A 57,671-nucleotide genomic window follows, 5' to 3' on the forward strand; every position below is an offset into this window, starting at 1 on the left:
TACGAGTTGAACCACCAGCTTTTTTAGTTGCCATCTACTTGATCTCCTCTGAAATTATGCTTGAATCCCAGTGATTTTCACTTCTGTGAACCACTGACGATGACCTTGTTGCTTACGGCTGTGTTTACGACGACGGAACTTAACGATTTTAACTTTTTCGCCACGACCGTGTGCTACAACTTCAGCCACTACTTTCGCACCAGTAACAACCGGAGCGCCGATTTTAACATCTTCACCATTAACGACCATCAACACTGAATCAAATTCAACTGATTCACCCGTTGCCACTTCAAGTTTTTCTAAACGAATAACTTGACCTTCGCTTACTCTGTGTTGCTTGCCGCCACTTTGGAAAACCGCGTACATAGAAGAAAACTCCGCTAAATAAAATAGTACCATCAAATCAAACTCGAAAGTTATCTAACTTGGCACTTGTAAAATTCACATAATAGGTGGCGGATTTTACGGAAAAAAAAACAAAATAGCAAGCACGGATTTTAAACAAAATAAAAAATCTGCTTAATTTCACAGTTTAATTTTAGAAATTAAATTTTTAAGGTAGAATTGGGAACTCATTAATAGTATTAACAATTCTTGCACAACAATTATGAAGGGAAGTATGGATTTAAACGAAATTCAAGCGCTGTCTGCTAAGGATATGCAAGCTGTCAACGCAATGATTTCACAACAATTACAATCTGATGTGGCTTTAATTAATCAACTTAGCTTCTATATTATTAACGGCGGCGGCAAACGTATTCGACCATTAATTGCTGTGTTAGTAGCTAATGCATTGAATTATCAAGGTAATCGGCATATTACCTGTGCAACATTTATTGAGTTTATCCATACGGCTACTTTATTACATGATGATGTTGTTGATGAGTCAACTTTGCGCCGTGGTAAAGATACTGCAAATGCTATTTTCGGCAATGCTGCCAGTGTTTTAGTCGGTGACTTTATCTATACTCGTGCATTTCAATTAATGGCTCGTTTAGGTTCATTGCCTGTTATGCAAGTAATGTCGGATGCAGTGAATGTTATTGCTGCTGGTGAAGTGTTGCAATTAATGAACTGTAACGATCCTGATACTACTGAACAGAGCTATATGCAGGTTATTTACAGTAAAACCGCACGTCTCTTTGAAGTTGCAGCTGAATGTTCGGCACTATTATCCGAAGCAACTGAAGAACAAGTACGAGCAATGAAATTATATGGTCGTTATTTAGGAACAGCATTCCAACTGATTGATGACGTATTGGATTATTGTGCTGATGTGGATAAATTAGGTAAAAACCTTGGCGATGATTTGGAAGAAGGCAAGCCAACATTGCCGCTACTTCACGCTATGCAACACGCCAGCGAAAATGAACGACAATTAATTCGCTCCATTATTGAACACGGTCACGGGCGTAAATATCTTACTAAAATTCAGTCAATGATGGATAAATATAAATCTCTTACCTATACGATAGAAAAAGCAAAACAGGAAGCCCAAAAAGCAATTGATGCACTCTCTGTTATTGATGATAGCCTATATAAAGAAGCATTAATTTCTCTTGCAAAAATTTCTGTAGAACGTAATTATTAAGAAAACAATATGTCAGATATTCAACAAATACCTCCTATTTCTAGAGGGAGAAAAAAGAAAATTACTAAAGATCCGAATGCCCCCTTTGTTCGTCCAAAATTAACTTTGCCTGACGGACATAACAAACTATTGCTCCACTCCTGCTGTGCACCTTGTTCAGGTGAGGTAATGGAGGCTTTACTTGCTTCGGAAATCGATTTCACTATCTATTTTTATAATCCTAATATTCATCCTCAAAAAGAGTATTTAATTCGCAAAGAAGAAAATATTCGGTTTGCTGAAAAATATAACATCCCATTTATTGATGCTGATTATGATCGTGCTGAATGGTTTGAACGGGCAAAAGGGATGGAAGATGAGCCAGAACGTGGCATTCGTTGCACAATGTGCTTTGATATGCGCTTTGAAAAAGCGGCTCAATATGCACACGAACACGGTTTTCCTGTGTTTACCAGCAGCCTCGGCATTTCTCGTTGGAAAGATATGAATCAAATTAACGGCTGCGGTCATCGTGCTGCTGAAAAATATGATGATGTCATTTATTGGGATTATAACTGGCGTAAAGGTGGAGGTTCTCAACGAATGATTGAAATTAGTAAACGTGAGAAATTTTATCAACAAGAGTATTGCGGTTGTGTTTACTCTTTGCGTGATACTAATAAGTGGCGTGAATCTCAAGGCAGAGCTAAAATTGAGATCGGCAAACTTTATTATTCTGCAGATTAATTTTTATTTAATAAGGACATATTTATGAAACAGTTAAAAAATTTTCTATTAATTGCTCTATTTTCTCTCTTTTTAGCCGCTTGTGGCGATAAAACTGCTGATATGAAAGCAGATGTTGATTTGCTTCAACAAACATTGAATACTGTGTTAAAACAGGAAAGCGGTTCTGCATTAATCCAGCAATTGGAATCAGCTCAAACTGCTGAGGATAAAACCAAAGCATATGCAGCAATTATTGATAATTACAAAATGGTAGTGAAATCTATCAGTGAACTCAAAATCAAAACCGAAGAAGCAAAAAAAGTACAAGCACAATATGATGCCGGTTTAAAATCTTTTATTGATTTAATGCAACAATCTTCCGATTATGTTACTCAACAACCTACACCGGAACAAATTAAGGCTTATACCGAACTTCAAGCCAAGACCACACAATCACTTACCGATGCTGAAAAAGCACTTGCCGATTTAAAAGCTCAAATTGAAACCACACAAAAGAAATAAATTTAAAAAAAATCACATTAAAAAAGCGATCTTCGGATCGCTTTTTTATCGCATAACTACGCCTCAACAATCACATTTAAGCGTTCTATTTCAACATCAGCTGTTAATGGTTCCATTTGTGGCAGCTGTTTACTGGCTTTATTGGAAAGTGTCTGAAAACGCTCTACTTTGCCATATAAACCACGTTGTCCAGAAAGCGAAGTAACTGAATCATTATATTGTTTAACCACGCTATTTAAGCCATTACCTAATTTTTGTAGTCGCTCCGCCACTACACAAACTTGGTTATAAATATCTCCCGCTTTTTCACTGATTTCTCGAGCCTCACGATTTCCTTTTTCAATGCGCCATAAGCTAGCAACAGTGCGTAAAATCGGCATTAATGTAGTATATGACACTAAAATAACATTTTTTTCATAAGCATTATTAAACAATGTCGGATCTTGTTTTAATGCTTCGATATATGCCGGTTCAATCGGAATAAACATCAACACAAAATCGGGACTTTGAATACCCTCTAAATGACTATAATCCTTTTCCGATAACGATTTGATATGCTGTCTAATAGCTTGAATATGTTCTTTTAAATGTAATTGAATTTTAGCTTCATCAGTAGCAGAAACCGCTTGTTCATAAGCCACTAGTGACACTTTACAATCAATCACGATATGCTTGTTATCAGGCAATTTAATTAAAAAGTCAGGATAGCGATGATTACCCTCATTATCTTTAAAATGAGCTTGGGCAACATACTGCTCATCCGCTACTAAGCCAGCAGATTGCAAAGCATTTTCCAACTGCACTTCACCCCAGTTTCCCAATGTTTTTTTCTGCCCTTTCAATGCTGTTGTCAAATTATTTGCCTCTTTCGACATATTTAATCCAATTTCCAACACCTTTTTAAGTTCTGCTTCCAAACTGGCATTCCCTTTTACCGTTTCAGAATGCACTTCATTAACACGTTTTTGAAAGCCCTCAATCTGCTCTTTAAATGGTTTTAATAAATTATCCAACGCTACTTGATTGGATTGTGAAAAACTACGACTTTTCTCTTCCAAGATCTGATTGGCAAGCTGTTGAAACTCTAACGTTAATTGTTTTTTATTATTTTCTAACAACTGCTGTTGTTCAGCAAAATGCGTCTCTTTTTCCGCTAAACTGGTGCGTAATGCTGTTAATTGTTGCGATAATTGCATAATTTGTTGTTGCGCCGATACATTTAGCTGTTCCAGTTCTTGGTGTTGTCGATTTTTCTCCTGTAGCAACGACTCAATTCCCTGTTTTTCCGTTTGGCTACGGATTTTTTCTTGTAACGCCAATTGATATTGCTCTGTTAATGACTCTGATTTCTGCAACAGCGCATTATACTGTTCCACCGTTTGTGCTTGTTGCTGTTGTAACGTCTGCAATGATTTTTGTTTCTGCAAATTCAATAAGATAAACACAACACAAGTCAAAGCTAATAACAACATAACAATATAAAGTACAAAATCCATAACTTCTCCTCAAAAAACAAATTGACTGATTCAGTATAACAAATGCTGATCTGAAATCCCGTAATCATTACAATATTAGCCAAACTGAATATAGGAATCTATTATGAAAAAAATTTATCTAGGATCTAACAGTCCACGCCGTTTTCAACTATTACAACAACTGGGTTTATCTGTCGAGGTATTAAAAGGTGAAATTGACGAAACGGTTGGTGAAAATGAAACAGCAAGTGATTATGTTTTACGAATGGCAATCAGTAAAAATCAGCAAATTCGCTATCTTTTCCCTAACAAAAGAAAATATCCACTTCTCACTGCCGATACCTGTATTGCATTTAATAATCAAATTTTAGGCAAACCCCATACAGAAGAAGAGGCTTTTGCAATGCTTTCAATGTTGTCTGGCAATACTCATCAGGTATTAACGGCTATTTGCGTATCAACACCAATCAAGCAACATCATTGTCTGCAATCTAGCGAAGTCAGTTTTAAATCGCTTTCGACAGAAGAAATTCACTCTTATATTGCCAGTGGAGAGCCTTTTGATAAGGCAGGAGCATATGCAATACAAGGATTGGCAGCAAGTTTTATTAGGCATTTAAGCGGTAGCTATTCGGGAGTGATGGGCTTACCGTTGTTTGAAACGAGCGAATTATTAAAGAAATTTTCAATATCTATCCTTTAACACTAGCAAATTGTTTTTCAACTTAAACTTAGTTTCCAGACACAATGAGGATTAAACAATGAACACTTTTTATAAAAATCTTATCCTAATAAACGCAAAAAGATAATGGTTTTACACGCTTTACAGCACACAATAACACAAATAGATTACAGGAATATCTCTAAACAGAAAGTCGTTAATTTCTATTTTTCACATCAGAAATTTTCCTTTAACCTTTTATGCATTTGCCTTTGCTAGACGGATATTAAAATCATTGAATTCAGGCAAAACAAAGAAATGATATTAACTAAGCCAGCTTACATTTCAGTATTGCTAATCCTGTAATCATTAACCAATGGTTAAAAATTTTCCCATAATTGAAAGATTACAATCACCCCTAAAAGGATATCTGCAATGGAAAAGTCACGCTATGCTCAAATACTACCACTACCTAAAACTGAAAAAGAATGCTTACCTAAAAAGTGTCAACAATTGTATACAGAATTCAGTCCTTAAAATAATAATCTAACTTTTCGATGTCAGATCAAAATAACCGCACTTTTTTATTTTTCATCTCGCCAACGTTTAAAAATAAGCGATGTATTCACTCCACCAAAGGCGAAGTTATTATTCATAACATAATCTGTGTGAATTTCTCTTGCGGCGTGGCGAATATAATCTAACTCGCCACAACGTGGATCGATATTGTCTAGGTTGAGCGTTGGGGCAAACCAGTTATCTCGCATCATTTCAATGGAGAACCAAGATTCTAATGCACCACACGCACCGAGTGTGTGTCCAAGATAGCTTTTTTGAGAACTAAGAGGTACGCTGCCAAATAAAGCAGCGGTGGCAAGGGTTTCTGCAATATCGCCTTGCTCTGTGGCGGTGCCGTGTCCATTCACATAGCCAATTTGCTCAGGGCGTAAGCTCGCATCTTGCAAGGCTAATTCCATACAACGTTGCATTGTTTCTTTTTGTGGGCGGGTGATATGGCTGCCATCGCTGTTTGCCCCATAGCCCACCACTTCCGCTAAAATGGTGGCATTGCGGGCTTTGGCGTGTTCGAGTTCTTCTAACACTAGAATGCAAGCCCCTTCTCCAATTACTAACCCATCGCGATCTTGATCGTAAGGGCGTGGTGTGTGTTGCGGTTGATCGTTACGGCAGCTTGCAGCATAAAGGGAGTCAAACACATAAACTTGCGAAGGGCAAAATTCTTCGCCGCCACCAGCTAACATCATTGGGATCATTCCATATTTAATCGCTTCATAGGCATAGCCAATGCCTTGGCTACCTGATGAGCAAGCGCTGGAGGTGGGAATAATACGTCCGCTTAAACCAAAGAAAATACCGATATTTGCCGCGGTGGTATGGGGCATCATTCGCACATAAGTATTGGCACTGCTGGTATTCGGGTAGCCTGCCATCATTAAGCCGAGATCTTGAATATCTTTGGTGCTGCCTGATGATGAACCGCTGGCAACGCCCATATTGCCATTGAGTACACAAGGATCCAGTTCGCCATTTTGTAATAAACCGGCATTTGTTAGCGCCATTTCAGCAGCATCAACACAAAGCTGAGCCACCTTCCCCATACTGCGTAACTGCTTACGATTCCAATGGCTTGGCGGTGTATAATTATTGATCGGTGCGCCAAGACGAGATTCAATTTCTCCGTCTAACTTGCCCCAATCCATTGCTTTCACTGCATTTTTTTGTTTTGCGAAGGCTTGCTTAATACTTGCCCAATCACGCCCAAATGCGGTAATTCCGCCGATACCTGTTACCACAACTCGTTTCATTATTTGTTCCTTAGCATAATCCGCCATTTACGGCGATCACTTGGCGAGTAATATAGCCTGCTTTTTCATTCATTAAGAAATCAACGGCGTGTGCCACTTCTTCAGGTTCACCCATTCTTGCTGCTGGAATGGCTTTGAGAATGTCTTCTACGGGAACATTTTCGTCTAAAATGTCCGTATTAATTAACCCCGGAGCAACACAGTTCACGGTGATTTTGCGTTTTGCTAGCTCGATAGCGAGGGCTTTGGCTGCCCCAATAATACCTGCTTTTGAGGCGCTGTAATTCACTTGTCCACGATTTCCAATTAAGCCAGACACGGATGTGATACACACAATTCGCCCTGCTTTTCGGCGGCGGATCATCGGCATCATAATGGGGTGAAGAACATTGTAAAAGCCATCTAAATTGGTGCGTAATACAATATCCCAATCATTATCCGTTAAAGCGGGAAACGCATTATCGCGGGTAAGCCCAGCGTTTAACACTACGCCATAATAAGCCCCGAACTGTTCCACATCAGCTAAGAGTTTTTGAGCGGTGTCATTACGATTACTTACGTCAAATTGCAAAAGACGCACTTGTCGTCCCATTGTGCGAATTTGTTCAGCAACCGCTTCGGCTTCTGCTACACGGCTACGGCAATGTAGCACAATGTCAAAGCCTGACTGTGCCAACTGTAAGGCAATGGCTTTGCCGATACCACGGCTTGAGCCTGTAATTAATACGCTATTTGTCATTCTTTTTTCTCTTTTGGTGGACGCAATACATTGAGCGTCCCTTCGATAATCAGTTGATCGGTGTTTTTATCTCGCAGTTGGCAATCAAATACGCCAAAGCCAGTGTCATCTTCCAAAGATCGCTGAACACGAATTTCTAACACACTGCCAGCGGGAATATCTTGTTGATAAATATGTAGTTTTCTTGTACCAAGCCAATAACCAATCCCAATAGGCTGCCCTGCTTTCACACATTTATAGCCAGCCCAAGCGGCGATCCCCTGTGCCATAATTTCCGCACCAACAAAACTCGCTAGCTTGCCCTTTTTGAGCAAAATATGATCAGCATCAACATAGGCTTGAGCGACTAAAAAATCTTCGCCTACTTCATCAATTTGTTGCAACAGCACCATCTCGCCACTGTGAGGCACAAGCGGGGCTATTTTCGTAATCGGGCAATTCAACTCAACCATTGCATTCTCCTAAAATCAGTACACAGTTATTTCCGCCAAACGCAAAAGAACTGCTTGCCCCGATTCGTTTTGCTGGTTGCCAATGGCTATGCTGATGCGTAATCTCCACTTTTGGCAAAGCGAGATCTGGCACGCTGTCCCATAGTTGAGGGGGCAATTTCCCCTCAGGGTTAAAATCAGAGTGAATCATTCCCCATAAAATCGCCGCTTCCACCGCCCCAGCCGCCGCAAGGGTATGCCCTGTATAAGGCTTGGTTGTGGTGCAAGGGGTTTGTTCACCAAATACATTATGCACCGCTAAAATTTCCATTTGATCGTTATGAATCGTTCCCGTGCCGTGCAAATTAATCCAGCCAATTTCACTGCTTGCGAGGTTGCTATTTGCCAATGCAGCACGGAAAGCGGCGATTGCCCCTTCGCCCTCTGGGTGTGGAGAAGACATATGATACGCATCGCTACTCGCTCCATAGCCCAACAATTCCACAGCTTTCCCTAGTGGCTGTTTCGATAACACAAACACCGCTGCCGCCTCACCAATATTGATCCCACTACGGTTTGCCGAAAGGGGATTGGTTTGGCTATCGGATAATACGGATAAGGATTGAAAGCCTTTAATGGTTAAAGGCGAGAGCGTATCTACACCGCCACAAATCACCGCATCACATAGATTATTTCTCAATAATCGTGCCGCACTCATTAAGGCTTTTGCCCCAGACGTGCAAGCGGTGGAAATGCCATAACATAGCCCGTTTAAACCGTATTGCCACGCAACAAAATCCGCCGGGGCGGAGAAATATTGTTGCTGTTGTTTAAACGGCACTTTCGACCAATCTTGATCGGAGGCGGCTTGCTTAAACACTTCAATATTTTCATCGCCTCCAGAGGTGGAAGTGCCGATCACAACGGCAATACGGTGTTTGCCGTATGTTTGAATGGCTTGTTCGATTTGCGGTTCAAGTTGAGCTAAACAGTGCCATAATAACTGATTATTGCGGCTTCGGTGGCACTCGGGGAGGTTATCATCAAACGGGCGAAGCGGTAGATTTACCGCACCATACATTCGGGCCTTGTCACTCAAGCCATTCTGCCGAAATGGCGTATCGCATTGGGTTAATGTTGATGGCACGCCTGCCAATAAAGCGTCAATATGAGTGGCAAGCCCCTCACCTAAACTGCTCACTACGGCAGGCTGTGATAAATATAATTTGCTCACGCTTTCCCCTAATTTAATTCTGTAACTTGCCAGCGGCTGTTATCCCTTAAGGCAATCTGCCAGCTTGGCGATTGCCCCGAGATTGTCCACACAGGCTTATCATTGATGAAATAAATTTGCTGTTTTTCTTGTTTTCCCATCACATTTTTCACCGCACTAAAATGAAAAAGTGGCGAATTCGGATATAACGCCGTTGCAATAGCCGAAAACAGCCATGTTGCTTGCGAGTTCGGCATTATAAAACCGTCATTTTGCCAGCCTTGTGGCGTTAAAATCACCCGTGCGAGTGGCGAGCCTAATGGATCAGTTTGCACCCAACGCCATTGGCTTGGCTGATATTGTAAAGCAAGCAAGCTCTGCTGTTGCAAGCGGGCTGTGCTATCTTGTTGCTCAATTTTGAATAATTGGCTGGCTTTGTTTGTGTTTGGCAACGCAGTGGGTTGCGGTAAACTTTGGCAAGCCATTATGCCGAATATTAAAAGCGTAATAAAATAACGCTGCCAGCGGTTTTTCGTTTTCATTGTCAAATCAAAGTGCGGTCAGTTTTTTTAACGTTTTTTGAATGTTAGCACATTTTTGTCAGTAGTCCAGCAACGCAATGTGGTATGAGGACGAAAGACGCTTAGGCGTAGTTATGGCTAAACGTCTTTCACTTTCCTATGATTTTACTTCGCCTCGCTGTGCGACTTGTATAGTTTTCGGCTTAAAGCCTTGTATGACAGTGAAATCCATTTAGCAATAAAATGCAAAAACACCCTCAAAAAACGCTCTCCAAAACACACCGCACTTTTCTCTCGCTCGCTTTAATCCTGCGTTGCCGCACCGCAAACTTCTGCCAACACCGCAAGGCGAGATTGGGATTTTGCCACATAAGGATTGTCTTGATCCCACGCATAACCAGCTAAAATAGAAGAAATCATACGGCGGATTTCTGGTTGTGGATCGCGAGCATAAACCACATCTTGGAACGAACCATCATACCAGCCATTCACATAGGTACGGAACGTATTCACACCAACCATTAATGGCTCAGCAAATTCCGCTTGCCAATCCACCGCTTCCCCTTGTAATTGACGTGCGATTAACGGTGCGGCAAGATGGGCGGAATGCAAGGCGATGGTTACGCCCGATGAGAAAACGGGATCTAAAAACTCCGCCGCATTACCTAGCAGAGCAAAATGCTTCCCGTGCAAGCTTTTCACGTTTGCCGAGTAGCCCTGAATATGGCGATAAGGGAAATCGTTATCCCATACTGCATTTTTTAATATCCGTTTTAACATAGGGCATTCCAAAGCGAATTGTTTCAGCACGCTTTCATCATCGCCCGCGAGGGTTTCTGGCAAGCCAACTACGCCAATTGAGCAACGATTATCTGCAAACGGAATTAACCATAACCACACATTACGATGCACTGGGTGAGTGGTAATAAGAATTTTGTTTCGATCAAACTCAGGATCATCAATATTGTCATCAATATGGGTGAAGCGAGCCACACGAGCAGGCAAGTGCGAAGGTAATTCTAAATCTAATAAACGTGGTAAAACCCGCCCGTAACCGCTGGCATCTAATAAAAATCTGGCATTGAGCTGGTAATTTTCTCCTTGTTCGGTACGCACTTGTAATTGTGCCAGCTCACCTTGGTTATCCACTGTCAGCACTTCGTGTCCAAACCGCACATCAACACCACGATCAATGACGTTATCGATCAAAATTTTGTCAAAGATGCCACGACGGACTTGAAAGGTTGTGCCAGCACCTGCGGTGAATTTGTCGGTAAAATCAAAATAAGTATAGCGATTGCCCCAAGTGAACGCCGCGCCATTTTTAAATTGGAAACTCGGTTCACGGTTTACCGCTTCCACTAAATTTGCCTCACGCAAAATTTCCATACAATAAGGTAGCAGGCTTTCGCCGATCACAAAACGCGGAAAATGTTGTTTTTCTAAAACGCAAACCGATAAGCCTCGCTGTTCTAACAAGGCAGCTGCCACTGAACCTGAGGGGCCTGCACCAATAATCGCAACATCAACAGTATTCATTTTTTTCTCCCTAAAAAAGTGATGATTTTATTTTTTGACGATGATACAACATAAATGCACTCACAATCGCCCACCCCACGCCAACACTCACGCTCAGCCCAAATAACGCCACGGCAGGCGTGTTGCTCAATGTGAGCAAACCAAAGGAAATCAAGGTGGTGCTGGCGGCAAGTAAAATGGCGAATTGTTTATGTGCATTTAATGCCGAAACACTTTGCAAATAGGCAACATAATCCACCGCAATGGCGGAAACTAATAGCAAGCCAAACATTGCAAATAAGCTGATTGGCAAGCCGAGCCAACCCAAACTGCCAATGGTGGCGAACACAGCAAAAAGCGGTACGAGCAACATTTTCGCACTGTTTTTTGTGCCAAAATAACGCCATAGCAACAAGGCAGCAAACAGAAAAGACAGCAATTTCAAGCCGATCGCCTGATTACGCGTTTGTTGGAACATTTGATTAAGGTGGCTACGCTTATCTTGCCAAAAAATATCTTGCTGATTGGCAAGCTGTGATAAGGCTTGATGATTGCCACCGTTGATCGGTACAATCGCTGCCACCTTGTCCGAAATTTGCCCGAAATACAGCGGTTGCCACGCTTGCCCTAATAGCGTATTTAATGCCGTCGCTAAAGCCAGCGGAGGCGTTGTGCTGAGCGTTTGGTATTGCTGTTCGATCACCACGGGGGGGATGCCCATTGCGGTGAGTGGGGCATAATCCTGCGGTGAGAGTGTTTGCAATTTGCGGGCAAGATCTTGTTGCTGTTGTTCGCTCATTATCCACTGGGTTAAAGATTGATAACTTTGCAACTGCTGTTGTTGCTGAGCCTGTTGTAAGGCGGGTTCAAGTGCGGTCAGTTTAGCGAAGAGTTTTTCATCGTTCTCCGCAACCACTAAAAAATATTGTCCGCTTAATTGTTGCCCCGTCAGCTCGCCAATGTGCTGTGCTTGGCTGAGTAATTGTGGCGACAATGCCACCCACTGGCGAATATCATCTTGCCATTTAGCTTGCCAAACGCCAGCAGATAGCCACAGCAAGAGCAAGCTCGCCATTGTTTTTTTGTAGCGAAAAAACTTGCGTAGAAATGACCGCACTTTATAAAAGCCATATAGCAAGGTGGTTGGGCGATGGCTGTGATAACGGCGAAAGAATGCAGGCAAAAAGAGCTGAGTGAAGCAAACCGCTGATAGCAATGCCACTGCCGAGAACAATGCCGTTTGTTGTAATACGGGCAACGGAGTGAAACCCAGTAAACCATAGCCAAGCAAGGTGATTAGCAGGCTGAGGCTAAAAGCAAGACGCAATTTTTTCATTGCCCCTTGTGCTTGCCAGTGGCGAGAAAGCAATGAGCCAGCAAGCCAATGTAGTGGAAAATCAATGAGTACGCCGATTAAGCTCGTGCCGATCACGAGGGTGAGGATATGGATCTGCCCGAAACCTAACAGCGTTGCCGCAAGCCCCGTTAGCACGCCAACACCAATGGGTAAAAACAGCCATAGCACAAGCCACGAGCGAAAAACGAGCAATAACAGCAACAAGGTTAGCCCTATCCCTAACACCGTCATTAATTGGCTTTCCTGTTCCGCCCCTTGTTTAGCATAAAGGGCGAATAAGGTTGAGCCCGTGATGTTAAATGTTCCGCCTTGTTCTGCGACCCATTGTTGATTTTGTTCCACCAGTTTTTGCAAGGCAAGGGGCGGCGTGAGCCAATTTTGCGGCTGCAATTCCCCTTGCAACAGCACCCAAGTTTTCCCCTGTGCATTGACGGCTAAAGTGCCGTTTTCGGGTTGCCACTGTACAAGGCTTTTCGGCTGCGCTTGAGCAAGGGTAAATCGCCCAAAGCCGAGCCAATCTTGATCGAGCGGTAAGAGATTTTGTCCGCTAAAGGGGTTGCTGAGCTGTTCTGCATATTTCTGAAAATAGGCGTGTGGTTGTTCGCTGAGCTGTTTCCGAATCCGTTCTGGCAAGGTGGCAAAGGCAAGGGTTTTGATCGTTTGACGCAAGGCTTCAAGATCGGGCTGAAACTCGCTTTCGACTTGGCGAAATAGCCTACTTTCCCGCCAAGTGTTGGCGACTTGTTGCGAAAGTGCCATCGCCTCACTGGCTTGCTCAGCCCCAACAAGGGCGATGATTTTACCATTGAGCCGTTGTTCCTGCTGTTGATCGACTTGTTGTTGAATTGCCTGCCATTGCTGATCCTGCGGCAGCAAGGCTTGTAAATCCGTTTGTAGCCACGATCCACGATAGCCAAAAAACGCCACCACGCCGACACAAAGCAACAAGCTCATTGCATAAAGAAAGCGAAGTGCGGTCAGAATTTGAGGTGTTTTTTGTTGTGGTTGCATTGGGCGACTCGCTATCTTGTCATTGTGCTAATGCCTGTTTAACGGCAGGCGGTAACGCTTGGTTAATTTGCAAATGCTGAAACTGAATTTGCGTGCGATCCCCTTGGATTTCGTTCAGTTGCATTGCAGTAACCACCTTGCCACCCTCGATCATTATGGAGGTGAAAATCTGCTTCATTAATAGGGAATTGGGCGTGAGTTGCAATGTCCATTGCTTCGCATTGCCACTTAATGCTAAATCAAAATGGCTTTTTAGCCCCGAAAGCTCCCCTGACAGCAAGCCCAAAAATAGGCGAATTTGTTGAGTTTGTGCCATATTGCCATTGGCAACCCATTGTGTTCCATTCCATTGTTCAATGCCCTTTGGTGTGATGCGTAATTGGGTTTCAAATGGGCGTTGCATTTGCCAGAGTAAACCTTGTTGTGCTACTAAAGCAAATTTTCCTTGTGTTTCAATGGGTTGAGGTAGGGCTTTTAAAAAACGTTGTTGGATAAAATCCCCTTGTACATTATGGCTTTGTTGAAGTTGCTTGATCAGATCTTGCTCGGAAAACGCCCATAGTGGCAAGCTGATGATCGACAGCAATAAAGCTAAATATTTTTTCATTTTCTGTTTCACTTTTGTTCGTTTAAAGGTTGGAAGCCCTTGTAAGATTCAAAGGCGTTACGCCAATTTTCTGTTGCTTCAAGCTGCATTTCCCCTGTTTTAGCACTCACCACCACTTGGGTTGTGCTGCCTACGGTGAGCTTCTGCCCTGTGGCAACATCGGTGATCACATAATCAATGCGTAAACACGTGTCATATTCCAGCACGGAAAGGGTAACACGAATTTTTTGACGGAAAAGGGCGGGGCGAACGTACTTGATATTCAGTTGCACAATGGGCCAGCCATAGCCATCAGCCCGAATGTGATCGTAGGTATAGCCGATATCTTCCAATAAGGCACAGCGTGCCATTTCAAAATATTTGACGTAATGCCCGTGCCACATAATATGCGCGGAATCCACGTCAAAAAACGGGATTTCATATTCTGATTGGTGTTGGCAATAGTAATGTTTTTTCATTTTCATTGGCTGTTATCATTCCAAAAATCGTAAAAATTAAACCATTGTAGTGGGTGGTCGTGACACTCTTGGGCGAGCAAATCCGCATAGCGTTGCATTGCTTCATCAATTTGTTGCTGACGAACTGCCCCTCGCCCAAAAATGGCAGGACAAAAACGACGAAGTTTCAAGCGGTAGCCCAGAGGGGTTTTAATGCAAAAAACGCTGTTTAGCGGTGCTTTTAACAAGGCGGCAAGCAACCACGCCCCTTGCGGAAAATCGGCGGGTGTACCGAGAAAATCTGCCTTTTGCGTTTTATCGCCACGCACTGGCACTCGGTCTGCGGCAATAGCAATCCATTCGCCACGCTCTAGGCGTTGTTGCAACTCGAGCATTTTTTGTGCGTCTAAATCCGTTACTTGAATCAGGGGCAGCGATTTTGCTCCCGCTTTTTCTAATGCCTCATTAAAGGCTTGGGCGTGGTGGCTATGCACTAACACGTTCATCACAAAATGAGGGTGATGTCCGTTATCTGCCAACGCACGGCAAATTTCAATGTTGCCAAAATGAGAGCAAAGTAAAATTTGCCCTCGCCCTTGATGATCGATGTCGTGATACAGATTATCCGCATCATCAACTTGTAAATCTTGGTAAGTAATCTTATTTTGCCACACCGCAAAGCGATCAGTAATGGCTTCACCAAAGGTTAAAAATTGGCGAAAAACCGCCCAGCGTGGCAACCTGATTTCAGGAAAAGTTTGACATAATCGGGTTTGATATGCCGCAATGTGCTGACGGGCTTTTTTTGATGTGGCAAAGAAATAGCTAACTACCACAAAGGTGGCAATGCGAATCGCCCATAACGGCAAATATGCCACGATCAATCTGGTGAGATTAAGAAAAAAAACCGTGCCACGCTCTTGTTGTGCTGCCCAATGTTTTTTCGGCTGGTTCATAGTGGCTTACCTCGCACCATTCGCCAGACCATTTGCCAAAAAAGTTTGGTGTGCATTTTGCTGATTTTCCAATTATCCGCAAAGGCTCGAAAATGCGATGTGCCGTTTTTATCATAACGCACTGGCGTATCCACCCATATCATCGGGATCTGATACCAATGTGCTTTGACGATAATTTCAATATCAAAATCCATACGATCGCCCACCTTTTCTTGCTTGAGTAATGCCAAAATGGGTTCAAGGGGATACAACCGAAAGCCGCACATTCCATCTAAAATATCCCGTGAATGGGTGTGAATGGCGTTCCAAAAATCGGTGATCTTTCTGCCATATAAACGAGATTTCGGGGCATCATCGCCATAGATTGGGCGACCACAAATAAGTGCGGTGGGATTTTCCGCACTTTTTTGTAAAAAGATCGCCACATCAGAAAGTTGATGTTGCCCGTCTGCATCAACTTGTACCGCATAGGCAAAACCCTGTTCCCACGCCAGCTTAAATCCCACTTTCATTGCCGCCCCTTTCCCGCCATTGTGCGGGCAAAAATGGACAGAAATGCCCTCTTGTTGAGCAAGTTGAGCCAACACCGCTTTATGCTCGGACGTTGAGCCGTCATCGATGATCAACACGGGCAAATTGAGCTGGCGTAGGGTTGCTGCCACTGTGCCTACGGTGGCGGAATGGTTATAGTGAGGGATTAATGCGACCACTTGTTTATTCATTGGTGAATGCCTCCCCTTGCGTGAGAAAAACTTGCTCAAAATCCGCTTTTGAGATTTTTGATTGGCTGTTGCGTGGAAGTTTGTCGCTGAACCGCCAGAAACGCGGTAAGCCAGCCGCTTCTTGGCTTTGGCTGAGGTGTTGGCGAAGTTGCTGAATCACGGCATTTCGCCCTTGTGTGCGATAAATAGTTAGCCCCTCTGCGTTTAATGCTACCCAAGCTGCAGGGCGTGCTTGGGTTGGATGCTGTGCCACAAAACAATCTGCTACCCACAAATGGGATTGCAAAGCGTGTTCAATATTAACGAGAGAAATGCGTTTATCTCCCAGTTTCACAATGCGATCCACTCGCCCGAGTAGTAAAAAACGCTCGCCGTGCATTTCTGCCGCATCAGCCATCACTTCAGGCAAATCCAACCAAGGGGATTTCACCCACAGCAAGCCAGCTTCGGTTAAGCCGACTTGGGTGGCAAGGGTAGGTTGCCATAGGGTTTCGTTTTCACGAAAGGCGATTGCCCCTGTTTCCGTGCTGCCGTAGCATTCGATCATTCGGCAATGTAATGCGGTGCGGATTTGCTGGGCGATAGCAGGGGATAAGGGCGAACCCGCAGAGATAATAGCTTGAATGCCACAATGTGGCAATTTTTTGTCTTTTAAATTCAAATGGCTCAACAAGGCGGGGCTACTCACCCAAAGGACATTTTCCGCTTGTCGGCTTTCGCTGATTAAATATTCGGGGTAATGGTATTGCAACCTTGCGATACGCCAGCCCAAATAGAGCGGTAAGAAAATGCGATAAGATAAACCGTAATGGTGTTGGGCGGAAACGCTGGACACCACATACCACGTATCATCAGCAGAAAAATGTAAGCTGTTTGCGATGGCTTCGGCTTCCTGCCACATTTTTTCAGCGGTTTTGACTAAAATTTTTGGCTCACCACTGCTACCAGAGGTTTTCAACCAAATTTCCGTTTGGCAATGGGGATCGATTAAGGGCTGAGTGAGGCGGTGTGCGTCAATGTGTTGCGTTAAGCCAAAATCAGCAAAGGCTTGATTATCCATTAACATTGCCTTTTCTTGCTCAAGCCATTGCTGATTTTCCGCTAATAAATTGGGTGGCAATAACACCCGCACTTTTGCCTGAAAGCACGCCAACAGCACACACGCCATTTGTGCCGCATCATCAAGCCATATGCCTAGGCTATGCACCTTTTGCTGTTGTAATTGCTGGCTGATTTGCCACGCTCGCAAGGTGAAATCTTGCTTTGACCAAGAAGGATTTAAGGTGATGTCCTTCATTGCTGAAAAATTAATCTTCATTGTGCCGTTTTTTTACTTGTTGTCGAATAATCCACTCAATACCCATCACCAAGCCGATGAACAGGTAGGAAATCAGCCCAGAATATAATGCCCAATAATCATAATATTGCCCTAGTATTAGTACACTCGTAATTACAATATTGATAATAAAAACACCACACCAGATTTGAGTAACTGCTCGGGTGTAACGCACACCGCTTTCGTTTAAATTCGGCTCTTGCAAACGGGCTAGACGCTCGACAAAGGTTTGCGATTGCCATAGGCTGCTTGCAAATAAGGTTAGCATTAATCCATTGATAATCACGGGATACCAAAACATTCCGACTAACGCCCTTGTTGCGGCGATCACCACTAAAATAATCGCCAAGCAAAAAGAAAAATAACGCTGTGGCGAGGGCTTTTGTAGTAGTCCTTTCACCGCCCATAATACCGCCATTATCCACGGTAGATAAAACAAAATGGGGCTATTCGCTCCTTGCATCCAAAAAACAATGGGAAAAGCCACCGCACTTATTGCAAGGAATAATGTGATAAGAACGGAAGTTGGGGCTTTCATTATCTTATTCCGTTAAAAGCGCCACACCGCTACAGCAGGTTTCTTCCGCCATTTTTAGCTGGAACGCTATTCGTTGTTTGTCGGGCTGCCAACTGAGGGTTAGCACAAATTCATCATTGGGGCGTAAAAAATGCTGGAACTTCAGGCGGTCAATGCTGTTTAACACAAGCGGTTTGCCTAACAAATCTTGCATTTTTTCGCTGATCCATTGTAACTCGATCACACCAGGGACAAGCGGAAATTCAGCGAAATGATCTTTAAGAAAACGCAATTCTAATGGCACTTTGCCCGTGATGGAATAGTGATTACCCTCACATTGTGCCTCGCCCCAAATAGGATCAAGCACGGTTTCCGTACACACTTGCTTAAATGCCAATTTATTGATTTTCGATTGACTATTGCGTGGCAATTTATCGGTAAACCGCCAAAAACGTGGAATGGCAGATTTGTCTTGATTTACTGCAACAGCTTGTTTCAGTTCGGCAATTAATGCACGGCGACCTTGTTCACGGAAAGCGGTAATGCCCGCTCCACTTAACCCTACCCAAGCAGCTAAGCGATTTTGCGTTGGGTGGCGGGCGATATAACAATCTTCTACAAATGGGTGCTGCAATAACTGGCGTTCAATACTCACTAGCGAGGTGCGTTTATCACCAATTTTCACAATGCGATCGCAACGTCCGAGCAAGCGAAAGCCTGAACCTTCAAACTCTACCACATCAGCGGTTTGCTCACGTCCTGAAATCCAATCCGCTTCAATCCATAACGCCTCTTGCTCGTTTTGTCCAAGCTGGCTGTTAGGCAGGCGTTGCCACAGGTGAATATCATCACGAATCGCAATCGGCCCCGTTTCGGTGCTACCGTAAATTTCCACAACGGGGGCTTGAATAGCGGTGCGAATTTGGTTTGATACGTCATCTGCCAATGCCCCGCCTGAAGACACCACACCACGCAGGCTTTTTGGCATTGTGATGGTTTGCCAATTAATGCTAGATAACATCGCAGGGCTGCTGACTAACAGGGCATTTTCGACTTGCTGTAATTCCGCTTTGATACATTCGGGATAGAACAGTTGCTTACGTCCAATCTGCCAACCACATACTAATGCCATCATAATATGCACGGTTAAACCATAGACGTGCTGAATGCTCACCGTGCTAATAGCTCGCCAGTTGTTATCCGCAGGAAAAGGTAGGCTCTCCGCCAACACGCTAGCACTTCGCCACATTTGTTGAGCGGTTTTGATGATGGTTTTTGCTTCGCCAGTACTGCCTGAGGTTTTGAGCCAAATTTCTGTTTGTGCATTGCGATCAAAGTGCGGTGCAAAATTTTCTTGTTTTTGTACTTGTTGATCGCTACCAAAATCTTTAAACGCAATACAAGGTGAAAGCTCAGCATCATTATCACACAGCCAAAACTGGGCGTGCTGTGCCGCCCAATCACGGCTTTCTGGGGTTAAATTAGGCGGAAACAGCACACGCACATTTGCTTGCCACGCGGCAAGGAGGGTACAGGCTAAGTTTGCACCGTCCTCTAACCAAACGGCGATAGAGGTTATTTTTTGTCGCTCAAATGCCTGAGCCATTTGTAAGGCTTTATCAGCAAAGTCGCAATAATGCCAATCGGGCTGCGTGGCGACAAGGCTGTGTGAGGTGTAGTTAGGCATTCGGCGTATTTTCCGCTGATTGTTCGGCTTCTTGACTCATTTTTAATACCGCTTGCACCACATCATTCACGGTACGCACATTGCGGAAATCTTCAGGTTTTACCTTGTAGCCCGTGTTGCGTTTGATGTAATCAATTAAATCAATGGCATCAATGCTGTCAATTTCTAAATCTTCATAGAGATTAGTTTCAGGGGTGATTTTTTGCGGATCAATCTCAAATAAAGACACTAACGCATCAGTGAGTAATGTTTGGATTTGTTGTTTTGTCATCATCGATTATCCTTGTTGTGAACGGATAAAATTCGCCAACGTGGTAACGCTGGTAAAATGATCGCGTAAGCTGTGCTGTTCGCTATCTAATTGTAAATTAAAGGCTTTTTGTACCGCTAAGCCAAGTTCAAGGGCATCCACAGAATCTAGCCCTAAGCCCTCATCACTGAATAGTAAGGTATCATTTTCAATTTCGTCTGGAGTAATATCTTCAAAGGCTAAACTTTCAATAATGATATTTTTAAGTTGTTGTTCTAGTTCTAGTTCCATTTATTTGTCCTTTTGTTGAGTTTGAGAATTAAAATAATCGTTTAAATATTGTGTTAGGCGGCGTGCTGCCAAAGGCAATGGCTTTTCAGCAAGCCAAGTTTGTGGATCGATATCTTCACCCACAGAGAGTTCATAAGTAATGCGGCTTTTAGGTAATTGATACCAAGGTTGCCCTTTTTTGAAATTGAGCGGGTGCATTTTTATCACCACAGGCGTGATGACTTTGGCACTGCGTAACCCAATGGATACCGCACCACGATTAAGATTGACTTTACCGTCCCAGCCCGTGCGTGTTCCCTCTGGAAATAAGAGCATTGCTTGCTCTTGCAAAACGCTATCGCATTGCTCTAATAGTTCGAGAGATTCGGTGTTAGGCAAAAAGCCACAAGCCAAAATTTGATTTCGCATTGTGGGATTATGCAATAACTCTTGTTTGACAATGCAATTTAGCTCTGGCTTGTTGGCTAAAATTAGCACCACATCAAGCAATGAGGGGTGATTGGCGATCACTAATTGCCCTGTGCGTCCGAGTTTTTCAAAGCCTTGATATTTCACTTCGAGTACGCCACTCCAAACGCAAAAACGCACAAAATAATACCAAATTTTTCCAACAAAACGGCGAACGCTTAATTGTGTTGCTAACTTGTGCGGACGGCGGGCATAAGGGTATAACACTAGTTGCAATAATGTGCCAGCTACGCCCCAAAAAGTGAACCCTATAGCGGTAGCAAGAAAACGGCGTAGCCAATCTAATTTTTCTGCCATCGCCAAATTCCTCCACGAGAACTTGCAGTTTGCCACTGAGATTGATTTAACGCCTGCTGTTGCACCCAAAATAACGCATTATCCTTGTTATTTTCCGCAATATCCTGTCCGTTTTCCGTACAATGTAGGCTAAGTTGATATTGATGGCCTTGTTCTATCACCAATGCTAACGCATAGCCAAAAGGCTGGCGAACTACTGGCTCAGCGTTATATTGTGTGGCTAAAGGCAATTCTGCTACCACAACTAGCACACGCTCTTGACCCTCTTGCAGTAATAAATACGCCTCCAGTAATGCCACTTCCAAATTATCTTGCTGTGCCATAATGGCCGTGGTTTCTGCTTTAACTTGACGCATTTCCGACCACTGCCCGACTAAGGCATTATGCACCGATAGATTAAAAGAAGTGGGGGACACATCGCCCTCTGTTAAATAGCTCTGCCAAAGGGCAAAATTGCGATTAATTTCACTGTTAGCAGAGGCGTAAACCACAGGGATATTGGCTTGCTCGCCCACCAAATCCCAAGCTGCTTCAAAAAAGAGGCGTGCTAGCTCACTCAAACGGCGGCGTTTTAATGGTGGCAAAAAAGCTAATTTCGGAGCAAAAGGTTGCCATAAATGGCTATTTTTCTCCCAATGGGTTTGCCCTAATTGCCAATCTTCAGGGGAAAGTTCAAGGTTCGTTACCACTTTCCAGCCACACAGGGAAAAATTAAACTGACAGATCGGTGCGTCCATTGGTAATTATTTGAATAGTTCGTTAATCATTAAATCCGTTTGACCTTGCAAACCTACCTGTTTTACACGCTCAACTTCGTCACCACGTCTTTTATATGCTACAGAACCTATCACTTGTTTATCTTGCACAACGGTTAATTTTGCACGTGCGACGATGGCTCTGTTGCCACGCACATTGACTTTCAAAATTGAGGCACAGTCAGCTAATTCACTGGATTTTGCAAAACGTGCTTGAACACCACGTTTTTTTAGGCTAGTCAGTAGGGTTTCAGAAAAATCTTCAGGGGCTTTTTGTAAATTGCCTGTTACGCATAAAGGCTGTTTAAGGTGGGAGAGTTGTACGGGTTCTGGTTCATCAATTCCTGAAGCACAACCTGTTAAACTCGCAATTAATAAAATAAAGAAAAATAATTTTTTCATTTGGTACTCATTTAGCCATTAAAATAATATTGGAAGTTTACCCCAAATTAAGCTAGATTATCAATTGGAAAACGATTAACAAAGGCATTTTCACGTTATTCCCCCCCCCACTATTATTTAATATAAGGAAAATCTATGAAACATTCAGGAAAACTTGCTATTGCTTTAACTGCTCTTTTACTCGCGGCTTGCGCCCCTAGAGATACCACCCATTATTACTCCATTCAGGAAGCTTTAAATTCCCCTGAAGCAAAAGAAGTATTAGATCCAAAAATTAAACTTTATTTTGGCAAGCCTGCATCGGGTAAAGTCATCAAAGCAGGGTTGGTGAGTAATCGTAAAACCAATGCCGCAAATAAGAGCGATGAAAAATCTTGTCAATGGGCATTCCTAACTGTAGTGAAGCAATTCCAAGATACAGCTAAAAAACAAGGTGCAACCAAAGTGGGCAATATCATCAGTTTCTATAAGAAAAAACCTTACCGCAGTGCGACACAATATGAATGCCACGCAGGCAATTTAATGAGTGGTGTTGCGTTGAAAGGGGATATTGTTCGTTAATATTACCGTCGTGGAAATACAAAAAAGTCAGGCGAAGGCATAGCTACGCCATAGGCTTTTGCAATCGCTCGATGGGATTTAAAGTGCGGTCAGATTTTTACCCTATTTTTTGACCGCACTTTTCATTTTGCTCAACTTGACAAGGCAATAATCAAATTTATAATTTTTTGTTTAATTTTCATTTACTTTGGATTAATACAATTCTCAATTATGGACACGCATTCGCCAAAACATATTCTGGTGGTTTCTTATTCACAAACAGGGCAGCTGGCTCGTTTAGTGGAAAATTTTTTGCAACCGCTACGATCTCAACAGGAAATTATTATTGAAGAATATGTGGTGAAGCCACAACAACCCTATGAATTTCCTTGGAAATTTACCCCTTTTTTTAATGCATTCCCTGAAAGTGTCCATTTACAGCCTGCCCCCATTAAGCCGCCACAATTACAACGTCAGCATTATGATTTAGTCATCATTGCTTACACGGTTTGGTTTCTCTCGCCCTCTCAGCCCATCACTGCATTTTTGCAGAGCGAGCAAGGCAAACAGGTGCTACACAACACGCCTGTGATCACCCTCATCGGCTGTCGTAATATGTGGTTAATGGCACAAGAAAAGGTGAAAACCCTATTAACGCAGGCTGGGGCGAAACTTATCGGCAATATTGTCAAAACCGATCAATCGAATGCGTGGGCGAGTTTTATTACTACCCCACTTTGGTTGTTTACGGGGAAAAAACGCCCTTATCAATGGTTGCCCAGTGCTGGGATTAGCGAAGAAAATATCCTTGATATGCAACGATTTGGGCGAGCATTGGCAGAACAATTAATGCAAAATACGCCACTGGATCACCCGCTATTTCAAAATATGGGGGCAGTAAAAATTGATGAAAAGCTGATGATGAGTGAAAAAGTCGGGCACCGCAGTTTCTTTTTGTGGGGCAAGCTTTTATTAAAGTGCGGTCAGATTTCACCTCATTTTCGTCAAGTTGTCCTGTATTTTTATATTGCTTTTTTAGTGTTGCTGATTGTTACTGTTGTCCCGATTTCCGCCTTGATTAAACGCTTATTAAAACCTTTATTAAAAGAAAAATTAGCGCGTCAAAAACGTGATTTTGCTGCCCCTTCTGGAGAATAATGATGTCCCAACTTTCTGATGTTTATCTTACCCGTGTGGCAAGTTTTTTGCCGAATGCCCCTGTTCGTAACGATCAAATGGAGTCCGTGCTAGGAATGGTAGGCGATGTGCCTTCTCGTGTGCGTAATATGATTTTGCGTTCTAATGCTATTCGCACGCGCTACTACGCCATTGATCCACAAACACGCCAAGCTACGCACAGTAGCACTGAGCTTGCGGTGTGTGCGATTGAAAAATTGGTCGCACAAGGGTTTGATATGCAGCAGTTAGATTGTTTGGCGTGTGGCACCTCTTACCCCGATCAAATTATGCCGGGGCAAGGCGTGATGGTACACGGCTTAATCCCTAATGCACCCGCTTGTGAAGTGCTAACCACCGCAGGCGTGTGTGTCGCAGGAATGGCAGCAATGAAGCACGCCTACAATGGCATACGGACGGGGGAACATCAAAATGCGATTGCGGTTGCTTCCGAAACGGCTTCAGCAGTAATGCGGAGCGAAAATTTTCGTTCAGAAATCAATCATAAACAATTAGACAATGCCAAGCCTGAAATCGGCTTTGAAAAAGATTTTTTACGTTGGATGCTATCAGATGGAGCTGGTGCAGCACAACTCAGCCACCACCCAAATCCACAAGGGATTAGCTTTAAAATTCATTGGATCGATCTCATTTCGTATGCCAATGAAATGCCCGTGTGTATGTACGCGGGGGCAGAAATTCAAAACGGCGAGTTTGTTAGCTGGAAAGCGGTAGATAGCCAATATCGTGATGCCCATAGCCTGATGGCGATTAAACAAGATGTCAAATTGCTCAATGAGAATATTGTGCGTTATACCGTAGAAAATGCGTTATCCCGTTTGATCGAAAAATATCAGCTCAACGCCGAAAACATTGATTATTTCCTACCGCACTATTCTTCGGGCTTTTTCCGCAATAAATTATCGGAAGGACTACAACGGATCAACTTCCACATTCCGCAAGAAAAATGGTTTACCAATTTAGCCGAAAAAGGTAACACGGGATCTGCGTCAATTTACATTATCTTAGAAGAATTTATGCGAACATTCCCACTGAAGAATGGGCAAAAAGTTCTTTGCTATGTTCCTGAGAGCGGTCGTTTTTCTTCGTGTTTTATGCTGTTAGAGGTGGTGAATGGAAATTGATGACATTCCCCAAGACAATAGTCGCATTTTTCGCGGGCAGAAAAAGGTTATCTACGCCATCCAAAACGGCTCATATCAAAGCGGTACAACCACCGGCTGGGCTGATGAAGAATTTGCCACCACACAAGCGGTTGAAGATCTTAACGAACAAACCGAACAAGCTTTACAAGCCGTCAAACGGGGCGAAAAATCCGTGCTTTACTATTTGATGTACAAATACCGCTTTGATGAACAATCCCTCGCCCAAGCCACAGGTTTCTGGCAATGGCAAATCAAAAGGCATTTTAGGCCTGAGGTGTGGCCTAAATTATCTAAGAAAACGCTGGCACGATATGCTGAAGTTTTTGGAAATGATATTCAATTATTGGTAAAAAAATGACATTTAAAACAACAGATCAAAAAGAACAATTTCAAAATTATCCTAAATTTTATATAACGAATAATATTTTATTTGATTGTATAGGTATGGGAAACCCAAAGTTTGATGGCTTTAACGGAAATAAAGAATCATTTGGATATGCACTATTAACTTATTTTACATCATATGCCCTAAATATTAGACGCAATCCCTTTTGTTTAGATCGAGTCTATTCAACTTATTGCCATCGTGAACTGTCTGAATATAGAGAAATATTAGAAAAACTAAATTCAAAAGAAGTAGATGAAATTATTAATGAAGTCATACAACTTTATGAACATACTCAAAAAGCATTAGAAAATGCAGAGTTAGAATATGTATATTTAAGAAGGCAAATTCGATATCAAGAAAGAAAAGGAATAAATTTCAATCTTACAAACAAGGATTCTTATGCTGAAACACTGGTGATGTTACGTAAAGCTTGTGATGAATTGAACATTAAGGAAATACAAATTGAGATGGATATGCTTAATTCTTTTACTGATGAGGCTGGTTTCTACCAAGATACCAATAAACCACTTTGTCTAGAATTGAAAATTCCAGCTAAGGATGTTTTTTATTGCAGTCAGCTTATTGGTGAAAGGAAAGAAAAATCATATCCTGTCGAATCAGGGGAATGGGTAATTCTTAATCATGCCCCAAATGGAATTATGACTATTCCTGTAGCTTCTATCAAATATAATGAAACTGATTGGAACTTTGACAATATGATAGATCCAAAAAAATTTATAGAAGGATACAGTCCAATAGTAATTAGACAGCCATATAGATGGCCAGAAAATCATCCTACTTATGGAATTAAATTACCTTGGAAAAGAAGACTTGGTTTATATCTATTAGATAGAGAATATGAATAACAACTTCCAACACCAACACACCGCCCATTGCGAAAGTGGCGTGATGTCCACTTTACTCAAATCGCAAGGCGTTGATTTTAACGAAGCAATGGTATTTGGCTTGGCTTCGGCATTGACCTTTGTTTATATTCCACAAATTAAAATTAGCGGAATGCCGTTAATTTCTTATCGTATGCCACCGGGGTCAATACTTAAAAAAGTGTCAAAAGTATTAAAAGGGAAACTTGCGTTAAAACGTTTTCGTTCGCCACAACAAGGGCAACAGGCTTTAGATAACGCCTTGACGCAAGGAAAACTGGTGGGGTTGCAGACTTCGGTGTTTTGGTTGCCTTATTTTCCGTCCGAAATGCGTTTTCATTTTAACGCACATAATCTGTTAGTTTATGGCAAGCAAGGAAATGACTATCTTATTAGCGATCCTGTGTTTGAAACGGTTCAGTGTTGTCCGAGCGAAGATTTACAGCGTGCGAGGTTTGCGAAAGGGGCATTGGCGGCAAAAGGATTGATGTATTATTGGAAAACTTCGCCAAATTTGACCGCACTTGATTTACCCACAATTTTACGCAAAGCCATTCGTAAAAATGCCAAACAAATGCTTGCACCACTTTGGTTTGTTGGCGTGCGTGGAATGTGTTCTCTTGCAAAACAAATTGAAAAATTTGCTCATAGCAAACAAAGCGAAAAATACAAAAAATTATTCCTCGGACATATTGTGCGAATGCAAGAAGAGATTGGCACAGGCGGTGCGGGGTTTCGTTATATTTATGCGTATTTCCTTGAGCAAGCCGCTGAAATTTGCCAAGAACCGAAATACAAACAGGCTTCCCAACAAATGACAGAAATCGGTGATCAATGGCGACAATTTGCTAGTCTTTGCGTACAGCAATGTCGCAAGCCGAGTGTTGAGGGCTATCAAAAGATAGCCAAGTTTTTGAAAGTTATTGCTGAAAAAGAAGAAGTATTATGGCGTATATTAAGAAATAAATAGCAGGAAAAATATGCTAAGTTGGACTGATATTGAACAAATGCTAGTCTCTGGCAATTTATATTCTGAGCGAGAGTGGCTGGAGTATAAAGAGGCTAAAAATGATATTCCTAAAACAATGTGGGAAACCTATTCCGCTTTTGCAAACCAATCGGGTGGTTTTATTATACTTGGTGTATCAGAAAAAGAAGAATTGCATATTTCAGGCGTTAATAAGGCTGAACAAATCCAAGAGCTTATTTTTACTCAATCTCGTAGTAAAGAAAAAGTCAGTGCTGCTTTATTATCTGATCGGAATGTCCGTTGTTTTACGATCAAAGATAAACAAGTTATTGTGGTTTATGTACCCAAAGCAGAAGAAACTGATCGCCCAGTTCACTTGAATCAAGATCTTCGTCGTTCTTACATTCGTCTGAAAACAGGCGATCATAAATTAAATGATGGGGAACTACGTTCAATGATTTCAAATGCCACGAGTAAAAATCGTGACGGAAAAATTCTGCCTCAAAGTGACTTAAATTATCTAAATTTAGATACCTTAAATAAATATCGTAATTTGCTTAAGGCACAAAAAGATTCTGAACCATTACTTTTATTGTCTGATGAGGATTTATTGGAGCGTATTGGTGCAATCTCAATAGATATTGAAACAGGACAAAAAAGGATTACTTATGCAGGTTTACTTCTGTTTGGTAAAGGGCATATTATCAAAAATTTCCTTAAACACTTTTTCTTTGAATATTATGAAACTAGTGAAAAAAACAGTCGTTATGATTTACGTATTACAGACTTTGATATAGAGGAAGGAAATCTACTTGAATTCTATTGGAAAATTGCTCCTCTATTGACCTCTTTAGGAAAAGATACACACTTCAAACTTGATAACCTCACTCGAACAGAAGAAAATGAAATTACGAAATCATTACGTGAAGCTTTAGTCAATGCTATTGCTCATGCAGACTATTTTAACGACAGTCGACATTTAAAGATTGTAAAAACACAAAATCAAATTTGTTTCGAGAATGCAGGAACTATGCTAGTTGATATTCAACATGCCATTGTGGGAAATCGTTCAGAATGTAGGAATGGTACTATTCATAATATTTTACGCCGTGTGGGTTTATGTGAACGTCAAGGACAAGGAGTAAAAGATATTTTTCAAAATTGGCAAAATTACTATTTCACAACCCCTAAATTAGAAAGCCAGATTGATTACACAAGATTAACCTTAACATTCCAAGATGGTGAAATTATAAAATGGGAAGAAAAGTTAGCAGATCACTTTGGTACTCGCTTTACACAATTAAAGCAAAGAGTGAAAGATTGTTTGTTATATATTGCTATCAACGGGCAGCAAGCAAATCATAAACAAATTGTTGAGGCCATTCCTCAGTACACAGGACGTGAAATTACCCTTGCGTTATCTCAGCTTAAAAAGAAGGGTTTCTTGGTTGTGGAAGGTGTAAAACGCAATGAGCTAATCTACCGACTTATTAATTTTCACGAAGTCAAAACTAAATCAAAATCTGATTACACTATTATTTCATCTGAGAAAGAAAGTTCAGAGGCCTTATTAAATAAGGATTCTGGAAATATAAAAGTAGCATCACCAATAGAAAGTGATAAAGAAAGTGATAAAGAAAGTGATAAAGAAAGTGATAAAGAAAGTGATAAAGAAAGTGATAAAGAAAGTGATAAAGAAAGTGATAAAGTAAAACAATTACTTGCTGCTTTAGGGAGTGAATATCAAAGCGCGAAAGAATTGATGGAGATACTTGGTATCTCCCACAGAGTTAACTTTGGAAAACGCTATCTAAATCCGGCACTATGCCTTGGTTTAATCGAAATGAAATACCCAGATAACCCAAAACATCGTAACCAAAAATACCGAAAAAGAAAGTAAGAAAAGTATGATTGATATTGATAAACTCAGCCATCAATACCCTAATGGTTCAAACTTAGCTTTAAGCGGTATAAATCTGCACGTCAAACAAGGCTCTGCCATTGGTTTACTTGGCCCTAACGGCGCGGGGAAGACGACACTGATGTCTTTGCTTTGTGGGTTACAAACGCTGCAACAAGGGCAAATTTATTTTGAAGGCGTGCCGTTTCACAAGTTAAGCAAAAAACAGCGCCATCAAATTTCTTTAGTGCCACAGGATTTTGCGTTTTATCCTTTATTAACGGTATGGGAAAATTTAAAATTTTTCGCCGCACTTTATCATATCAATGATAAAAACTGGCTTGCTGAATTATTGGAAAAAGTGGGGCTAACTTCTTATAAATCGAGATTGGCAAAGCATTTATCAGGCGGATTAAAACGCCGTTTAAATTTCGCCATTGGTTTAATTAATCGCCCTAAAGTGATTTTTTTAGATGAAATTACTGTCGGCATTGATCCCCTATCTCGCCAATTTATTTTAAATTCCGTGGCTGACTTAACTCAGCAAGGCATCACCGTGATTTACACCTCACATTATCTGCAAGAAATCGAACAATTATGCGATAAATTAGTTTTATTAAATGAAGGAAAATTGATTTATCAAGGTGAAATAAAAGGCATTCTTGCGGAAGGGCAGAGCCTTGAGCATTTTTATTTGGATTTTTTACAACAGGCGGGCAAATAATGCTACTTTCTGCGATGTTTAAAGAATTACGCCTATTAAGCCGTGATCTGCACGGGGTGGCGGTGTTATTTGCTATGCCGATTTTATTTATGTTGATTATGTCGGCTGCGTTAAGCAGTGAAAAGGAATTAGGTAATCGTGGCGAAATTTTGCTACTAGGCACGCCAAATGATCCCCTCAATGACGGATTTTTTACCGCACTACAACAAGAGGAATTGCTCGTAAAACAAGGGGATATCGCACAATTAGCGGCTTATCAGCAAGATTTGCAGCAAGAAAAATTTGCTTTGATTGTGGTTAATCCAAATCAAGATAAAAATGCCCTAAAAGAAGAACAGCCTTTGCAACTTTGGCTTAACCCCAGTGTGGATCGTGCGTGGTTGCTTGGGGTGAAAGGTATCTTGCAGAAACATTATAGCCAGCAACGGCTTGAGCGTTATTCCAAAGATAATCACATTGTGTTGGAAAATAATCAACGCAATCCTGTGAAACAAATCCAGAAAGAAGTTAATCAAGCGTTGGATAAAAAATTCAATGAAATCAATACTTATTTGGCACAAGAACGCTGGCAGGAAATTTATCTTAACCGTCAAGGAGAAACGGTTAGTCAGCCTAATGCGGTGCAACATAGTGTGCCAGCGTGGTTAATTTTTGGTATGTTCTTTATTATGATCCCTCTTTCTAACGTAATGGCGATGGAGCGACAAACCAACACGCTCACTCGTCTACGTTTAGCTAGAGCTTCAAGCCTGCAACTGATTTTGGCAAAATTAGTGCCATATTTTTTTATCAATCAATGTCAATTTATTGGAATGATCGCCCTAGGCTATTGGGTGCTACCAATGCTTGCGATGCCCGCTTTTAGCTTAAATGGTGAATGGTGGCATTATGCGGTGCTGTCAGCTGCGGTAAGTCTTTCGGCGTTAGGTTACGGCTTATTAATTAGTGTGATTGCACGCACCACAGAACAAGCCGTGGTGCTAGGTGGCGGTGGCATTATCATTATGGCCGCCATTGGTGGCATTATGGTGCCAACTTATGTAATGCCTGAGATTATGCAAAAAATTGCCCAATTTTCACCAATGGAGTGGGCATTAACGGCATTTCAGCAACTATTATTAAATCAGGCTACATTAATGCAAATTCAGCCTGAACTTTGGCTTTTAACGGGGTTTGGTGCAGCAATGCTATTGATTGCTGTGCTGGTTTACGCCCATCAACTCAAAACACAAGCGAGATTTTAATGAGCTATATTTTTACTCTCAGCCAACCTGAGTTAGAGCAACAACTGAAAAACTTGATCGTACAAGAAAGTGATAAAATGGACATCGATCCCAGCACAATTAGCGATGATGAGCCGTTATTTGGTGAACAAAGTCGTATTCAGTTAGATTCTTTAGATGCCCTGCAAATTGTAGTGGCATTACAAGCCCATTTTAAAGTGAGATTAAATGGTGATCGAATGGTGCGTAAGCATATGATGAATATTCGTGATTTAGCGAGCTTTATCCGTAATCAACATTCTTAACAATGCAAAAAGTTTATATTACCGCCGTCAGCCAGCAAAATGCACAAACTGCTCAACTTAATCCTTGGCGACAATCCTCAATGTTAGGGCAAACGCAGAATTTGCCCTACTTTCGTGCTTTTGAGCAACCTCTGCTCAATTTAGAACAGCTTTATGCTTATTTAGAGCAGCATATTGAACAAATCGCCACACAACGAGGGTGGCAAGTTGAGGATTTACAAAATATTCCTATTTTTTTAGGTTCAACGGCGTATTTAATGAGTGATTGCGAATTTCGTTGGCAAAACAATCAACCTTTACCGCAAGAATACAGCCTAGCGGTGATCGCGGAACGGCTAAAAGCACGCTATCAAACACAGGTTTTTAGCTTTGCCACGTCTTGCACTTCATCTGCACAGGCAATGGGCTATGCTTATCAAATGATTGCTCAAGAGCAATGTGAACGAGCTTTGGTCCTCGGCTTTGAAATGTTTAACCGTTTAACCTTTGAGCATTTCAACGCAATGCACTTGCTGGCGGAAGATTTGCCCTATCAGCCTTTTGTGCAAAGTAACGGTATTATTTTAGGTGAAGGCGTGGCTTGTGTGGCATTAGAAAATCAAGCTAATAAAAATGAAAATATGGAAATTTTCGCCATAACGACTTTTACCGATCATCATAATCTAACTAATAGCTCCCCTACTGCCCTTGCTCAATTAATCGAAAATTGTTTGCAAAAGGCGGGATTGCAAGCTCATCAACTAGCTGGCATTAAAGTTCACGCCGTGGGTGGAAATAGCGATGAAATGGAAATGGCATTTTTGCAACAATATTTCCCCGCCATTCCGTGCTTATTAGCAAAGCCACATATCGGACATTGTTTAGGTGCAAGTGGGGCAATGGAAATCGCGTGGCTTTGGCAACAATTTCAGCAAAGCGAAACAGATTGCCTAATTGTTACGCCACAAGGGGCTATAGAATGGAAAACGAAATCACTTTCTTCAGGTTATTACCTCAATTATTTCTTGGGCTTTGGTGGGAGCAACATTGCTTGGATTATTAATTGGCAAGGCAGGAAACAGTCATAATGACATCAAATATTTATTTACAGAAATATAGTCAATTTTTCTCTCAAGGGCAAAGTGAGCTAGAACTCCGCCAACAACTGAAAACCTCTGGTGTGGATAGTCGCCGTTTAAGCAAATTTACCCAACTTTGTTTGCTAGGTGCATTGCCACTTAAGCCATATATCAATCCAAACACAGCCATTTATTTAGCATCGCCGTTCAATTCCCCCAGCAAATTTAATAAGCTCTTTTCTCAACTAATGGAACAAGATCTCCCTAGCCCACTGGATTTTATGGCGAATTTGAATAACGCAGCCGTTTTTCAAATCGCCCAACAATTTGGCATTATTGGAAATTCTCTCTTTCTTACTACAACGCTACAAGATGTTAAACAACCTCTAGAATTAGCTACGTTAGATTTAATGAGAGGTGACGCTCCACAAGTATTAGTAGGTTGGGGATTTGAATCCGCTCATTTATCAGAATGGGAAGGGAGCTGTTGGGGGCTACTTGGCATTAACTTACCAAAATCCCCTACACAACCAAGTGCGGTAGAAAATTCCGCCAATTTTTACCGTGCGACATCTTCATCTTTACCAAAAGAACATTACTTACAATTTGGTGCGAATATACGGAATTTGATAGGTTAAGATGGTAATCGAACTTTTTTACATTCTTTTCTCTGATTCATAAAAACTAAAAAATATTTAAGTCTTTTCAAACAACCCTTATCGTGCAGTTTTCTGTTTCATTAACCGCTTTTAAAATTACAACAATAAAGCCGAACCCCATTTGATGATATCAAAGAAAAATTTATTTTCATTGGTCGCAATCCCATCCGGATTACTATTTTTACCATCCTCTGAACTGTTTTTAGGCTCATCCACAGCCATTCCGCTTTGATACTGTCCTTTCACCACTTTTAAATCATCACGTGCTTTAATTCTCAATGTTGCACATTCCGTCGTTGGCATCGGTTCAAATTCAGTTTGTTTGAATTTTTTATATTGATATTGTGCATACCCCATTGATTTTTCATCCTGTTGGATCATCTTTACATAATCTGCGCCAATAATGTCTTCCAGAGGATAAAAGAATACATATTGTGAATGAATATAAGCATCTTCTTTAGAAAAATGCTCTTGCTGAATACGTGTTAAGTTTGGATAGATGCATTGTTCTGCCTGATGACTCGCCACTACCCAACGCCGTGCATCATTATCACTTAACTCATAATCAGCATTAGCATATTCTGCAGGATAAGGATCAATATTTGAACTGCATCCTGCAAGAAATAAAATTGTTATTGAAAAAATTACTTTTTTTATCATCATCTTTTTCCATTAAGCTAAGCGCTGTCTGACAATTTCAAATAAACAAACACCAGTTGCAACCGAAACATTCAATGAAGAAACAGAACCTTGCATTGGAATGCTCACTAATTGATCGCAATGTTCTCGGGTCAAACGACGCATTCCATCACCTTCCGCGCCCATTACTAATGCCAATGCACCGGTTAACTTACTCTGATAAAGCGAGCTGTCGGCTTCACCGGCTGTCCCCACAACCCAGACATTATAATCTTGTTGTAGCGTTTTTAAAGTGCGAGCTAAATTTGTTACCCTAATTAATGGCACTACCTCAGCCGCACCACACGCCACTTTTCTTGCCACAGAAGTTAATTGTGCGGATTTATCTCTCGGTATAATAACCGCATCCACTCCAGCTGCATCGGCAGTACGCAAACAAGCGCCTAAATTATGTGGATCCGTTACCCCATCAAGCACCAATAATAATGGACGTTTCTTCTGTTGCAACAAAGCATATAGATCATTTTCTGTCTGCTCTTTTGGTGGTTGTACTTTGGCAATAATGCCCTGATGTGTTTCACCATTCGCTTTTTTATCCAATGCTTGACGTGTTAAAAACTGTACTGAAATGCCCCATTGGTGTAATTCATTTAATAAAGGCTGTAAACGTTTATCTTCACGCCCTTTTAACACAAATACTTCAATGAAACGCTCCGGCGTAGTTGATAACACTGCCGAAACTGCGTGAATACCGTAAATTTGTTCGCTCATACACACTCTCTAATTATTTTCGTTTTTTATTCTTGTTCCGCTTAGTTTTTTTCTTTTTCTCTTTACGTTTTTTCTCATCAGTATTAGCTTGTTTCAGTAAACGTTTTTTCAAACTTTCACTATAACGCAAACTCTTTTTAATACGATCTTTTTCTGTTTTACCTAATCGTTGTGGCTTACGTTCACTTGAAATCAGCGTAAAATCCAATGTCTTTTCTTCCAAACTCACCGCTTCAACTCTGACCGTAACCTTATCACCGATACGATACAGCATTCCACTGTTCTCACCAATTAAGCGCTGACCATTCGGATCAAAACGATAATAATCGTTATCTAGCGTAGAAATATGGACTAAACCATCAATGAAAAGATCATTCAATCTGACAAAAAAACCGAATCCGGTAACACTGGAAATAGTTCCCTCAAACACTTCACCAACGTGATCCTGCATAAATTCACATTTAAGCCAATCCGCAACATCTCTTGTTGCTTCATCTGCACGGCGTTCTGTCATTGAACAGTGATCACCTAACAGATCAATCTCATCCAATTTATAATGGTAGCCACCACTCTTAGTAGTACGTTTGGTTAAACCGTGCTGTTTTGACAATAAATACTTGATGCCTCGGTGTAAAGATAAATCGGGATAACGGCGAATCGGTGAAGTAAAATGCGCATATTCTGTCAAAGCCAAACCAAAGTGTCCAATATTATCACCACTGTATATCGCTTGGCTTAATGAGCGCAATAACATTGTCTGAATTAATTCTTTATCAGGGCGTTCATTCACTTTTAACATTAATTTGGCATAATCCGCCGGTGTCGGCTTTAATCCGCCTTCCAGAGTTAAACCGCATTCTCTTAAGAAAGTACGGAAAGAGGTGAGTTTTTCCTCGCTCGGCAAGGCGTGAATGCGGAATAGTGCTGGCTCTTGATGTTGCTCCATAAAATGTGCTGCACAAATATTCGCCAAAATCATACACTCTTCAATAATTTTATGGGCATCATTGCGTTGCACTGGCTCAATTCGTTCGATTCTGCCTTGATCATTAAAAATAAATTTAGTTTCTATCGTTTCAAAATCAATCGCACCTCGTTTATGTCGTGCTTTCAATAGCACTTTAAACATTGCATACAATTCTTGTAAATGTGGCACTAAATCTCGATAACGTTCACTTAGCTCTTCATCTCCCTGCAAAATTCGCCATACTTTGCTGTATGTTAAACGTGCGTGTGAATTCATTACCGCTTCGTAGAATTGGTACTGTTCAATTCTGCCTTTTGCAGACAGTTGAATTTCACACACCATACAAAGGCGATCTACCTGTGGATTAAGTGAACACAAGCCATTCGATAACACTTCCGGTAACATAGGCACAACCCGACTTGGAAAATAGACGGAATTTCCTCTTTGATAGGCTTCTTTATCTAGCGCACTTTTTGGACGCACATAGTAACTAACATCCGCAATCGCCACCCATAATTTCCAACCGCCGTGCTCGCATTTTTGACAAAATACTGCATCATCAAAATCACGGGCATCTTCACCATCAATCGTAACCAAAGGTAGTTGTCGCAAATCGACACGCCCTTGTTTATCCTTGTCATCAACGATTTCACTCAATCCTTGAATCTGCTGTGCCACCTCTTCCGGCCAAACGTGCGGAATATCGTAATTGCGAATAGCAATTTCCACTTCCATTCCTTTCGCCATATTGTCGCCCAACACTTCGGTAATTCTGCCGGTTAAACGGGAAAGCCCTTTTTCTTTAGGTTTCAGTTCCACCACCACAACTTGCCCCATTCTGGCTCCGACACGATATTCATTCGGAATTAAAATATCGTGATTAATCCGGCTATCATCCGGCACTACATAACCGATGCCCTCTTCTAAGAAAAAACGACCGACAATCTGCTTCTTGCGACGTTCTAGTACCCGAACAATTCGCACCTCTTTGCGTCCGCGACGATCTACGCCGTTCGGCTGTGCCAATACATAATCATCGTGTAACACTTTTTGCATTTGGCTATTAGGGATAAACCAATCATCCTTTACGCCATCAACCTGCAAAAAGCCATAACCATCTTTATGACCAATCACCGTTCCCTTCAAAAGATCCAATCGTTCAGGCAAGGCATAACATTTGCGCTTAGTAAAAACCAACTGCCCATCATTTTCCATTGCTCGTAAACGGCGACGCATTCCCTCCTGCTGCTCCGGATCGGTAATTGCTAACGCTTGTAAAATAGATTCCCGACTCATCGGTTTATTATGATCTCGAATAACCGTAAGGATCAATTCACGACTTGGAATTGGATTTTCATATCTTTCAGCTTCCTCGCTATAATGAGGATCTTGATATTGCATTAATGTCTCCTTAATTTTTTGTTTTATTTATTGCTTTTATTCACAATTAAAATATTGATTCATTTCTAACGCCGGTTTTGCTTTTTTATCTTGCCCTATCTGTTTTGCAGGCACGCCCGCTACCGTAGAATAAGCTACAACCGGATGTAACACTACCGAGCAGGCGCCAATTTTGGCATATTCACCTACTTCGATATTTCCTAAAATTTTTGCACCAGCACCAATCATCACCCCTTTACGCACTTTAGGGTGGCGATCACCAACTTCTTTTCCTGTACCGCCCAATGTCACATCTTGCAAAATAGAAACATCATTCTCTATCACAGATGTTTCCCCAATAACAATACCTGTGGCGTGATCTAACATAATACCGTGACCAATTTTTGCTGCCGGATGAATATCAACATCAAACGCAACAGAAATTTGATTTTGTAGATAAATTGCTAATGCTTTCCGTTGTTTCTGCCATAAGTGGTGAGTGATACGATAACTTTGCAACGCGTGAAATCCTTTTAAATAAAGTAATGGTGTAGAATAAAGTTCCACTGCCGGATCGCGAACTCGTACAGCTTCAATATCGTGAGCAGAACTTTCAATAATTTTTGGATTTTCCCGATAAACTTCATCAATAATTTCACGCAATGAGATCGCTGGCATTGTCGAGCTAGATAACTTATTCGCTAAAATATAACTTAGCGCCGTACCCAAATGTTGATGCGTTAAAATTGTTGAATGGAAAAAACTTGCCAATGAAGGTTCTTGTTCTGCGAGTAATTTTGCTTCATCTCGAATGCTTTGCCAAATCCGTTGTAATAGTACCGACATAGATACCCCTATTCACTTTTCTTTTCTCTTGATAATAAATTTGCTGCTGCTTCAGTTGCAGTTAACCCACAGAATAGCATTTGATAAATTTGCTCAACAATCGGCATTTCTACCTGCTGTTGTTGTGCTAATCGATAGGCCTCCTGTGTGTTGAAATATCCTTCTACAACTTGCCCAATTTCCTGCATCGCTTGTTCTACAGAATAACCTTTGCCTAACATCATTCCAAAACGGCGATTACGAGATTGATTGTCGGTACACGTTAAAACTAAATCACCTAAACAGGCCATTCCCATAAATGTGTGTGGTTCTGCACCTAAAGACAATCCTAAACGTGAAATTTCTGCTAAACCACGCGTGATCAATGCTGTTCTTGCATTCGCTCCATAACCGATACCATCTGAAATACCAGCACCAATTGCGATCACATTTTTAATCGCTCCACCCAACTGCACACCAATCATATCCGGATTCAGATAAACGCGGAAATGTTTACTGCAATGAATACGTTCCTGTAACGCTTTGGCAAAAGCCTCTTCTGTTGAAGACAGCACAATAGCAGTCGGCAAGCCTGAAGCCAGTTCTTTAGCAAATGTCGGCCCTGATAAAACAGCCAATGGCATATTATTTCCTAAAATATCTTTCGCTACCTGATGTAACAAGCGTCCGCTATTATGTTCCAAACCTTTACTTGCCCAAATAATACGATGTTGCGGTTTTAATAAGGGCTTAATCTGCTTTAAAACATCGGCAAAAACGTGACTCGGCACAACGATCAATATATCTCGGCTGTTTGCAACTGCTGTATCCAATTCAGTTTCAATTTGTAATGCTTTCGGAAAAGTAACACCGGGCAAAAAACGTTCATTTTGCCGTTGTTGTGCCAATTTTCTCATTTCTACCGTATTTCGCCCCCATAATATTGTTGGCAAGCCATTTCTCGAAAGTGCTATCGCTAATGCTGTTCCGTAAGAACCAGCACCAATTACGGTAATGGGTAAAAATTCTGTCATAACTATCGCTTTTATTTGATTAGTGTTAAACAAAGGATAGACGAAAGAGAGAGGATTTCAATAAGATTTTAGAAAAGAGGTGAAAAAGCATCTCCGAAGAGACGCTTTTCAGGAATTAATTTACAGTTTCCGTTTTTTGTTCTTGAGCAGTCTCCGCCTGCGCTGCTTGTTGACGTTGCAAATATTCAACAAATAAAGCATCAAAATTAACCGGTGCCAAATTTAATGCAGGGAATGTGCCTCGATTAACTAAATTTGAAACTAATTCTCGAACATATGGAAACAACATATTCGGACATTGTGAAGTTAATGCGTGAGCTAACTGCATCTCTTCTAAACCGCTGATAGCGAAAATACCTGCCTGTTTTGCTTCACAAATAAAGGCAACAGTATCAGTACCTTCCAGTTTGGTTTCAATAGAAACATTAAGTACCACTTCATAAAGATTTTCTGCTAATACATTTGTTTCTGTATCCAAATCAAATTTTAAGACCGGTTTCCATTCCTGTTGGAATAAATGAGGTAAATTCGGTGCTTCAAATGAGACATCTTTTACATAAATGCGTTGAATCTGCAACATTGGTTGTGCTTGTTGTTCTGAACCTTGTTCTGCTGTTTTATTTTCTTCTGCCATCACTAATTTCCTTTTTTATCTAATCAACTTTTTTTAACAAGAGGTAAATTCGCTGCTCGCCAACCTTGGATTCCCTCTTTTAATGAATAAACCTGCTTAAAACCTTGTTTATACAACTGCTCTGCTGAACCGCGTGAAGTCATTCCTGAAGCACAAACAACAATGACCGGTTGCTCTTTGTACTGCTCCAATTTACCAAGATTATGCTGTTTAATATCGCTTGGTAACACATTTTGACTGCCTGCGATATGGCCACGCAAAAACTCTTCAATACTACGTAAATCAATAATAACGGCATTCTGTTTATTAACTAATTGTGACAAAGTCGCTTGATCAATCTCTTTTGCACCAGAAACGGCACTTTTTACAAAAACATAAATTGTCCCGATAAATACGACAATCCACGCAATAACCATCACCGTATGTTGAGAGGCAAACGCTATTGCCTTCGGCATAAATTCTTCCATTTATTTTGATCTCTTATCTTATTAATGGTTAAAAAGTTGAATAAGTATAACCTTACTCTATAGAATTAAACAATCGAAACATCATTTTTCCGGAAAAAATCTCAACAAAAATAAAGCACTTCTCTACATTATGCAGAAAAGTGCCTATTTCTTTTAATTAAGCATTAAAGATAATATTTTTTAATTACTTTCAAATCATCGCTTAATTCATAAACTAAAGGCTGTCCAGTTGGGATCTCTAAATCCATAATGCCTTCATCAGAAATACCTTCTATGTGTTTCGCCAAAGCGCGAAGTGAGTTACCGTGAGCCGCAACCAATACTTTCTTACCAGATAATAATGCTGGTGCAATTTGATCTTCCCAGAAAGGTAACACACGATCTAAAGTTACTTTTAAATTTTCACAATCAGGCACTACATCCGCCGGCAAATGTTTATAACGGCGGTCATTATGTGCTGAATTAGGATCATCTTTTGCTAATTCAGGCGGCAATACATCATAAGAACGACGCCAAATGTGAACTTGTTCATCACCAAACTCTTCCGCAGCTTCTTTCTTATTTAAGCCTTGTAAACCACCATAGTGACGTTCATTTAAACGCCAAGTTTTAATTTGTGGAACCCATAACTGATTAGATTCTTCCAAAACAAGGTTACAAGTTTTAATCGCACGAGTTAATACGGAAGTAAATGCGATGTCAAATTCAAAACCAGCTTCTTTTAATTTACGACCTGCCGCTTTTGCTTCTTCAACCCCTTTTTCACTTAAATTAACATCGCGCCAGCCGGTGAAAAGATTCAATGCATTCCATTCACTTAAACCATGACGAATAAACACTAATTGCATAATGATTCTCCTAAAAATTAGATCAAAAAACTGCACTCTTTATAACAAAATTTGATTACTTTTAAAATAGAACGGCTTCGCTTTTATTAGAATTGCTGATCTTTAACAAAAAAAATTCTAAAATAGCACCAAATTATTCTGTTTTTTATCATTATCATTGTTTGAATTATGTTCAATACCCGTTTTACTGTTCAGTCTTTATGCCACCTAATATTGTGTTCATTATTACTAATGAACAGCAATATCGGCTATGCAGTAAATGATCTTGCATCAATTCAGCAACAAATAAAACAACAAGAACAAAAGATTGCTCAGCAACAGCAAGAAAAAAGCCAGTTACAGTCACAACTAAAATATCAACAACAAAAGATTGAAAAAATTAGTGATCAACTGCAACAAAGTAGAGATGAACTAAAAACAATTCAACGCAATATTCAAAACGGGCAAAAACAAATTCGCCGATTACAACAACAAGAACGCGAACAAAAGCAACAGCTGGCACATTTGCTTGATTCTGCTTACCGTAAAAATTTACAACAACACGAAATTGAGAAAATGTTCTCTCAAGAAGCACGCGACAGTGATCGAATGAATACCTATGTGAAATACATTAATCAACAAAAAATCGCATTGATTCAGGATCTTAAACAGACTCAAGAACAGCTAAAGCAGCAACAACAGCTAGTTAAAGAACAGCAACAACAGCAACAACAGGAAATTAACAAGCAACGCCAGCAACAGCGTTCATTACAGCAAGTTAAGAACGAACACCAATCCACATTAGCCAAATTAAATCGCAGCCTAACCGCCAATCAAAATAAATTAACGCAATTAAAAGAGAACGAAAACCGACTACGCCAAGAAATCGCTGCGGCGGAACGAGCTGCTAAACAACGAGAACAACAGGAACTGGTCTCTTTACAGAAAAAACAGAAAAAAGCGGAACAGGAACATCAAACTTATAAACCGACAGAAAAAGAGCAACAGTTGGTTGGGAGAGGAAATGGTCTCGGAGCGGCACGCCGTCAATATATAATGCCGGTTTCCGGACGAGTAAGTAACCGCTACGGCTCAATTCAAATGGGAGAAATCCGCTGGAAAGGCATTGTTATTCAAGCCAATCGTGGTGCAAATGTGAGAGCCATTGCTCCGGGCAAAGTGATTTTAGCTAATCGTCTTCAAGGTTATGGTTTGGTCATTGTGATTGATCACGGTCGAGGTGATATGAGCATCTACGGTTATAACAGTACATTGCAAGTCCAAAATGGCGATGTGGTCAGTGCCGGTGAAACTATTGCTCAAGTTGGGCAAAATGAAGACGGTCGTGCAGCACTCTACTTTGAAATTCGCCGTCAGGGTGAACCAGTAAATCCATCACATTGGTTAAAGTAATAGCGGAGTTAACAGTGAAATATTGCATAAAATGTCTTCTTGCGTTATTAATGCTGTTCAGTTTGTCACCTAATGCTGCTCAATTAGCTATTGTGATCGATGATATTGGTTATCGTCAGCACGAGGACAATGCTATTTTTGCACTACCTTTAGCCGTCAATGTTGCTATTATCCCTTCCGCACCTTATGCACAACAACGTGCAAAACAGGCTCATCAGCAAGGTCGTGATACTTTAATACATATGCCAATGCAAGCTAAAAGCAATATAAAACTAGAAGCCAATGGCTTAGTGCTTGGGCTAACACCATCTCAAGTTTCATATCGTATTGATTTAGCACAAAATATTATTCCCAATGCTATCGGAATGAATAATCATATGGGAAGTGCCGCCACTTCCGATAGCGGTTTAATGCATATTTTAATGCAACAATTAGCACAAAGAGGATTATCATTTCTGGACAGTAAAACCATAGGTAATAGTGTTGCTGTCAAAATTGCCAAACAATATGGTGTTAGTGCGTTAGAGCGTAATATTTTTCTTGATGATAATAATGAATATGACAATATACAGCGCCAATTCCAACGAGCCATTCAATATGCAAGAAAACATCAAACCGCTATTGTTATCGGACACCCTAGAAAAAATACTATTGCCGTGTTACAGCAACAGTTATCCCATCTTCCAGCAGACATTGAATTAATCAAGATCAGCCAACTTTGGCAACAATCTCCCCAATTACTACAGCCATTTAATTTCTGGTTTAGTGATATTCCTGCACCAACATCAAAGCCACCATTCTATTTTCAAGAAAATTTACGAGGAATTCCGCAGTAAAATTAGGTTTAATTCTTGAAAATTCAGTCATATATTGTTACCGTTTACGCTATTTTTAAATTTTCATTTAATGATACTAATAGTAAGAAATTAATTTCGATAGTGAACAATAATCCAGAGGTTCGGTAATGATGAAATGGCAAAAAATATCTTTCTCTCTTACAATTTTATTTGCCGCCCTATCTGCTTTTGCCGATAAGCCGATAACCTTAAAAGTGGAAGGTATCAAAAATAAAACCGCCTATAATAATGTGATGGTACATCTCTCTTCACTAAAAACTATCCCGGTGGAAAATTCAGATCGTTATTATTATTTGGCAAGTAAAACGATTGATGAGGCACTACGTGCTGTTGGTTATTTTAACAGCAAAATTGATTATCAATTTGTGCCTCAACCTAATGCGAAACAGGATCTTCTGATTGCCAGCGTTGCATTAGATGAACCGGTTAAAATTGCTGAAATTCAAGTGCAACTATTGGGTGATGCAGAAAAGGATGAGAATTTCCTTGCGTTACAAAAACAAGTGCCTAAATTAGGCACTGTCCTCAATCAAGGTGTTTATGATGATTACAAAGCGGAATTAGAAAAAGTGGCGCTTGCAAAAGGCTTTTTTGATTATCAATTTTTAACGCATCGTTTAGCCATTCTACCTTCTGCTCACGAAGCTTATTGGCAGCTGGCTTTCGACAGCGGTAAACGTTATCGCTACGGTAACATTCGTTTCCAAGGCTCACAAATTCGAGAAGATTATCTGCGTAATATTCTTGCCATCCAAAGCGGCGATCCTTATTTAATCAATGATCTTTCTGAATTAAGCACCGATCTCTCCGCCAGCAACTGGTTTAAATCCGTTTTGGTTCAACCTAACATTGATAAACAGAGCAAAAAAGTCGATCTTGATGTTTTAGTTCAGCCTCGTCTAAAAAATAGTTATGAGATCGGGATCGGTTACGGCACAGATGTGGGGCCGCGTTTACAATTCGGCTGGAATAAACCGTGGATTAACAGTCGGGGGCAAAGTTTTTCTTCCAATTTTTATATCTCCGACCCGAAAAAAACAATTGAGGCAACTTATAAAATTCCTCTGCTAAAACAACCGCTTAACTATTATTATGAAATTTCAACCGGTTATGAAGAGGAAAAGAAAAACGACACTGACACCTCCGGCTTAACCCTAGCTATTCTGCGTTATTGGAACCGAGAAACCGGTTGGCAAAACTCGTTTGGTGTAAGAGCACGTTATGATAACTTTACCCAAGCAAATGTTTCCAATCGCACTTTATTAATTTATCCAACTGCCGGCTTTAACCGTACTCGTGTTCGTGGTGGATTGTTCCCTTATTGGGGCGATTCACAGAAAATCACGCTTAACTGGGGAAATAAAGCTGTCGGTTCCGATGTCGATTTTTATTCAGCTATTGCCTCCACCTCTTGGATTCGAACTTATGCCGAAAATCATCGATTTTTAACACGCGCAGAAATTGGCTATCTTTCAACCAATCAATTCGACAAAATTCCGCCGGCACTGCGTTTCTTTGCCGGTGGCGATAGAAGTATCCGTGGTTATGGTTACCATAAAATCTCACCGAAAGACAAAAATGGTGAATTAACGGGGGCAAATCGACTTTTTACCGCCAGCATCGAATATCAGTATCAGGTTAAACCAAAATGGTGGGGGGCTATTTTTTATGACACCGGTTTTGCTTCTGATCGTTTTGCTTTCAATGACTTACGCAAAGGTGCCGGCATCGGTGTGCGCTGGAACTCGCCTATCGGTGCAGTCAAATTTGATATTGCGACCCCGATTAATGATAAAGACGACAGTAAAAATATCCAATTTTATATTGGCATAGGAGCAGAGTTGTGACAGATAATTCGAAACATTCCGAAACAGAAGCTAACAATAACGAACAAACTGCTTCAACTGCGATAAAGAAAAAACCGTTCGTTAAATTGATTAAATGGTCTGCAATCAGCCTGTGTGTGATTGTGATTTTACTGTTTACCACGATTATCTCGTTGCTAAACAGTGAAACCTTGCAGCACAAACTGCTCGCACTGCTCGATCAGCAAATGGAACCGCTACAAATTGCGGAAGTAAAAGGGAATTTACAGCAAGGATTAACATTATCCAACCTTACTTATCACGCTGACGGCATTGCGATTACCCTGCCAAAAACGCAGTTACAGCTGACAGCACAATGTTTATGGCGACTGACAGTTTGCATCAATCAGTTCAGCCTGCAACAGCCGCAAATTACGATTGATACGACATCGCTACCGCCGAGCGAACCGGATGACAATCAATCCAATAGTGGTTTTGCAATGCCGATTGGCTTAAATCTGCCACAAATTGAGATCAATCAACTTGCACTTAAAATCGACAATCGCTTGATCACACTCGATCATTTTTCTACCGGCTTGCAAGCAAACCGCAGTAACCATTTTCATCTGTTACCGACACAAATCAATGGTTTAAACGTTATCGAAACTGTGGAAAATCAGCTTTTGCAAAAATTGGAACAACTTGATGTTACAAATAAGCCAACGCAAGAAAAAGAAGTTGAAAAACCAATGGATTGGCAAACGTTAAAACAGGCTTTAAATCAGCCATTATTGGATAAAAAGCAAACACTAAAACTGCCTTTTAGTGTTGAAATCGATACCATTTCCGCCAAAAATTGGCTTTATCGCCAACAAAATGCCAAAGGAAAACAGTTATTGGAGCAGAAACTCAGTGAATTGATATTGAAGGCAAACAGCGATGATCAACAATTCAATTTAGCTAAACTCTATTTACGCAGCACTATTGCCGATCTTGATGGTCAGGGGCAGCTACAATGGCGCGATAATTATCCACTTCAATTCACGCTGAAAGGAGAATTTCATCAACAAAAAATCCGCGATGAAAAAGGTGAACAACACACATTTCCAAACAGCCATTTAACCGTCACGGCCGACGGTGAACTGTACGCTAAAACCAACATTAACGCCACTATTAGCGGTGTGGCGGATGCCTCGCTATCATCACAGCTTGAATTAACCGCAGCAAAAACACCGTTTAGCTTGGATTTGGCGATTCAACAGGCAAAATATCCGCTGTTCTTAAGTAAAAGCGAAAATCCGGCAACGGATCAGATCCGTTTAGTGAAAACGAAATTGAATGTTGTCGGTGATCTGTTGCACTATCAGGCGACTCTACAAGGCAACGTTGAGGGAATGCATTCCCCGACGGTTGATCTGGAATTGAACGGTGAGGGATCGATTGGTGATTTTCGTATCCAATCAGCCCATCTGTCCGGTTTAGGCGGCAGTGTTGATTTGCAAGGTTACACCTCTTGGCAAAATGAGGTCATTTGGGATAGCCGGCTACAATTAAAAAACCTTAATGTTTACCGCTATTTTCACAGTGTAGATTGGTTGGCAACCCTCTCCGGCGAGTTGGCTTCTTCCGGCAAAGTCGATGCTCAAGGCTGGCAAGTGGATATTCCGGTTATCAATCTCACCGGCAGTGCCAATAATCGCCCAATTAACATTCAAGGCGATCTTGCCCTCAGCAATCAAATTCCGCTTCTTAGTAAAGGATTTCAATTCGATTATGGGCAAAATCATCTCCTTTTAAAAGGCAAATTGTCGCAAGATTCACAATTTGATTTAACGCTTAATGCACCTGATTTTAGCGGACTTTATCGAGGTTTAGATCTTGCCGCACAAGGTGAGATCCGGATCAGCGGTGATATTCAGCAGCCGGAACTGGATCTCAACCTTGATATTGCGAAGCTCAAATTTGATACGCTTTTACTACAAAATGCTGATATCAAAGGTAAAATCCAAAGCGATCAACAAAATATTCGCGGCAATCTTGCGTTAAAACTGGCGCAATTTAAGTTGGGAGATGCCGTGCAACTGACGCAATTACAACTCAATGCTAAAGGTGATGAAAAAAATCATCAGCTCAATTTGCGTTCTCAAGGCAAACCGGCAGCGTTAAATGTTGATTTACAAGGTAGTTTTGATCGCAATGCCGAACGCTGGCAAGTCAATCTTAAAAACGGCAAAATCGACACGCTCATCGGACAATTCAATGCCGATAAAACCATTAATGTCGATTACCTCAATCAAAAACAGCAGGCAACCATTTCCGCACATTGCTGGAATAACAGCAGTTTACCGCTCTGTTTTCCGCAAACCTTTACCGCCGGAGTGAGCGGTCATATTCCGTTTAAATTGCAACAGGCGGATTTACGCTTCCTAAAACCATTTCTTGGCGACAATACGCAGCTGAATTCTCGTTTCAATCTTGATGGTGAGGTAAATTGGTATCAGGATAAACCATTTGATGCCAAACTGAATTTAGACAGTAATAGCTTGTCATTAGTGCAAAAACTGGATTATCGCCGTTTTGCATTGAATTTGGACAGAATATTGCTGAAAAGCACGATCAAAGATAACAATTTGAAACTGAACAGCGATATAAAAATTCGTAATAACGGCGAAATCAGCACCGAACTCACCTTAACCGATCTGTTGGACAGCAAAAAATTGGGCGGGAAGGTGCAATTCAAAGCCTTACAATTAGCACTGATTAAGCAGTTGTTAAATTCCGGCGATCAGCTTGACGGCAGAATTAATGCGGATTTGAGTCTGGCAGGAACGGCTTCCTCACCACAATTACACGGCAGACTGGCATTAACGCAATTAACAAGTTCTATGCCTGCATTACCGTTTAATATCAAGGATGGTTTTGCCAATCTGAATTTTAACGGTAGCCATTCAACAATGAAGGGTGAAATCATCACTCAAGAGGGTACATTGCACTTAAAAGGCGATAGCAGTTGGCAAATGTTGGATCACTGGCAGGCTAATTTAAGTGCGAAATCAGACGGTCTGTCGCTCACTATTCCGGAAATTGCAAAATTGACCGTAGTTCCCGATATTCATCTGCACGCGCAACCACAACACTTGAATATTGAAGGCAAAATCGATATACCTCGAGCTAATATTGACATTGAACAATTACCGGAAAGTGCGATTACAGTTAGCAACGATGAAGTGATTTTAGAACAGAAACCTAAACTTTCTGCGGATCAGCGTTTAAATCGTTTCAGCCAAAAAACGAATGCATTTTTATCCACTAATATTAATATCAGTTTAGGAGAACGCGTTTTAATAAAAGCTTATGGCTTAAAAAGCCGTTTAGATGGTGTACTGAATTTACGTCAACAAGATAACCAACTCGGTCTTTATGGTCAAATTAAATTACTGAACGGGCGTTTTGCTTCTTATGGACAAGATTTGCTCGTGCGTAAAGGTGAAATTATCTTCTCTGGATTACCATCACAACCAACTTTAAATATTGAGGCAATTCGTAACCCAACCGCAATGGAAAATAGTAATATTACTGCAGGCATTCGTGTTACTGGTTTAGCAGAATCGCCTACCATTCAAGTGTTCTCCGAACCCTCAATGTCACAAGATAATGCGCTTTCCTATTTACTCACAGGTAGATCGCTCTCTTCTGACGGCGGCAACTCAGGTGCTTCGCTCGGTGCGGCACTCATCAGTATGAGCCTCTCGAAAACAGGTAAAGCGGTCGGGCAAATTGGAGAAACATTCGGTATCCGTAATTTAAACTTGGAAACACAAGGTCTAGGAGATCAATCACAAGTTGTAGTTAGTGGTTATTTGACACCGCGTTTGCAGGTAAAATATGGGGTAGGATTATTTGAACCATTAGCTGAATTAACACTTCGCTATCGCTTATTACCGAAATTATATTTACAATCCGTATCAGGGACATCTCAAGCTGTTGATCTCTTATATCAATTTGAACGTTAAAGGATAGTTACTATGAAAGAAATTGCTGTCGTCGATCTTGGATCAAACAGTTTCCATATGATTGTTGCCCGTATTGTGAATGGTTCCATCCAGATACTTTCTCGCCTTAAGCAGAAAGTGCAATTAGCCGAAGGGCTCGATCAAAATCAAATTCTCAGTCAACAGGCAATGGATCGTGGCATTGCTTGTTTAGCACTTTTCTCTGAACGTTTACAAGGATTTCCGGCGGAAAATGTGCAAGTTATCGGCACCTATACTTTACGTCGAGCATTAAACAGTAATCAGTTCCTGCAACAGGCGGCTCGGGTTTTCCCTTATAAAATCAATATTATTTCCGGTCAACAAGAGGCGAAATTAATTTATGCCGGCGTGTCACATACACAACCTGAAAAAGGGCGAAAACTGGTGATTGATATTGGTGGCGGTTCGACAGAAATGGTGATTGGTGATGATTTCACTCCATTGATTGCCGAAAGTCGTCATATGGGTTGCGTCAGCTTTGCTAAACGTTTTTTTAAAGACGGTGTTATCAGCAAACAGCGTTTTCAACAGGCAAAACAGTGCGCGTTAGAAAAAATTGAGGATCTCGCTTGGGAATATCGCCAACTCGGTTGGGACTCAGCTCTCGGTTCATCCGGCACAATAAAAACCGTCAGTGAAGTGCTGTTGGCGCTGCATTTTAAAGATGGGCTGATTACGCTTGAACGTCTTAACGATCTGATTGATCGCACCCTTAAAGTTACTCATTTTACACAACTGCATTTGCCAGGATTACACCACAATCGCATTGATGTTTTTGTGCCGGGGTTGGCAATTTTAGTCGCCCTATTTGAAACGTTTCAAATTAAAAGTATGCGTTATTCCGATGGCGCAGTGCGTGAAGGCGTGATGTACAATTTTGAAGATAAATTCCGTGTCAGTAATATCCGCGAACGTACGGTAAACAGCCTCAACCAACAATTTAATCTGGATCGGCAACAGGCACAGCGGGTTTCAAAAACTGCACAAATGTTGGCAAAACAGTTTAAATTATGGAAAGAACCACAATACAGCGATGAAATGCAACAAATTTTATACTATGGCGCATTAACTCACGAAGTGGGGATCGTCATAAATCATCGTTACGTGCAAAAGCATTCAGCCTATATTTTACAAAACACCGAATTGCCCGGTTTTGATAATGAACAACAACGTTTGTTGGCGATTTTGGCGCGTTTTCATACCGGCACTTTCCGCATTGCAGATGTTCCTGACTGTTATCGTTACAACAATGACGATGTGCTACCGCTGATTTTACTGTTACGTTTGGCCGTTATTTTTAATAAAGCACGCCAAGCAACGGAACCGGCGGAAATCGGCTTGCAAAACAAAAACGCTCAACAGTGGCAATTAACTTTTCCTAAGCATTATCTTGAGCATAATCCACTGCTAAATAGCGATCTTCAACAAGAACAAAAATTCCTCGCCGCTTTGGGGATCATTTTTAATTATCAATAAAATATAAGGGTACTTTTCGCTGATCTGTACCCTTATGCATTTCAATTCATCTGTGTCATAAAACAGTTAAATATCACACTGAATTATCTTTTTAATCTTGCCGGAATTGCCGGTGCAGTCAAACGAGATAGTTCCGTTCCTCGCAAATCAATCGTACCAAATCGTGGATGCTGATTATTCCAATCATTAACCGCTTGTTCCAAATCTTCTACCTTGTCGGCAACAAAATTCCACCAAATCACGGTCGGGTGCGGCAACGGCTCACCGCCCAACAACATAATATGCGTTCCCTGTTCCGCCCACAGTGTTAATTCTTCTTGCGCCGCTGCACAATCGGATAAAATCGCAATTTCATCTTTGGCATAGCGTTCACCGTTAATTTTAATCGTGCCGTTTATCACCAAAATCGCATATTCAAATTTATCCTGACACTCAATTTCAAAGGCTTGCGCCTGTTGAAAACGCATATCTACGCCCACTAACGGACTAAATTGACTGGTCGGTGCTTGACGACCTTGATAACTACCGGTTGTCAAAATGTAATCAATGCCCTGATCCGACCATTCCGGCAACTGCGGATAATGCTCAAAATTAGGCTCGATCTCTTGATTCATCGGCAAAGCAATCCATAACTGTACCGCGTGCAGATTTTTGACACCGGCTGGTGTCTGTTCGGTATGACTGATGCCACGCTGGTTACCGGTGCCGGCAGTCATCAAATTGACCTGTTTCGGACGAATTAATTGACGATTACCTAGGCTATCCTGATGCCAAACTTCCCCCTCCAACATCCACGTGAAAGTTTGTAAATTGGTATGCGGATGCAAACCGACTTGCATTCCTTTATTTTCTTGGCTAAATGTTGCCGGACCGGCGTGATCCAGAAAACACCACGCTCCTACGGTTCTATGCTTATTTTGAGGCAAAAGACGGGCGACAGGAATGCCGCCCACATCTTTGATTTTCGCTAAAAATTTATCAACACTCATTTATTTTCTACCCATTGAAAGAAACGTTGTGCAAACTGTTTTAAGAAGTTGGTTGTGCGCTCATCCAGATCGAAACTCGCTTTACTCAAATAAACTTCGGGTTGAGATAATACCTCAGCTCCAACAAAGGTTAACACTTTTCTTAAATCCAATCCGGCATTAATGCCGCCGTAGACACCCGGAGAAGCGGTAACAATCGCGACTTTCTTATTTAACCAAACATTTTGTCCGTAAGGTCGAGTGGCAATATCAATCACATTTTTTAATGCGGCAGGAATGGTTCGATTATGTTCTGGAGACGAAATTAGAATAGCATCGGCACACTTTATCTGTTCTCTGATACGATTATAGGATGGAATGTCTATTTCATCCAAATCCTGACTATACAAGGGCAAATTACTAATATCAATCTCTTCAATTTCAACATTCTCTGGTGCAAATTTCAGAATTTGATTTGCAATATGACGATTTAATGATCGCTTGCTTAAACTTCCTACAATGAGTGCAATTTTCATAAATTCACCTACCAATGATTATAAAAAAACAAGGGGATAATCCCCTCTAAATAGTACAATATCAATCAATCAATCAATCAATCAATCAATCAATCAATCAAAATTAACTTCTTTCAGAATCAAGTTGTTCATTATTATGTTCAATTTCACATACTTTTAAATATGATCTTTAGACTCACAAGCCCGACTCTATTGGTAACTCCGCTTTGCACCAAGCATCGAAGCCGCCGCGAACACTGTAAACCTCATCAAAACCTTGCTCGACTAAAAATTGTGCCACATTACGGCTGCTGTTGCCGTGATAGCAAATGACGACGATCGGATCTTCAAAATCACAACGTTGGCAAAATTCACCATAACTTTGATTGGTTAAGTGAAATGCAGCTTGCGGATGGCTATAAGCAAATCGCTGTATATCACGCACATCGACCAGAAATGCCTGTCGCTCGTGAACCAGCTGCCACGCGGTTTGTGCATCAATTTCTTTAAAAGTGTCTGCCATAAATCCTCCCATAAAAATGAGCCGATATTATACAGAGTTTCACTCGATTATTAACAATGTTACAACACAATTTTTCCGAGCGGATAATGCACCACTACCTGATTGCCGCTGCATTGGATATTAAAAACAATGCCGTTTTGTTGTATATTTTTTTCACAATTTTCACCGATGACTCTTAAATTCCATTGATTTTCAGCAATTTGCAAAGCTTGTGTCGCCTGCCACAAAATTGCTGTTTGCTGCTGTTGCCGCTTAATCCAATGCTGTGTCGACAGTAATAACAGTGACAAAAACATCAGCGTTACCAAGACATTGATAATCGCACTGCCTTTCAGATTATGTTGCGCCAAAATCACGCCAACCGCCCCTCATTTTCCAACTTGAATATCGTTTTGATAAATTCTGAATAATCTCTGCATCAAAGACTATTTTGATATTTTCGCTATAACGCAATCCTCGTTCATAAATAATTGCACCAAAAATCGTACCTTGCCCTGAAATTTTTAAGTCATTGAGCGCAACAATCACGCCATAAAAATCCTGATCTAACGTAATTTCATTCTGTTCTACTTTCCATATTTGCGGTTCAGTCGCTGAAGAGGTTTCTATCGATGGTGTAGACAGCGGATAATTGATATTAAAGTATTCTTTTAACGGCGAATTTAAGCTTTTTTTCAGTTCCTGCACAAAAATCTGTTGCCGTTCACAATCAATAAAATGACTTATGCCGTTACCATAAGAGTATTCTTCTGCGCTTAAACGTTCAGTATAATTTAATCTATCTGTATGATTAGATTGACAAAATGCAGCATATTGTTGTTGATATTGTTGATATAGCTGTGCTTGCTGCAAGGCATAATCTTGTCTTACTGATAGATTTTGACGATAAAGCGATAAATCATCCTCCGTCACCAACAGCAGTAACAGCACAAGAGCGTTAATAAACAACAAGGTTAATAAATTGAGATAACCATTATGGTAATGCTGCATTTTGTACCTCATTGAGTAATGGCACTAATGCGGTGGCTTGATAAGCGATCTGTTTTTGCTCATTTAGATGCACTTTTAACGTTATCTGAATCCCTTTTTTCTCTGCTAACCAATTAAATTTCAACGTTTCCACTACATAACTTTCCGGCAGCAATTTATACCAACGTTTAGCAGTACAATTCGAATTATTGAGATGTCGTTGACACTCATCAGCTCTGCATTGTTCAACAAAACTGTTTTTATCCATAAACAACATTTCAATATTGTTATTACCGTAACGATAACCGAACAGCTCTTCGTCCAATCTGGAACTGCTGTTGCGTTCATTTTCAATACAGGCTTGATTGCGCCGCTGACTCCCGATACAACCATCCATATTCAGATCATAAAAAAACATAACACATTGAAAATAACCGGATTTTTCCTGATTTAACTGAATACTCTTACCCCCTATCTGAAACAATGCCAAATTATTTTCCCGTTTTGCTGCGTGATAGCCGGCACGGCGCAAATCTTTACTCATCAGCTGTAACGCTTTATGTACTTGATTTTGCAACTGTAACTGCTGTTGTTGTTGCTGGCGATATTGATAAACCATCATCAACAATGAAACCAATATGGATACAATTAACATCGAGATCATCAATACAATTAACATTTCGGGCAACGTTGCCCCGACAAAATAAGTCCTATGCTTAATTTTCATCTTCATATTTCAAACAGGCACTTTCTGATATGTTTTCGTTGATTCTTACCTCACCGAGTCCGCTATATTTGAAAAATGCTCTTTGCTGACCTGCTTGCAATAGAAAACACTTATTTTTCATTGTGTTACGTTCCGGTTTAAAGGTCGTCAACTCCTTTGGATAATAATCTTTCGCGATAAAAGTAATGTTTTCCGGTGAATGCGGCATATAGACCATTCTTTCTTGGTGTTTCTCGCAGCCTTGTAAATACAGACAATTACACCTTGCCGCACTTTTTGGTTGTGCGATTAAACACCAATTATTCACTGATCTATTGGCAATTAACTGCCAGCTCTCTAAAGAATGGTTGATACGTTGTTGTACTAAAGCTAAATAGTGCTGCAATCGATTCTGCTCAACATAAAGCAAAAATTGTTGCTGAATATTACGCCAATCAGGTGCAACCCATAACAACGACAAAGAAAGAATAAAGATCACGACTAACAATTCAATCAAAGTAAATCCCGGTTGATATTTAGACATTACAAAAATCCAAAACACTTTTTTGAATGAGATTAATCATTTCTAATAACAATAAGAAAAATAGTGCTTGTTTTTGCGATCAGGATCGAAAAAAGAAAATTAAAATAAAAAAAGTGCCGCATCAGGTGCGGCACAATGGAGGATTAATCTAGAATTCTAAGATGAGAAGTTTTTTTCTGCGCTTGGCTTTGTTCTTTAGACTTCTCTTTATTTTCGTCAGGCGGCGTGTCTACAATATCGGCAAAACCAATCGGCTGATCATCATTGATTTCAGCGATTTCATACGCTTCTTCATCTTCAAACATCACACCGTCGCCATTTTCACGCGCATAAATCGCTAACGCTGCCCCCAATGGAATCACAATATGCCGGATAACGCCATTAAATCTGGCACTAAAACGAATTTCCTCATTACCAAGTGAAAGATTACCTACCGCATTTGGCGATAAATTCAGCACAATCTGCCCATCTCTCACATATTCAACCGGCACATCAACGTGCGGATAATCCGCATTCACCACTAGATAAGGCGTAAGATCATTATCAACTAGCCAATCAAAATAGGCTCTAAGTAAATAAGGACGTTTCGGTGCTAATACTGTCATTATTTATCCTTATTTGTCATCCATAATATTTAACGCGCTGCTGTTGCCCAATGATTTAGCAAAGCTATCACGTGAGAACACTTTATTCATATAATTTTTAATAGCTTTGCTGCCGGCACCACTGAACTCAATGCCCAATAACTGAATGCGCCATAATAACGGTGCTAAATAGCAATCCACCAAACTGAATTCATTGCTCATAAAATATTCATATTGAGTAAAAATCGGCGCAACCGCTAATAATTCTTCTCGTAGCTGCTTGCGAGCAGCGATTGAGTCCGGATTGTTTTCATCCACCGCCTTCGCAAAAACAGGATACCAGTCATTTTCAATACGCTGCATTAGCAAACGACACTCGGCTCTTGCAACCGGATATACCGGCATCAAAGGCGGATGCGGGAAACGTTCATCCAGATATTCCATAATAATTCTAGAATTAAATAAAACTAAATCTCTATCCACTAAGGTCGGTAAACTTCCGGTTGGATTAAGTTCCAATAAATCTTCTGAAATTTCTCCCGGCTCGATATTTTCAGTTTCATAGGCGACGCCTTTTTCAGCCAACACAATTTTCACTTGGTGACAGTAAATATCGTTTTTGTCGGCAAAAAGTGTCATAATCGAACGTCTATTGGCTGCTATCGTCATTTATTCCTCCGCTAAAAAGTGGGTATAAGCCAGTTACCCGGATAATAATGTAAAAATTTGACCGGCAATTGTAGCACATTTTGTCGTCATACTGTTATAAATTTAAAAAAATTGGATGTAACTATTTAATATATAAAGATTTATTTTGTAATCCCATACTGTCTTAATTTATTCGCAACCGCAGTATGTGAGATACCTAAATGTTGCGCCAATTTTCTGGTACTTGGATATTCGGCATAAAATTTTTGCAAAATCGCCGCTTCAAAATGTCCCAGCATCTCTTCCAAAGTTGCTCCCTGCAACTGTTCAAGATTAAATTGAGAACACCATTGCTGTTGCAAATGCAATCCGCTAATCGTCAATTTTCCATTCTCCGCCAATGAACAGGCACGATATAAGGCATTATACAATTCACGCACATTCCCTGACCAAACGTGTTTCTGTAAAAATGTAATAAAATCATTATCATAATATGGTTGAGGAATGCCTAAACGGGCGGAAATCTGTTTCACAAATTGCTGAACCAAAAGAGGAATATCCTCTTGCCGCTCTCGTAGCGGCGGAATATTTAACGTCAGTACATTTAAACGGTGATAAAGATCTTCCCGTAATTTTCCTTGCTCAACATAAGCGGATAAAGGTTCTTGTGTAGTACAAATAACACGCACATTAACATAATGTTCCTGCTCCTCACCCACTCGGCGAAAAGAACCATCATTCAAAAAGCGCAACAATTTAGCCTGCATCGGCAAAGAGAGTTCGGCAATATTATCCAATAACACCGTACCGTGATTCGCATACTCAAAAAAGCCAATGGTTTTATGCCCATTAGCGTTATAACCGAACATTTCCGCTTCAGTATCCTCCGGCGGCAAGCCGGCGCAATTTACCGCAATAAACTGTTGATCTCGCCGATTCCCCAACTGATGGCACGCCTTTGCAATAAATTCCTTGCCTGTTCCGGTTTCACCTTGAATCAATAATGGCGCATCAGAAAAGGCAAATTTTTTTGCCATTGCAACCATTTCCGCCATTCTTTTGCTTTTAGCCACCACTTCATCAAACGTATTGCTGTGATAAATATTGAATTGCTGGGCATCAATACGCAACATATCAAAAGATTGTAACGTCACCACACTGCCGATAAATTGTTGTTCATTTTCTGCCAAGGTTAACGGCAATAAATCAAAACGCCAATGTTGGTCATCCAGCTGAATATGATGAGAAATCGCTAACGGTGTGGAATGTTGTTTTGACTGTTTTAAAAATGTTTGATACCAACTTGATTGTTGTAATGCCGGAATTGCATCAAGCAGAAATTGATCTTGTAATGAGCTAATCTTCGGCTTTTTTTCTTGTAGATAGGGTAACAATAATTGGGTGGCGTGCTGATTGGCAAACTCAATTTTCCCTGAAAAATCAATGGATAAGATCGGGTGAGGCAGAGCTTCAAACAATGCATTGAGTTCTATAGTTTTACGCTCGTAAGGCAAATAATCCAATTTTGTTACTGCCTTTACCCCATCAATTCGGCGTAATTTATCGCTAAGATAATCAATTTGAAAATTGGCAATTTTTTCAAATTTCAGATAAATAATTCCGTTCTGATCAATCTTTTTTAACTCAATGCCTTCTAAATTAATTTGCTCTTTAGCCAATAAATCCAGAACTTCTTTCGCCACCCCAATTCTATCAATGCAGGTTATCGCAAAACGCATCTTTTATCTCCTCATATTCGTATACTGACGGCTATAATACCCGATAGTTCGTATA

General features: G+C 40.8%; 61 protein-coding genes and 1 pseudogene (1 of these 62 only partly in view). 21 read left to right on the forward strand and 41 right to left on the reverse strand.

Features of this window, described 5'->3' with window-relative positions:
* A protein-coding gene (rpmA, locus tag P375_RS01345; protein WP_013745795.1) for a 50S ribosomal protein L27 crosses the window boundary here: on the reverse strand, positions 1–34 show its 5' end (the start). It extends 224 nt beyond the left edge of the window; 34 of the gene's 258 nt are visible here — the first part of the coding sequence; the start codon lies at positions 32–34; the stop codon falls past the left edge of the window.
* 20 nt (positions 35–54) lie between these two features.
* Complete coding sequence (rplU, locus tag P375_RS01350) at positions 55–366, reverse strand: 50S ribosomal protein L21 (RefSeq protein ID WP_039133462.1); 312 nt, start codon at positions 364–366, stop codon at positions 55–57.
* 253 nt (positions 367–619) lie between these two features.
* Here rplU and ispB point away from each other — a divergent pair, with 253 nt between their 5' ends.
* Genes ispB through P375_RS01365 form a run of 3 tightly spaced genes read left to right on the forward strand, consistent with a single transcriptional unit; the run spans position 620 to position 2,821 of the window.
* Positions 620–1,591, forward strand: coding sequence for an octaprenyl diphosphate synthase (ispB, locus tag P375_RS01355; RefSeq protein WP_039133465.1), 972 nt, complete (start codon positions 620–622; stop codon positions 1,589–1,591).
* A 9-nt stretch (positions 1,592–1,600) separates the two neighbouring features.
* A complete protein-coding gene (locus P375_RS01360) occupies positions 1,601–2,317 on the forward strand; it encodes an epoxyqueuosine reductase QueH (RefSeq protein ID WP_039133468.1) in 717 nt (238 codons plus the stop codon).
* 24 nt (positions 2,318–2,341) lie between these two features.
* Positions 2,342–2,821: a hypothetical protein gene (locus tag P375_RS01365; protein ID WP_039133471.1), complete on the forward strand. Its 480-nt coding sequence runs from the start codon at positions 2,342–2,344 to the stop codon at positions 2,819–2,821.
* Between the two features lie 56 nt (positions 2,822–2,877).
* On the opposite strand, the gene P375_RS01370 is transcribed toward P375_RS01365, so the two are convergent.
* Positions 2,878–4,317 carry a DNA recombination protein RmuC gene (locus P375_RS01370; protein WP_039133475.1) on the reverse strand — a complete coding sequence of 480 codons (1,440 nt, stop codon included), beginning with the start codon at positions 4,315–4,317 and terminating at the stop codon, positions 2,878–2,880.
* Between the two features lie 103 nt (positions 4,318–4,420).
* Here P375_RS01370 and P375_RS01375 point away from each other — a divergent pair, with 103 nt between their 5' ends.
* Positions 4,421–4,999 (forward strand): Maf family protein, encoded by a 579-nt coding sequence (locus tag P375_RS01375; protein WP_039133478.1) that lies wholly within the window; start codon positions 4,421–4,423, stop codon positions 4,997–4,999.
* Positions 5,000–5,541: 542 nt separating this feature from the next.
* On the opposite strand, the gene P375_RS01380 is transcribed toward P375_RS01375, so the two are convergent.
* From P375_RS01380 to P375_RS01470, 19 genes are all read right to left on the reverse strand, one after another.
* Complete coding sequence (locus P375_RS01380; RefSeq protein ID WP_039133482.1) at positions 5,542–6,783, reverse strand: beta-ketoacyl-ACP synthase; 1,242 nt, start codon at positions 6,781–6,783, stop codon at positions 5,542–5,544.
* 10 nt (positions 6,784–6,793) lie between these two features.
* Complete coding sequence (fabG, locus tag P375_RS01385; RefSeq protein WP_039133484.1) at positions 6,794–7,522, reverse strand: 3-oxoacyl-ACP reductase FabG; 729 nt, start codon at positions 7,520–7,522, stop codon at positions 6,794–6,796.
* On the reverse strand, positions 7,519–7,974 hold the full coding sequence (locus tag P375_RS01390; RefSeq protein WP_039133488.1) for a dehydratase: 456 nt from the start codon (positions 7,972–7,974) through the stop codon (positions 7,519–7,521). The genes fabG and P375_RS01390 overlap by 4 nt, the downstream gene beginning before the upstream one ends.
* On the reverse strand, positions 7,967–9,187 hold the full coding sequence (locus P375_RS01395; RefSeq protein WP_039133491.1) for a beta-ketoacyl-ACP synthase: 1,221 nt from the start codon (positions 9,185–9,187) through the stop codon (positions 7,967–7,969). The genes P375_RS01390 and P375_RS01395 overlap by 8 nt, the downstream gene beginning before the upstream one ends.
* 8 nt (positions 9,188–9,195) lie before the next feature.
* Positions 9,196–9,708 carry a DUF3261 domain-containing protein gene (locus tag P375_RS01400; protein ID WP_039133495.1) on the reverse strand — a complete coding sequence of 171 codons (513 nt, stop codon included), beginning with the start codon at positions 9,706–9,708 and terminating at the stop codon, positions 9,196–9,198.
* 282 nt (positions 9,709–9,990) lie between these two features.
* On the reverse strand, positions 9,991–11,226 hold the full coding sequence (locus P375_RS01405) for an NAD(P)/FAD-dependent oxidoreductase (RefSeq protein ID WP_039133497.1): 1,236 nt from the start codon (positions 11,224–11,226) through the stop codon (positions 9,991–9,993).
* Positions 11,227–11,236: 10 nt separating this feature from the next.
* Positions 11,237–13,573 carry an MMPL family transporter gene (locus P375_RS01410; protein ID WP_039133500.1) on the reverse strand — a complete coding sequence of 779 codons (2,337 nt, stop codon included), beginning with the start codon at positions 13,571–13,573 and terminating at the stop codon, positions 11,237–11,239.
* Between the two features lie 19 nt (positions 13,574–13,592).
* Positions 13,593–14,180, reverse strand: a complete 588-nt coding sequence (locus tag P375_RS01415) for a LolA family protein (RefSeq protein ID WP_039133503.1) — start codon at positions 14,178–14,180, stop codon at positions 13,593–13,595.
* A gap of 8 nt (positions 14,181–14,188) precedes the next feature.
* Entirely contained in the window at positions 14,189–14,638 is a 450-nt protein-coding gene (locus tag P375_RS01420) for an acyl-CoA thioesterase (RefSeq protein WP_209434796.1), read from the reverse strand.
* A gap of 2 nt (positions 14,639–14,640) precedes the next feature.
* Positions 14,641–15,573 carry a glycosyl transferase family 2 gene (locus P375_RS01425; protein WP_039133509.1) on the reverse strand — a complete coding sequence of 311 codons (933 nt, stop codon included), beginning with the start codon at positions 15,571–15,573 and terminating at the stop codon, positions 14,641–14,643.
* Positions 15,570–16,295 carry a glycosyltransferase family 2 protein gene (locus P375_RS01430; RefSeq protein WP_039133513.1) on the reverse strand — a complete coding sequence of 242 codons (726 nt, stop codon included), beginning with the start codon at positions 16,293–16,295 and terminating at the stop codon, positions 15,570–15,572. The genes P375_RS01425 and P375_RS01430 overlap by 4 nt, the downstream gene beginning before the upstream one ends.
* Positions 16,288–17,613, reverse strand: coding sequence for an AMP-binding protein (locus P375_RS01435; RefSeq protein WP_052121770.1), 1,326 nt, complete (start codon positions 17,611–17,613; stop codon positions 16,288–16,290). Before P375_RS01435 ends, P375_RS01430 begins: the two co-directional genes overlap by 8 nt.
* The gene (locus P375_RS01440; protein WP_039133516.1) at positions 17,603–18,169 is read right to left on the reverse strand and encodes a membrane protein; all 567 of its coding nucleotides are present in this window, start codon (positions 18,167–18,169) and stop codon (positions 17,603–17,605) included. Before P375_RS01440 ends, P375_RS01435 begins: the two co-directional genes overlap by 11 nt.
* 4 nt (positions 18,170–18,173) lie before the next feature.
* Entirely contained in the window at positions 18,174–19,835 is a 1,662-nt protein-coding gene (locus P375_RS01445; RefSeq protein ID WP_039133519.1) for an AMP-binding protein, read from the reverse strand.
* The gene (locus P375_RS01450; RefSeq protein WP_039133640.1) at positions 19,828–20,106 is read right to left on the reverse strand and encodes an acyl carrier protein; all 279 of its coding nucleotides are present in this window, start codon (positions 20,104–20,106) and stop codon (positions 19,828–19,830) included. Before P375_RS01450 ends, P375_RS01445 begins: the two co-directional genes overlap by 8 nt.
* Before the next feature lie 6 nt (positions 20,107–20,112).
* Positions 20,113–20,376 carry a phosphopantetheine-binding protein gene (locus tag P375_RS01455; RefSeq protein WP_039133521.1) on the reverse strand — a complete coding sequence of 88 codons (264 nt, stop codon included), beginning with the start codon at positions 20,374–20,376 and terminating at the stop codon, positions 20,113–20,115.
* Positions 20,377–21,141, reverse strand: a complete 765-nt coding sequence (locus P375_RS01460; protein ID WP_039133524.1) for a lysophospholipid acyltransferase family protein — start codon at positions 21,139–21,141, stop codon at positions 20,377–20,379. It abuts the gene before it with no gap.
* Entirely contained in the window at positions 21,126–21,878 is a 753-nt protein-coding gene (locus P375_RS01465) for a beta-ketoacyl synthase chain length factor (RefSeq protein WP_039133527.1), read from the reverse strand. The genes P375_RS01460 and P375_RS01465 overlap by 16 nt, the downstream gene beginning before the upstream one ends.
* A gap of 6 nt (positions 21,879–21,884) precedes the next feature.
* Positions 21,885–22,298 (reverse strand): lipoprotein, encoded by a 414-nt coding sequence (locus P375_RS01470; RefSeq protein WP_039133530.1) that lies wholly within the window; start codon positions 22,296–22,298, stop codon positions 21,885–21,887.
* Positions 22,299–22,433: 135 nt separating this feature from the next.
* On the opposite strand from P375_RS01470, the gene P375_RS01475 reads away from it, so the two are divergent.
* The 12 genes from P375_RS01475 (at position 22,434) to P375_RS01530 (ending at position 33,270) form a co-directional block, all read left to right on the forward strand.
* On the forward strand, positions 22,434–22,859 hold the full coding sequence (locus P375_RS01475; RefSeq protein ID WP_039133534.1) for an excinuclease ABC subunit A: 426 nt from the start codon (positions 22,434–22,436) through the stop codon (positions 22,857–22,859).
* 210 nt (positions 22,860–23,069) lie between these two features.
* The gene (locus P375_RS01480; RefSeq protein ID WP_039133536.1) at positions 23,070–23,996 is read left to right on the forward strand and encodes a hypothetical protein; all 927 of its coding nucleotides are present in this window, start codon (positions 23,070–23,072) and stop codon (positions 23,994–23,996) included.
* 2 nt (positions 23,997–23,998) lie between these two features.
* The gene (locus P375_RS01485; RefSeq protein ID WP_156962326.1) at positions 23,999–25,159 is read left to right on the forward strand and encodes a beta-ketoacyl-ACP synthase III; all 1,161 of its coding nucleotides are present in this window, start codon (positions 23,999–24,001) and stop codon (positions 25,157–25,159) included.
* Positions 25,149–25,538 carry a hypothetical protein gene (locus P375_RS01490; RefSeq protein ID WP_039133541.1) on the forward strand — a complete coding sequence of 130 codons (390 nt, stop codon included), beginning with the start codon at positions 25,149–25,151 and terminating at the stop codon, positions 25,536–25,538. Before P375_RS01485 ends, P375_RS01490 begins: the two co-directional genes overlap by 11 nt.
* The gene (locus P375_RS01495) at positions 25,535–26,434 is read left to right on the forward strand and encodes a hypothetical protein (RefSeq protein WP_039133544.1); all 900 of its coding nucleotides are present in this window, start codon (positions 25,535–25,537) and stop codon (positions 26,432–26,434) included. Before P375_RS01490 ends, P375_RS01495 begins: the two co-directional genes overlap by 4 nt.
* Positions 26,427–27,422 (forward strand): BtrH N-terminal domain-containing protein, encoded by a 996-nt coding sequence (locus tag P375_RS01500; protein WP_039133547.1) that lies wholly within the window; start codon positions 26,427–26,429, stop codon positions 27,420–27,422. The genes P375_RS01495 and P375_RS01500 overlap by 8 nt, the downstream gene beginning before the upstream one ends.
* A 10-nt stretch (positions 27,423–27,432) precedes the next feature.
* Entirely contained in the window at positions 27,433–29,322 is a 1,890-nt protein-coding gene (locus P375_RS01505) for a Fic family protein (RefSeq protein WP_052121771.1), read from the forward strand.
* A gap of 7 nt (positions 29,323–29,329) precedes the next feature.
* Positions 29,330–30,046: an ABC transporter ATP-binding protein gene (locus P375_RS01510; RefSeq protein WP_039133549.1), complete on the forward strand. Its 717-nt coding sequence runs from the start codon at positions 29,330–29,332 to the stop codon at positions 30,044–30,046.
* A complete protein-coding gene (locus P375_RS01515; protein WP_039133551.1) occupies positions 30,046–31,290 on the forward strand; it encodes an ABC transporter permease in 1,245 nt (414 codons plus the stop codon). Before P375_RS01510 ends, P375_RS01515 begins: the two co-directional genes overlap by 1 nt.
* Entirely contained in the window at positions 31,290–31,574 is a 285-nt protein-coding gene (locus tag P375_RS01520) for an acyl carrier protein (protein ID WP_039133553.1), read from the forward strand. The genes P375_RS01515 and P375_RS01520 overlap by 1 nt, the downstream gene beginning before the upstream one ends.
* A gap of 2 nt (positions 31,575–31,576) precedes the next feature.
* The gene (locus P375_RS01525; protein ID WP_039133555.1) at positions 31,577–32,641 is read left to right on the forward strand and encodes a beta-ketoacyl synthase N-terminal-like domain-containing protein; all 1,065 of its coding nucleotides are present in this window, start codon (positions 31,577–31,579) and stop codon (positions 32,639–32,641) included.
* On the forward strand, positions 32,641–33,270 hold the full coding sequence (locus tag P375_RS01530) for a hypothetical protein (RefSeq protein WP_209434795.1): 630 nt from the start codon (positions 32,641–32,643) through the stop codon (positions 33,268–33,270). The genes P375_RS01525 and P375_RS01530 overlap by 1 nt, the downstream gene beginning before the upstream one ends.
* Positions 33,271–33,387: 117 nt before the next feature.
* On the opposite strand, the gene P375_RS01535 is transcribed toward P375_RS01530, so the two are convergent.
* The 8 genes from P375_RS01535 to P375_RS01570 form a co-directional block, all read right to left on the reverse strand.
* The gene (locus tag P375_RS01535) at positions 33,388–33,951 is read right to left on the reverse strand and encodes a DUF5358 domain-containing protein (RefSeq protein ID WP_084598476.1); all 564 of its coding nucleotides are present in this window, start codon (positions 33,949–33,951) and stop codon (positions 33,388–33,390) included.
* Positions 33,952–33,963: 12 nt separating this feature from the next.
* Positions 33,964–34,701, reverse strand: a complete 738-nt coding sequence (gene rlmB / locus P375_RS01540) for a 23S rRNA (guanosine(2251)-2'-O)-methyltransferase RlmB (protein WP_039133559.1) — start codon at positions 34,699–34,701, stop codon at positions 33,964–33,966.
* Positions 34,702–34,714: 13 nt separating this feature from the next.
* Positions 34,715–37,069, reverse strand: coding sequence for a ribonuclease R (gene rnr, locus P375_RS01545; protein WP_039133562.1), 2,355 nt, complete (start codon positions 37,067–37,069; stop codon positions 34,715–34,717).
* 36 nt (positions 37,070–37,105) lie between these two features.
* Positions 37,106–37,894, reverse strand: coding sequence for a serine O-acetyltransferase (cysE, locus tag P375_RS01550; RefSeq protein WP_039133564.1), 789 nt, complete (start codon positions 37,892–37,894; stop codon positions 37,106–37,108).
* An 8-nt stretch (positions 37,895–37,902) separates the two neighbouring features.
* Positions 37,903–38,907, reverse strand: a complete 1,005-nt coding sequence (gene gpsA / locus P375_RS01555) for an NAD(P)H-dependent glycerol-3-phosphate dehydrogenase (RefSeq protein WP_039133567.1) — start codon at positions 38,905–38,907, stop codon at positions 37,903–37,905.
* A 115-nt stretch (positions 38,908–39,022) separates the two neighbouring features.
* Positions 39,023–39,541 (reverse strand): protein-export chaperone SecB, encoded by a 519-nt coding sequence (gene secB, locus P375_RS01560; RefSeq protein WP_039133570.1) that lies wholly within the window; start codon positions 39,539–39,541, stop codon positions 39,023–39,025.
* Between the two features lie 23 nt (positions 39,542–39,564).
* A complete protein-coding gene (locus tag P375_RS01565; protein WP_039133573.1) occupies positions 39,565–40,008 on the reverse strand; it encodes a rhodanese-like domain-containing protein in 444 nt (147 codons plus the stop codon).
* 164 nt (positions 40,009–40,172) lie between these two features.
* Positions 40,173–40,856, reverse strand: a complete 684-nt coding sequence (locus P375_RS01570) for a 2,3-diphosphoglycerate-dependent phosphoglycerate mutase (RefSeq protein ID WP_039094662.1) — start codon at positions 40,854–40,856, stop codon at positions 40,173–40,175.
* 231 nt (positions 40,857–41,087) lie between these two features.
* Here P375_RS01570 and envC point away from each other — a divergent pair, with 231 nt between their 5' ends.
* The 5 genes from envC (at position 41,088) to ppx (ending at position 50,420) form a co-directional block, all read left to right on the forward strand.
* Positions 41,088–42,248, forward strand: coding sequence for a murein hydrolase activator EnvC (envC, locus tag P375_RS01575; RefSeq protein WP_245176408.1), 1,161 nt, complete (start codon positions 41,088–41,090; stop codon positions 42,246–42,248).
* A gap of 14 nt (positions 42,249–42,262) precedes the next feature.
* Positions 42,263–43,084, forward strand: a complete 822-nt coding sequence (locus P375_RS01580) for a divergent polysaccharide deacetylase family protein (protein ID WP_039133580.1) — start codon at positions 42,263–42,265, stop codon at positions 43,082–43,084.
* A gap of 128 nt (positions 43,085–43,212) precedes the next feature.
* Complete coding sequence (gene tamA / locus P375_RS01585; RefSeq protein WP_084598477.1) at positions 43,213–44,952, forward strand: autotransporter assembly complex protein TamA; 1,740 nt, start codon at positions 43,213–43,215, stop codon at positions 44,950–44,952.
* On the forward strand, positions 44,949–48,923 hold the full coding sequence (gene tamB / locus P375_RS01590) for an autotransporter assembly complex protein TamB (protein WP_039133582.1): 3,975 nt from the start codon (positions 44,949–44,951) through the stop codon (positions 48,921–48,923). Before tamA ends, tamB begins: the two co-directional genes overlap by 4 nt.
* A gap of 12 nt (positions 48,924–48,935) precedes the next feature.
* Positions 48,936–50,420 (forward strand): exopolyphosphatase, encoded by a 1,485-nt coding sequence (gene ppx, locus P375_RS01595; RefSeq protein ID WP_039133584.1) that lies wholly within the window; start codon positions 48,936–48,938, stop codon positions 50,418–50,420.
* 83 nt (positions 50,421–50,503) lie between these two features.
* On the opposite strand, the gene P375_RS01600 is transcribed toward ppx, so the two are convergent.
* The 11 genes and pseudogenes from P375_RS01600 to P375_RS12950 all read right to left on the reverse strand — a co-directional run.
* A complete protein-coding gene (locus P375_RS01600; protein WP_039094670.1) occupies positions 50,504–51,409 on the reverse strand; it encodes a pirin family protein in 906 nt (301 codons plus the stop codon).
* Positions 51,406–51,924, reverse strand: a complete 519-nt coding sequence (locus P375_RS01605; RefSeq protein WP_039133586.1) for an NADPH-dependent FMN reductase — start codon at positions 51,922–51,924, stop codon at positions 51,406–51,408. Before P375_RS01605 ends, P375_RS01600 begins: the two co-directional genes overlap by 4 nt.
* Before the next feature lie 175 nt (positions 51,925–52,099).
* Positions 52,100–52,426, reverse strand: a complete 327-nt coding sequence (gene glpE / locus P375_RS01610; RefSeq protein WP_039133588.1) for a thiosulfate sulfurtransferase GlpE — start codon at positions 52,424–52,426, stop codon at positions 52,100–52,102.
* Positions 52,427–52,485: 59 nt separating this feature from the next.
* Positions 52,486–52,782, reverse strand: coding sequence for a DUF5374 domain-containing protein (locus P375_RS01615; protein WP_039081240.1), 297 nt, complete (start codon positions 52,780–52,782; stop codon positions 52,486–52,488).
* The gene (locus tag P375_RS01620) at positions 52,763–53,416 is read right to left on the reverse strand and encodes a DUF2572 family protein (protein ID WP_039133591.1); all 654 of its coding nucleotides are present in this window, start codon (positions 53,414–53,416) and stop codon (positions 52,763–52,765) included. Before P375_RS01620 ends, P375_RS01615 begins: the two co-directional genes overlap by 20 nt.
* Positions 53,400–54,122 (reverse strand): PulJ/GspJ family protein, encoded by a 723-nt coding sequence (locus tag P375_RS01625; protein ID WP_021461108.1) that lies wholly within the window; start codon positions 54,120–54,122, stop codon positions 53,400–53,402. The genes P375_RS01620 and P375_RS01625 overlap by 17 nt, the downstream gene beginning before the upstream one ends.
* Positions 54,112–54,645: a pilus assembly FimT family protein gene (locus tag P375_RS01630; protein WP_039081243.1), complete on the reverse strand. Its 534-nt coding sequence runs from the start codon at positions 54,643–54,645 to the stop codon at positions 54,112–54,114. Before P375_RS01630 ends, P375_RS01625 begins: the two co-directional genes overlap by 11 nt.
* Before the next feature lie 143 nt (positions 54,646–54,788).
* Positions 54,789–55,250 (reverse strand): ClpXP protease specificity-enhancing factor, encoded by a 462-nt coding sequence (locus tag P375_RS01635; protein WP_039085375.1) that lies wholly within the window; start codon positions 55,248–55,250, stop codon positions 54,789–54,791.
* 9 nt (positions 55,251–55,259) lie between these two features.
* Complete coding sequence (sspA, locus tag P375_RS01640; protein WP_013745826.1) at positions 55,260–55,898, reverse strand: stringent starvation protein SspA; 639 nt, start codon at positions 55,896–55,898, stop codon at positions 55,260–55,262.
* 140 nt (positions 55,899–56,038) lie between these two features.
* On the reverse strand, positions 56,039–56,932 hold the full coding sequence (locus tag P375_RS12605; RefSeq protein WP_371128160.1) for a sigma 54-interacting transcriptional regulator: 894 nt from the start codon (positions 56,930–56,932) through the stop codon (positions 56,039–56,041).
* Between the two features lie 342 nt (positions 56,933–57,274).
* A pseudogene (locus tag P375_RS12950) lies at positions 57,275–57,616 on the reverse strand (ACT domain-containing protein); the annotation flags it as partial.
* Positions 57,617–57,671: the final 55 nt, after the last annotated feature.

Origin of the sequence: Gallibacterium genomosp. 2 (assembly GCF_000771895.1) — a bacterium.
Classification (GTDB): domain Bacteria; phylum Pseudomonadota; class Gammaproteobacteria; order Enterobacterales; family Pasteurellaceae; genus Gallibacterium.

What these genes read in the sequence shown, in the direction of transcription:
- P375_RS01620 (WP_039133591.1), bottom strand. Translation starts at nt 53,416, where the DNA reads ATGCAGCATTACCATAATGGTTATCTCAATTTATTAACCTTGTTGTTT.
- P375_RS01600 (WP_039094670.1), bottom strand. Translation starts at nt 51,409, where the DNA reads ATGAGTGTTGATAAATTTTTAGCGAAAATCAAAGATGTGGGCGGCATT.
- fabG (WP_039133484.1), bottom strand. Translation starts at nt 7,522, where the DNA reads ATGACAAATAGCGTATTAATTACAGGCTCAAGCCGTGGTATCGGCAAA.
- P375_RS01425 (WP_039133509.1), bottom strand. Translation starts at nt 15,573, where the DNA reads ATGAACCAGCCGAAAAAACATTGGGCAGCACAACAAGAGCGTGGCACG.
- P375_RS01525 (WP_039133555.1), top strand. Translation starts at nt 31,577, where the DNA reads ATGCAAAAAGTTTATATTACCGCCGTCAGCCAGCAAAATGCACAAACT.
- P375_RS01370 (WP_039133475.1), bottom strand. Translation starts at nt 4,317, where the DNA reads ATGGATTTTGTACTTTATATTGTTATGTTGTTATTAGCTTTGACTTGT.
- P375_RS01635 (WP_039085375.1), bottom strand. Translation starts at nt 55,250, where the DNA reads ATGACAGTATTAGCACCGAAACGTCCTTATTTACTTAGAGCCTATTTT.
- P375_RS01365 (WP_039133471.1), top strand. Translation starts at nt 2,342, where the DNA reads ATGAAACAGTTAAAAAATTTTCTATTAATTGCTCTATTTTCTCTCTTT.
- P375_RS01410 (WP_039133500.1), bottom strand. Translation starts at nt 13,573, where the DNA reads ATGCAACCACAACAAAAAACACCTCAAATTCTGACCGCACTTCGCTTT.
- P375_RS01375 (WP_039133478.1), top strand. Translation starts at nt 4,421, where the DNA reads ATGAAAAAAATTTATCTAGGATCTAACAGTCCACGCCGTTTTCAACTA.
- P375_RS01455 (WP_039133521.1), bottom strand. Translation starts at nt 20,376, where the DNA reads ATGGAACTAGAACTAGAACAACAACTTAAAAATATCATTATTGAAAGT.
- P375_RS12605 (WP_371128160.1), bottom strand. Translation starts at nt 56,932, where the DNA reads ATGGCGGAAATGGTTGCAATGGCAAAAAAATTTGCCTTTTCTGATGCG.
- P375_RS01510 (WP_039133549.1), top strand. Translation starts at nt 29,330, where the DNA reads ATGATTGATATTGATAAACTCAGCCATCAATACCCTAATGGTTCAAAC.
- P375_RS01500 (WP_039133547.1), top strand. Translation starts at nt 26,427, where the DNA reads ATGAATAACAACTTCCAACACCAACACACCGCCCATTGCGAAAGTGGC.
- P375_RS01565 (WP_039133573.1), bottom strand. Translation starts at nt 40,008, where the DNA reads ATGGAAGAATTTATGCCGAAGGCAATAGCGTTTGCCTCTCAACATACG.
- P375_RS01420 (WP_209434796.1), bottom strand. Translation starts at nt 14,638, where the DNA reads ATGAAAAAACATTACTATTGCCAACACCAATCAGAATATGAAATCCCG.
- P375_RS01515 (WP_039133551.1), top strand. Translation starts at nt 30,046, where the DNA reads ATGCTACTTTCTGCGATGTTTAAAGAATTACGCCTATTAAGCCGTGAT.
- P375_RS01605 (WP_039133586.1), bottom strand. Translation starts at nt 51,924, where the DNA reads ATGAAAATTGCACTCATTGTAGGAAGTTTAAGCAAGCGATCATTAAAT.
- P375_RS01505 (WP_052121771.1), top strand. Translation starts at nt 27,433, where the DNA reads ATGCTAAGTTGGACTGATATTGAACAAATGCTAGTCTCTGGCAATTTA.
- P375_RS01495 (WP_039133544.1), top strand. Translation starts at nt 25,535, where the DNA reads ATGACATTTAAAACAACAGATCAAAAAGAACAATTTCAAAATTATCCT.
- rplU (WP_039133462.1), bottom strand. Translation starts at nt 366, where the DNA reads ATGTACGCGGTTTTCCAAAGTGGCGGCAAGCAACACAGAGTAAGCGAA.
- P375_RS01490 (WP_039133541.1), top strand. Translation starts at nt 25,149, where the DNA reads ATGGAAATTGATGACATTCCCCAAGACAATAGTCGCATTTTTCGCGGG.
- P375_RS01390 (WP_039133488.1), bottom strand. Translation starts at nt 7,974, where the DNA reads ATGGTTGAGTTGAATTGCCCGATTACGAAAATAGCCCCGCTTGTGCCT.
- envC (WP_245176408.1), top strand. Translation starts at nt 41,088, where the DNA reads ATGAACAGCAATATCGGCTATGCAGTAAATGATCTTGCATCAATTCAG.
- P375_RS01570 (WP_039094662.1), bottom strand. Translation starts at nt 40,856, where the DNA reads ATGCAATTAGTGTTTATTCGTCATGGTTTAAGTGAATGGAATGCATTG.
- cysE (WP_039133564.1), bottom strand. Translation starts at nt 37,894, where the DNA reads ATGTCGGTACTATTACAACGGATTTGGCAAAGCATTCGAGATGAAGCA.
- P375_RS01625 (WP_021461108.1), bottom strand. Translation starts at nt 54,122, where the DNA reads ATGAAAATTAAGCATAGGACTTATTTTGTCGGGGCAACGTTGCCCGAA.
- P375_RS01465 (WP_039133527.1), bottom strand. Translation starts at nt 21,878, where the DNA reads ATGGACGCACCGATCTGTCAGTTTAATTTTTCCCTGTGTGGCTGGAAA.
- P375_RS01380 (WP_039133482.1), bottom strand. Translation starts at nt 6,783, where the DNA reads ATGAAACGAGTTGTGGTAACAGGTATCGGCGGAATTACCGCATTTGGG.
- P375_RS01470 (WP_039133530.1), bottom strand. Translation starts at nt 22,298, where the DNA reads ATGAAAAAATTATTTTTCTTTATTTTATTAATTGCGAGTTTAACAGGT.
- glpE (WP_039133588.1), bottom strand. Translation starts at nt 52,426, where the DNA reads ATGGCAGACACTTTTAAAGAAATTGATGCACAAACCGCGTGGCAGCTG.
- P375_RS01485 (WP_156962326.1), top strand. Translation starts at nt 23,999, where the DNA reads ATGTCCCAACTTTCTGATGTTTATCTTACCCGTGTGGCAAGTTTTTTG.
- P375_RS01535 (WP_084598476.1), bottom strand. Translation starts at nt 33,951, where the DNA reads ATGATAAAAAAAGTAATTTTTTCAATAACAATTTTATTTCTTGCAGGA.
- P375_RS01460 (WP_039133524.1), bottom strand. Translation starts at nt 21,141, where the DNA reads ATGGCAGAAAAATTAGATTGGCTACGCCGTTTTCTTGCTACCGCTATA.
- P375_RS01435 (WP_052121770.1), bottom strand. Translation starts at nt 17,613, where the DNA reads ATGAAGATTAATTTTTCAGCAATGAAGGACATCACCTTAAATCCTTCT.
- tamA (WP_084598477.1), top strand. Translation starts at nt 43,213, where the DNA reads ATGATGAAATGGCAAAAAATATCTTTCTCTCTTACAATTTTATTTGCC.
- sspA (WP_013745826.1), bottom strand. Translation starts at nt 55,898, where the DNA reads ATGACGATAGCAGCCAATAGACGTTCGATTATGACACTTTTTGCCGAC.
- P375_RS01520 (WP_039133553.1), top strand. Translation starts at nt 31,290, where the DNA reads ATGAGCTATATTTTTACTCTCAGCCAACCTGAGTTAGAGCAACAACTG.
- gpsA (WP_039133567.1), bottom strand. Translation starts at nt 38,907, where the DNA reads ATGACAGAATTTTTACCCATTACCGTAATTGGTGCTGGTTCTTACGGA.
- P375_RS01450 (WP_039133640.1), bottom strand. Translation starts at nt 20,106, where the DNA reads ATGACAAAACAACAAATCCAAACATTACTCACTGATGCGTTAGTGTCT.
- ppx (WP_039133584.1), top strand. Translation starts at nt 48,936, where the DNA reads ATGAAAGAAATTGCTGTCGTCGATCTTGGATCAAACAGTTTCCATATG.
- rlmB (WP_039133559.1), bottom strand. Translation starts at nt 34,701, where the DNA reads ATGAGCGAACAAATTTACGGTATTCACGCAGTTTCGGCAGTGTTATCA.
- P375_RS01360 (WP_039133468.1), top strand. Translation starts at nt 1,601, where the DNA reads ATGTCAGATATTCAACAAATACCTCCTATTTCTAGAGGGAGAAAAAAG.
- P375_RS01400 (WP_039133495.1), bottom strand. Translation starts at nt 9,708, where the DNA reads ATGAAAACGAAAAACCGCTGGCAGCGTTATTTTATTACGCTTTTAATA.
- secB (WP_039133570.1), bottom strand. Translation starts at nt 39,541, where the DNA reads ATGGCAGAAGAAAATAAAACAGCAGAACAAGGTTCAGAACAACAAGCA.
- P375_RS01445 (WP_039133519.1), bottom strand. Translation starts at nt 19,835, where the DNA reads ATGCCTAACTACACCTCACACAGCCTTGTCGCCACGCAGCCCGATTGG.
- ispB (WP_039133465.1), top strand. Translation starts at nt 620, where the DNA reads ATGGATTTAAACGAAATTCAAGCGCTGTCTGCTAAGGATATGCAAGCT.
- P375_RS01430 (WP_039133513.1), bottom strand. Translation starts at nt 16,295, where the DNA reads ATGAATAAACAAGTGGTCGCATTAATCCCTCACTATAACCATTCCGCC.
- P375_RS01530 (WP_209434795.1), top strand. Translation starts at nt 32,641, where the DNA reads ATGACATCAAATATTTATTTACAGAAATATAGTCAATTTTTCTCTCAA.
- P375_RS01405 (WP_039133497.1), bottom strand. Translation starts at nt 11,226, where the DNA reads ATGAATACTGTTGATGTTGCGATTATTGGTGCAGGCCCCTCAGGTTCA.
- P375_RS01630 (WP_039081243.1), bottom strand. Translation starts at nt 54,645, where the DNA reads ATGTCTAAATATCAACCGGGATTTACTTTGATTGAATTGTTAGTCGTG.
- P375_RS01475 (WP_039133534.1), top strand. Translation starts at nt 22,434, where the DNA reads ATGAAACATTCAGGAAAACTTGCTATTGCTTTAACTGCTCTTTTACTC.
- P375_RS01480 (WP_039133536.1), top strand. Translation starts at nt 23,070, where the DNA reads ATGGACACGCATTCGCCAAAACATATTCTGGTGGTTTCTTATTCACAA.
- P375_RS01415 (WP_039133503.1), bottom strand. Translation starts at nt 14,180, where the DNA reads ATGAAAAAATATTTAGCTTTATTGCTGTCGATCATCAGCTTGCCACTA.
- P375_RS01440 (WP_039133516.1), bottom strand. Translation starts at nt 18,169, where the DNA reads ATGAAAGCCCCAACTTCCGTTCTTATCACATTATTCCTTGCAATAAGT.
- rnr (WP_039133562.1), bottom strand. Translation starts at nt 37,069, where the DNA reads ATGCAATATCAAGATCCTCATTATAGCGAGGAAGCTGAAAGATATGAA.